The sequence below is a fragment of the Pseudomaricurvus albidus genome (assembly GCF_018863235.1).
In the GTDB taxonomy this organism is placed as follows: domain Bacteria; phylum Pseudomonadota; class Gammaproteobacteria; order Pseudomonadales; family Cellvibrionaceae; genus Pseudomaricurvus; species Pseudomaricurvus albidus.
This window is the reverse complement of record NZ_JAHKRS010000011.1, coordinates 57320-114990: the sequence shown is the minus strand read 5'-3', so window position 1 is coordinate 114990 and position 57671 is coordinate 57320. Positions and strand designations below refer to the sequence as shown.

At 47.4% G+C, this 57671-nt stretch carries 52 protein-coding genes (1 of these 52 cut by a window edge); 20 read left to right on the top strand and 32 right to left on the bottom strand.

The window, feature by feature from the left end; all coding sequences use genetic code 11:
* The 5 genes in view from KOI40_RS16155 to KOI40_RS16135 are tightly spaced (at most 26 nt apart) and all read left to right on the top strand, a layout consistent with a single transcriptional unit that may run on beyond the window.
* Positions 1-10 carry the final stretch of a thioredoxin family protein gene (locus KOI40_RS16155; RefSeq protein WP_216098579.1) on the top strand. Its footprint begins 320 nt before the window's first position, so 10 of the gene's 330 nt are visible here — the last part of the coding sequence; the start codon falls outside the window, past its left edge; the stop codon is at positions 8-10.
* Between the two features lie 11 nt (positions 11-21).
* On the top strand, positions 22-312 hold the full coding sequence (locus KOI40_RS16150; protein WP_216098578.1) for a BufA1 family periplasmic bufferin-type metallophore: 291 nt from the start codon (positions 22-24) through the stop codon (positions 310-312).
* 26 nt (positions 313-338) lie between these two features.
* Entirely contained in the window at positions 339-1253 is a 915-nt protein-coding gene (gene bufB, locus KOI40_RS16145) for an MNIO family bufferin maturase (RefSeq protein ID WP_216098577.1), read from the top strand.
* 14 nt (positions 1254-1267) lie between these two features.
* On the top strand, positions 1268-2011 hold the full coding sequence (locus KOI40_RS16140) for an HvfC/BufC N-terminal domain-containing protein (RefSeq protein WP_216098576.1): 744 nt from the start codon (positions 1268-1270) through the stop codon (positions 2009-2011).
* 17 nt (positions 2012-2028) lie between these two features.
* Positions 2029-2505, top strand: a complete 477-nt coding sequence (locus KOI40_RS16135; protein ID WP_216098575.1) for a DoxX family protein — start codon at positions 2029-2031, stop codon at positions 2503-2505.
* 56 nt (positions 2506-2561) lie between these two features.
* Here the strand turns inward: KOI40_RS16135 and KOI40_RS16130 are convergent, their stop codons facing one another.
* The 3 genes from KOI40_RS16130 to KOI40_RS16120 form a co-directional block, all read right to left on the bottom strand.
* Entirely contained in the window at positions 2562-4523 is a 1962-nt protein-coding gene (locus KOI40_RS16130) for a DUF3604 domain-containing protein (RefSeq protein WP_216098574.1), read from the bottom strand.
* A 201-nt stretch (positions 4524-4724) separates the two neighbouring features.
* Positions 4725-6359: a SulP family inorganic anion transporter gene (locus tag KOI40_RS16125; protein ID WP_216098573.1), complete on the bottom strand. Its 1635-nt coding sequence runs from the start codon at positions 6357-6359 to the stop codon at positions 4725-4727.
* A 217-nt stretch (positions 6360-6576) separates the two neighbouring features.
* Positions 6577-7236 carry a carbonic anhydrase gene (locus tag KOI40_RS16120; RefSeq protein WP_216098572.1) on the bottom strand — a complete coding sequence of 220 codons (660 nt, stop codon included), beginning with the start codon at positions 7234-7236 and terminating at the stop codon, positions 6577-6579.
* Between the two features lie 131 nt (positions 7237-7367).
* Between KOI40_RS16120 and KOI40_RS16115 the strand changes: the two genes are divergently transcribed.
* Positions 7368-8324, top strand: coding sequence for a hydrogen peroxide-inducible genes activator (locus KOI40_RS16115; RefSeq protein WP_216098571.1), 957 nt, complete (start codon positions 7368-7370; stop codon positions 8322-8324).
* 884 nt (positions 8325-9208) lie between these two features.
* On the opposite strand, the gene KOI40_RS16110 is transcribed toward KOI40_RS16115, so the two are convergent.
* From KOI40_RS16110 to KOI40_RS16095, 4 genes are all read right to left on the bottom strand, one after another.
* A complete protein-coding gene (locus KOI40_RS16110; protein ID WP_216098570.1) occupies positions 9209-10165 on the bottom strand; it encodes a replication initiator protein A in 957 nt (318 codons plus the stop codon).
* A 20-nt stretch (positions 10166-10185) separates the two neighbouring features.
* Complete coding sequence (locus KOI40_RS16105; protein ID WP_216098569.1) at positions 10186-10584, bottom strand: hypothetical protein; 399 nt, start codon at positions 10582-10584, stop codon at positions 10186-10188.
* Between the two features lie 2 nt (positions 10585-10586).
* On the bottom strand, positions 10587-11609 hold the full coding sequence (locus KOI40_RS16100; RefSeq protein WP_216098568.1) for a ParB/RepB/Spo0J family partition protein: 1023 nt from the start codon (positions 11607-11609) through the stop codon (positions 10587-10589).
* Between the two features lie 115 nt (positions 11610-11724).
* Positions 11725-12633 (bottom strand): ParA family protein, encoded by a 909-nt coding sequence (locus tag KOI40_RS16095; RefSeq protein WP_216098567.1) that lies wholly within the window; start codon positions 12631-12633, stop codon positions 11725-11727.
* Between the two features lie 360 nt (positions 12634-12993).
* Here KOI40_RS16095 and KOI40_RS16090 point away from each other — a divergent pair, with 360 nt between their 5' ends.
* Together KOI40_RS16090 and KOI40_RS16085 are read left to right on the top strand one after the other, a co-directional pair.
* A complete protein-coding gene (locus KOI40_RS16090; protein WP_216098566.1) occupies positions 12994-13971 on the top strand; it encodes a ParB/RepB/Spo0J family partition protein in 978 nt (325 codons plus the stop codon).
* A 106-nt stretch (positions 13972-14077) separates the two neighbouring features.
* Positions 14078-14782 (top strand): SDR family NAD(P)-dependent oxidoreductase, encoded by a 705-nt coding sequence (locus KOI40_RS16085; RefSeq protein WP_216098565.1) that lies wholly within the window; start codon positions 14078-14080, stop codon positions 14780-14782.
* A gap of 91 nt (positions 14783-14873) precedes the next feature.
* Here the strand turns inward: KOI40_RS16085 and KOI40_RS16080 are convergent, their stop codons facing one another.
* Positions 14874-15650 (bottom strand): queuosine precursor transporter, encoded by a 777-nt coding sequence (locus KOI40_RS16080; protein ID WP_216098564.1) that lies wholly within the window; start codon positions 15648-15650, stop codon positions 14874-14876.
* 3 nt (positions 15651-15653) lie between these two features.
* Positions 15654-16157, bottom strand: a complete 504-nt coding sequence (locus tag KOI40_RS16075) for a 6-pyruvoyl trahydropterin synthase family protein (protein WP_216098563.1) — start codon at positions 16155-16157, stop codon at positions 15654-15656.
* An 806-nt stretch (positions 16158-16963) separates the two neighbouring features.
* Here KOI40_RS16075 and acuI point away from each other — a divergent pair.
* A complete protein-coding gene (acuI, locus tag KOI40_RS16070) occupies positions 16964-17947 on the top strand; it encodes an acrylyl-CoA reductase (NADPH) (RefSeq protein ID WP_216098562.1) in 984 nt (327 codons plus the stop codon).
* A 158-nt stretch (positions 17948-18105) separates the two neighbouring features.
* On the opposite strand, the gene KOI40_RS16065 is transcribed toward acuI, so the two are convergent.
* Positions 18106-19188, bottom strand: coding sequence for a YncE family protein (locus tag KOI40_RS16065; RefSeq protein WP_216098561.1), 1083 nt, complete (start codon positions 19186-19188; stop codon positions 18106-18108).
* 807 nt (positions 19189-19995) lie between these two features.
* On the opposite strand from KOI40_RS16065, the gene KOI40_RS16060 reads away from it, so the two are divergent.
* Positions 19996-21042, top strand: coding sequence for a hypothetical protein (locus tag KOI40_RS16060; RefSeq protein WP_216098560.1), 1047 nt, complete (start codon positions 19996-19998; stop codon positions 21040-21042).
* Positions 21032-22117 (top strand): hypothetical protein, encoded by a 1086-nt coding sequence (locus KOI40_RS16055; RefSeq protein WP_216098559.1) that lies wholly within the window; start codon positions 21032-21034, stop codon positions 22115-22117. The genes KOI40_RS16060 and KOI40_RS16055 overlap by 11 nt, the downstream gene beginning before the upstream one ends.
* Positions 22118-22458: 341 nt before the next feature.
* Here the strand turns inward: KOI40_RS16055 and KOI40_RS16050 are convergent, their stop codons facing one another.
* Positions 22459-23337 (bottom strand): hypothetical protein, encoded by an 879-nt coding sequence (locus KOI40_RS16050; RefSeq protein ID WP_216098558.1) that lies wholly within the window; start codon positions 23335-23337, stop codon positions 22459-22461.
* A gap of 350 nt (positions 23338-23687) precedes the next feature.
* Here KOI40_RS16050 and KOI40_RS16045 point away from each other — a divergent pair, with 350 nt between their 5' ends.
* Positions 23688-24119, top strand: coding sequence for a TA system antitoxin ParD family protein (locus tag KOI40_RS16045; protein WP_216098557.1), 432 nt, complete (start codon positions 23688-23690; stop codon positions 24117-24119).
* Complete coding sequence (locus KOI40_RS16040) at positions 24116-24676, top strand: ATPase (RefSeq protein ID WP_233710332.1); 561 nt, start codon at positions 24116-24118, stop codon at positions 24674-24676. Before KOI40_RS16045 ends, KOI40_RS16040 begins: the two co-directional genes overlap by 4 nt.
* Positions 24677-24886: 210 nt before the next feature.
* On the opposite strand, the gene KOI40_RS16035 is transcribed toward KOI40_RS16040, so the two are convergent.
* The 5 genes from KOI40_RS16035 to KOI40_RS16015 form a co-directional block, all read right to left on the bottom strand.
* Positions 24887-26164: an Nramp family divalent metal transporter gene (locus KOI40_RS16035; RefSeq protein WP_216098556.1), complete on the bottom strand. Its 1278-nt coding sequence runs from the start codon at positions 26162-26164 to the stop codon at positions 24887-24889.
* Between the two features lie 70 nt (positions 26165-26234).
* Positions 26235-27584, bottom strand: a complete 1350-nt coding sequence (locus KOI40_RS16030; RefSeq protein WP_216098555.1) for a DUF1302 family protein — start codon at positions 27582-27584, stop codon at positions 26235-26237.
* Positions 27585-27637: 53 nt separating this feature from the next.
* Entirely contained in the window at positions 27638-30916 is a 3279-nt protein-coding gene (locus tag KOI40_RS16025) for an outer membrane lipoprotein-sorting protein (protein ID WP_216098554.1), read from the bottom strand.
* Positions 30917-30984: 68 nt separating this feature from the next.
* The gene (locus KOI40_RS16020) at positions 30985-31749 is read right to left on the bottom strand and encodes a glutathione S-transferase family protein (protein ID WP_216098553.1); all 765 of its coding nucleotides are present in this window, start codon (positions 31747-31749) and stop codon (positions 30985-30987) included.
* A gap of 118 nt (positions 31750-31867) precedes the next feature.
* Complete coding sequence (locus KOI40_RS16015; protein ID WP_216098552.1) at positions 31868-32314, bottom strand: MarR family winged helix-turn-helix transcriptional regulator; 447 nt, start codon at positions 32312-32314, stop codon at positions 31868-31870.
* 205 nt (positions 32315-32519) lie between these two features.
* Here KOI40_RS16015 and KOI40_RS16010 point away from each other — a divergent pair, with 205 nt between their 5' ends.
* The 3 genes from KOI40_RS16010 (at position 32520) to KOI40_RS16000 (ending at position 35057) form a co-directional block, all read left to right on the top strand.
* Complete coding sequence (locus KOI40_RS16010; RefSeq protein WP_216098551.1) at positions 32520-33260, top strand: sialate O-acetylesterase; 741 nt, start codon at positions 32520-32522, stop codon at positions 33258-33260.
* Between the two features lie 296 nt (positions 33261-33556).
* Positions 33557-34786 carry a nucleoside recognition domain-containing protein gene (locus KOI40_RS16005; protein WP_216098550.1) on the top strand — a complete coding sequence of 410 codons (1230 nt, stop codon included), beginning with the start codon at positions 33557-33559 and terminating at the stop codon, positions 34784-34786.
* Positions 34787-34868: 82 nt separating this feature from the next.
* Positions 34869-35057, top strand: coding sequence for a PLDc N-terminal domain-containing protein (locus KOI40_RS16000; protein WP_216098549.1), 189 nt, complete (start codon positions 34869-34871; stop codon positions 35055-35057).
* 102 nt (positions 35058-35159) lie between these two features.
* On the opposite strand, the gene KOI40_RS15995 is transcribed toward KOI40_RS16000, so the two are convergent.
* Positions 35160-36479, bottom strand: coding sequence for a pectin acetylesterase-family hydrolase (locus KOI40_RS15995; RefSeq protein WP_216098548.1), 1320 nt, complete (start codon positions 36477-36479; stop codon positions 35160-35162).
* A gap of 393 nt (positions 36480-36872) precedes the next feature.
* Positions 36873-37739: a response regulator transcription factor gene (locus tag KOI40_RS18930; protein ID WP_216098547.1), complete on the bottom strand. Its 867-nt coding sequence runs from the start codon at positions 37737-37739 to the stop codon at positions 36873-36875.
* Between the two features lie 190 nt (positions 37740-37929).
* Between KOI40_RS18930 and KOI40_RS15985 the strand changes: the two genes are divergently transcribed.
* Positions 37930-39105 (top strand): pyridoxal phosphate-dependent aminotransferase, encoded by a 1176-nt coding sequence (locus KOI40_RS15985; protein ID WP_216098546.1) that lies wholly within the window; start codon positions 37930-37932, stop codon positions 39103-39105.
* Between the two features lie 63 nt (positions 39106-39168).
* On the opposite strand, the gene KOI40_RS15980 is transcribed toward KOI40_RS15985, so the two are convergent.
* The 7 genes from KOI40_RS15980 to KOI40_RS15950 form a co-directional block, all read right to left on the bottom strand.
* Positions 39169-40308: an aromatic ring-hydroxylating oxygenase subunit alpha gene (locus KOI40_RS15980; RefSeq protein ID WP_216098545.1), complete on the bottom strand. Its 1140-nt coding sequence runs from the start codon at positions 40306-40308 to the stop codon at positions 39169-39171.
* Between the two features lie 46 nt (positions 40309-40354).
* Complete coding sequence (locus KOI40_RS15975) at positions 40355-41725, bottom strand: YjiH family protein (protein WP_216098544.1); 1371 nt, start codon at positions 41723-41725, stop codon at positions 40355-40357.
* 8 nt (positions 41726-41733) lie between these two features.
* Positions 41734-42699: an NAD(P)-dependent oxidoreductase gene (locus KOI40_RS15970; protein ID WP_216098543.1), complete on the bottom strand. Its 966-nt coding sequence runs from the start codon at positions 42697-42699 to the stop codon at positions 41734-41736.
* Between the two features lie 81 nt (positions 42700-42780).
* The gene (locus KOI40_RS15965; RefSeq protein WP_216098542.1) at positions 42781-44391 is read right to left on the bottom strand and encodes a 5-guanidino-2-oxopentanoate decarboxylase; all 1611 of its coding nucleotides are present in this window, start codon (positions 44389-44391) and stop codon (positions 42781-42783) included.
* 3 nt (positions 44392-44394) lie between these two features.
* Entirely contained in the window at positions 44395-45276 is an 882-nt protein-coding gene (locus KOI40_RS15960; protein WP_216098541.1) for a sugar phosphate isomerase/epimerase family protein, read from the bottom strand.
* A 28-nt stretch (positions 45277-45304) separates the two neighbouring features.
* On the bottom strand, positions 45305-46969 hold the full coding sequence (locus KOI40_RS15955; protein WP_216098540.1) for a tetratricopeptide repeat-containing sulfotransferase family protein: 1665 nt from the start codon (positions 46967-46969) through the stop codon (positions 45305-45307).
* Between the two features lie 101 nt (positions 46970-47070).
* Positions 47071-49437 carry a TonB-dependent receptor gene (locus KOI40_RS15950; RefSeq protein WP_216098539.1) on the bottom strand — a complete coding sequence of 789 codons (2367 nt, stop codon included), beginning with the start codon at positions 49435-49437 and terminating at the stop codon, positions 47071-47073.
* A 116-nt stretch (positions 49438-49553) separates the two neighbouring features.
* Here KOI40_RS15950 and KOI40_RS15945 point away from each other — a divergent pair, with 116 nt between their 5' ends.
* Entirely contained in the window at positions 49554-49799 is a 246-nt protein-coding gene (locus tag KOI40_RS15945) for a hypothetical protein (RefSeq protein WP_216098538.1), read from the top strand.
* Between the two features lie 2 nt (positions 49800-49801).
* Positions 49802-50686 carry a LysR substrate-binding domain-containing protein gene (locus KOI40_RS15940; protein ID WP_216098537.1) on the top strand — a complete coding sequence of 295 codons (885 nt, stop codon included), beginning with the start codon at positions 49802-49804 and terminating at the stop codon, positions 50684-50686.
* Between the two features lie 252 nt (positions 50687-50938).
* Here the strand turns inward: KOI40_RS15940 and KOI40_RS15935 are convergent, their stop codons facing one another.
* The 6 genes from KOI40_RS15935 to KOI40_RS15910 form a co-directional block, all read right to left on the bottom strand.
* A complete protein-coding gene (locus tag KOI40_RS15935; RefSeq protein ID WP_233710331.1) occupies positions 50939-51409 on the bottom strand; it encodes a DoxX family protein in 471 nt (156 codons plus the stop codon).
* A gap of 3 nt (positions 51410-51412) precedes the next feature.
* Positions 51413-52228 (bottom strand): HvfC/BufC N-terminal domain-containing protein, encoded by an 816-nt coding sequence (locus tag KOI40_RS15930; RefSeq protein ID WP_216098536.1) that lies wholly within the window; start codon positions 52226-52228, stop codon positions 51413-51415.
* Entirely contained in the window at positions 52215-53078 is an 864-nt protein-coding gene (gene bufB / locus KOI40_RS15925) for an MNIO family bufferin maturase (protein ID WP_216098535.1), read from the bottom strand. The genes KOI40_RS15930 and bufB (KOI40_RS15925) overlap by 14 nt, the downstream gene beginning before the upstream one ends.
* Before the next feature lie 135 nt (positions 53079-53213).
* On the bottom strand, positions 53214-53468 hold the full coding sequence (bufA2, locus tag KOI40_RS15920; protein WP_216098534.1) for a BufA2 family periplasmic bufferin-type metallophore: 255 nt from the start codon (positions 53466-53468) through the stop codon (positions 53214-53216).
* Between the two features lie 78 nt (positions 53469-53546).
* The gene (locus KOI40_RS15915) at positions 53547-53813 is read right to left on the bottom strand and encodes a zf-HC2 domain-containing protein (RefSeq protein ID WP_216098533.1); all 267 of its coding nucleotides are present in this window, start codon (positions 53811-53813) and stop codon (positions 53547-53549) included.
* Entirely contained in the window at positions 53807-54427 is a 621-nt protein-coding gene (locus tag KOI40_RS15910; protein ID WP_216098532.1) for an RNA polymerase sigma factor, read from the bottom strand. Before KOI40_RS15910 ends, KOI40_RS15915 begins: the two co-directional genes overlap by 7 nt.
* A 444-nt stretch (positions 54428-54871) precedes the next feature.
* Here KOI40_RS15910 and KOI40_RS15905 point away from each other — a divergent pair, with 444 nt between their 5' ends.
* The gene (locus tag KOI40_RS15905; protein WP_216098531.1) at positions 54872-57169 is read left to right on the top strand and encodes a TonB-dependent receptor; all 2298 of its coding nucleotides are present in this window, start codon (positions 54872-54874) and stop codon (positions 57167-57169) included.
* A 68-nt stretch (positions 57170-57237) separates the two neighbouring features.
* Here the strand turns inward: KOI40_RS15905 and KOI40_RS15900 are convergent, their stop codons facing one another.
* Positions 57238-57579, bottom strand: a complete 342-nt coding sequence (locus KOI40_RS15900; protein ID WP_216098530.1) for a zinc ribbon domain-containing protein YjdM — start codon at positions 57577-57579, stop codon at positions 57238-57240.
* Positions 57580-57671 lie beyond the last annotated feature (92 nt).

Here is a 57671-nt window from a genome sequence, read left to right as displayed (position 1 = left end):
CACTCTGTAGAGGATGTAAACATGAATCATAAACAACACCTTGCTTCGGCAGCCATTGCTCTTGTACTGGCTTCCTCGGTTATCGCACCGGTTCAGGCTGGAGGAAAAGAAAAGTGTTACGGAATTTCTGCTGCGGGACAAAACGACTGTGGCAATTTGGCGGGCACTCATTCCTGCGCCGGACAATCCACGGTCGATAATGACCCAGGCGAATGGAAGCTGGTCGCCAAAGGCACCTGTGTAGACATTGGCGGCATGCTAAAAGCCGAAGCCAAAAAACGCTATGCCGATCAGCAATCAAAAAAAAGCTAACACTCAGATTTTAACGGAGAACCGCTATGTCTCGCACAGCATCGACTGATTTCTGCAGCCGCCCTGAATCGACACCTGAAGCCATTACCAAGCCTGTCGGTGTGGGTTTGAGGCACCAGCATTATCGGGATGCGTTGTGCGAGACCTCTGCCGTTGACTTTGTCGAACTGCACAGTGAGAACTTCTTTGCCCAGGGAGGCATCACACGGTCAATGCTTGAGGCTATAGCAGAGTTGTATCCCATCAGTCTTCATGGCACAGCCATGGGATTGGGCTCTGCCATTGGCATTGACCAAGGTTACCTGGAAAAACTGAAACATCTGGTGCATGACGTCAAACCATTCCTGATTTCGGATCACGCCAGCTTTGCCTGGAGTCGTCTTAACAACCGGATGATTCACGCCGGTGACCTTCTTCCACTGCCGTTTACTGACGATGCCCTCAAGTATCTGATCAACAATGTAAAACACGTTCAAGACGAAATCGGACAACGGATTCTGGTCGAAAACCTTGCGTCCTACGTTCAATTTGATCAGAACTCGATGACAGAAACCGAGTTTCTCAGTGAGTTGGTTTCACAAACTGATTGTGGCCTGCTGCTGGATTTAAACAACCTTTTGGTTAACGCCCATAACTTTCCTTCTCAAGACGGGGACGTGACACCACTCGCAGCCGCACAACAATGGTTGCAGGAAATCCCGGAGACTTCTGTTGGCGAAATTCATCTGGCGGGATACCGCTTACCGGCTAACGGAAACTTTATTGTAGATGACCACAGTCAACCGATTAACGAGGAATGCTGGTCGCTGTATCGCTACGCATTAGAGCGATTTGGTCCACAAACCACCCTGATTGAATGGGACAACAATCTTCCTGATTGGCAAGTACTCACCGCTGAGGCCCAAAAAGCCCGTCAGTTAATTCATCAACATAGTCATTGAAACGGGATTTTATCATGTTAAATGCATCAGAGACCTTGATACAACAGCAGAGCTTCTTGTCGAGAATCTATCAACAAGACAGTCTGTCGTCGTCACAAACGGGTCTGAACATTTACAGAAACAATTTTCGATTAACCGCCGCCCGATCGCTGTCACTGACCTATCCGGTAATTGCCCGGATGATTGGGTCTGAAAATATGCTTCTGCTGGCAGAACGTCTACTGAAAAAAGAACAGCCTTCTACAGGTGATTGGGCAGACTGGGGCGAAGGTCTGCCCGAGATTTTGGCAGACAGTGAACTTCATGCTGAGCATATCTATTTGACAGACGTTGCCAATATGGAGTGGATGCGCCATCAGGCGGACAAAGCCAAATCGACTCGCTTTAACCAAAAGACACTCGAGAAACTGTCCCGCAAGACCCTGTCAGATACGAAGTTCGTTCTTTCAGATGGTCTGAATGTTTTTCACAGCGAATGGCCTGTAGACAGATTATGGGAAGCTCATCGTCCAGAGATTGCAGACCCAAAATCCTATTTATCTCAAGAACGATTCAGGATGCAGAGTTGTTATCTGGTGATTTATCAACAGAACCGGCGTCCGCAACACCAGCTCATCGATCAAGAGGAATACCACTGGCTATCGAATGTAACACAAGGTCTTAGCATTGATGCACTGATCGATACACACCCCAACTTTGATTTTGTCCACTGGCTTCCCAGAGCCATCGAACACAACTGGTTATTGGAAATTCACTAATCACACCGGAGACGACTATGAAAAACTTGCTACGTAAATGTTACCAGCCATACCATGTGTCCAGTTTCTATTTGAGTAAACTGCATCATCTGGTTGCACTGTTATCGCGGTTATATCTTGCCAAGGTTTTTTTCAGCGCAGGATGGGTCAAACTGAGAGACTGGGATACCACACTGTTTCTCTTCGAAGAGGAGTATCAGGTTCCTTTACTGCCCTATGAAGCTGCGGCCTATCTGGGGACGTTTGGAGAAATCCTGTTTCCACTACTGCTTGCCATCGGCTTAACGACTCGCTTTTCGGCATTGGCTTTGAGCGTCGTCAATGTTGTAGCGGTTATCAGCCTGGCAGAAATAGCTCCTGCCGCACTGTATCTGCATATAATCTGGGGCTTGCTGCTCGCTCACCTGGCCATATACGGCAGTGGCGCGTTATCTTTGGACAATATTCTTAAACGATTCCGCCTTAAGAATAGCTTTCAGTACCCGGCCAACTAAACGCTATTTACTCGTGTGCGCCCCTCAAACAGCAAGCGGTTTAAGGGGCACATCAATTAAGGGGTATACCAGACCGGAGAGCTCCAGGCTCGCTCTTTAACCGTCTTTGGCAAGTCGGCAGGGTGTTCCACATTTGCACGCTTGGCGTCATACATACTCCAGCGACACACAGGGTTTTCCAGCACCCGAACGTAATAAAACGCAGACTCAGACGCATCGAATTGCGGGTCTGTCCAGGTCGTGGCGAGTTCGGTAGCACCCCTGTCAGCACTGATCGAACAATCATCCAGATTCACGGTTGCGCCATTGTCAGGACAACGATTAGTTTCCGGATCAGGCGTCAGTCCATCGGAGCAGGCCACATCGTAAACCGCTTCCTTTAACTCATCGTCTGCGGTTTTCCAGCCTTTAATAACCTGTACTTTTTGCAGTGGCGCACTGTCGGGATCTTGCATGGCCCAAATCATCAGAGAAGGCGATTTATCCTGGGGCGCTGCTGACAGGGCTCCGCCTTGAGGCACACCCTGTTGATAACCTTGTGCGACCCAGTTGGATTGCTCATGAGTATTGGCGGCGAAATCAAACCCGGCAAACATGCGGACTTTTGTCCGAGTGCCACTGGTGGCAAAGGTTTCGCGTCTGTGAAGTGCATCCCAGATATCTTCACGGGTATTACTCTCAGCCCAGACGCCAGTAATGGCTCCAGGATTATAGAGTCGGGTGGGGTCATCGTCACCGCTCATGCCCATGGCTTCAGCCGTCGGGTTTGGCTTTAGGCCAAGCCGAATTTCCGGCTCGCCATCGTTAGACGCGTAGTGCCCCTCGAAGTCGCTCTCAGTGGTATCGCTGGGTGTTCCGTTATGGTTATCCGTAGCGCCCGCAAAGCCCTGCTTGAAGGGGTTCGTCCCCCACTTTTCCTGCTCAACCAGACCAAATTTCAAACCATTACGGACAAATGCATATTCGTTACTGCAGCCCGCATTTTCACCTTCATTACAGGCTTCAAACACCGTTTCAAAATTGCACTCTTCATCGGTGGACATTATCCCGGTCTGACATTCGGAGTTGCCTTTGATTTGCATAACTTCGACCAGACGATCCAATCGTTCCCGGCGGTCTACGACATCCTGAGTGAATTCGGTGCCATCGGAATTTTTGCCCCAGTAAAGTCGTCCCCAGTAAAAGTTGGGATTGTGCGGAATGGTCAACACATCACACTCTCCTGTACAGTGATTTTCAAGCCACCGATGCAAGTCTTCACCGGTTCCTTCAAAAGCAGAAAATACCGTATCTGGCACAGTGGCATTTTTGAAAATCACATTGCGATGCATCATGCCGCCTACACCCTCCGGAGCATTGGCGGAAAATTCGTAAGCGACAAATGAGGTAAACTTGCCAGGTTCATAGTTTTGATTGGCGGCATCCTGAACCCGCTGCCAGGGAGCCGGCATGGCATCCAGACAGGCCTGCCCATCTTCACCGCAAATGTCTTTGCGCCGCACCGCCGGTGTTTCTGCCATGCCGGCAAAAATCTCCTTGAATGGCTGCATGTCATTCTTGCGAATTCCCTGACAAGTGGGTGAGTTATAGCCTTCCAGCTCAGGGCTGGTACAAATTTCATATTCACCCAGTGCTTCGGAATGGTCCGTAACCGCAGCAAAATCCAGGGGTTTAATGATCCGCTTTTTCACGCCGATTGGCAGCATCACTTCTTCGCCCTTGGCAAAACGGTAGGCCGTAAAAGGATCGTTCATGGTGGTGCCAAAAATATAGGCGTCCAGTGAATAGGCGGTATGCAGATGGAGTTCACCAAAATAGGCATTCTTGTTCGGGTCTCGCTCTATGACTTGGGCTGTTGTGGCTTCAGCTGTCACTTCAGGGGCAACCGGACTCTCCGTTACGCCAGTTTCAACGCTCACCGGCTCAGATTCTGCGGACTCATTGTTGGAATCACAGGCCGCCAGCAAACTGAATACGGCTCCGACGGCTGAAATCACCAGAGTTTTTTTCAACGTCATTGTGTTTATCCTCTGCTAAGGTATTTTCAGGCAAGCCGATCCCCTGAAGTACAGCAGTAATCCCCAATCCGTGCAACAAGCCAATGATGATGCCTCAGCCCAAAGACGTCGGCTGCATTTTGAGACTTGTTACGCCCCATAAAACGCAAAAGGGCCATACAGACAACAGGATCTGTATGGCCCCATGACAATTACCGAAGACTAGGTGGGACTCTGGCGAAAACTCAGCTCGCCCTGCGGCGTTCTCGACAAGTTCTTGGCCGCAGCGTGCAGAGCTTCAGCCCGATTTGCGAACACTGCATTGGCAGGCAGACTGCCACTGAGTTCCTTGAGAGAATCGTAAACCGAGTCACTCATACCCGCCAGATAAAGCTGTTTTCCACCCGCACGGGCATCGGTGGCAATGGTTTCCACGGCCAGCATGGCTGACACATCGAGACTCGGAACTGCATTAAAATCCAGAATCAGAATTTCGGAACTCTTCTCCGTGCGAATGCGCACGTGGTGTCCGAGATCCGCTGCGGCCCCGAAACTCAATGGGCCACTGAATTCAAACAGGGCAATCTGATCACGATATTGATCCAGAATCGCACGCTCCTCTTCGGAATCCAGATGCTCGGGCAGGTGCTGCAGGGAGGCCAATTGCAACTGCGCCACCTGACGAACATAGGCCAGCGCAGCCAGTACCACCCCGGCGCCAACGGCGGTGATCAGATCCACAAAGACCGTCAACATCAACACCAAAGCCATGAGCAATAAATCCCAGCGTGGACCACGGTGAGCACGCTTGAGGTAGCTCCAGTCAATAATATCCAGACCGACTTTCACCAGAATACCCGCCAACACAGCGTGGGGAATGTAGCTCGCCAGAGACCCCAGCCCCAGCACCACCGCCAGCAGTACCAACGCGTGAATCATGCCTGACAGGCGACTGCGCCCACCGGAACGAATGTTCACAACGGTACGCATCGTCGCACCGGCACCTGCAATACCACCAATTAAACCGGCGAAGGTATTACCGACCCCCTGTCCGATCAGCTCACGGTTACTGTTGTGGCGATCACGGGTCATGTTGTCGGCAACCAGAGAGGTCAACAGACTGTCCAATGACCCCAGCACGGCCAGGATGATCGCGGCCTCAATCACCAGATACATCTTGTCGCCACCAAATACCGGCAGATTCAATTCCGGCAGACCGGTGGGAATCTCACCGAGGATTGGCACATCCAAAGCAAAATAGGCCAACAGGGTACCGACGATCAACGCTGCCAGTGGTGCCGGCAAATACTTGGCAAGCTTGCCGGGCCAGCTGTAAACCATCGCCAGGGTTCCCAATCCCAATACCAGGTTGGCCCAGTGAATATCGGTTACCGCAGTGGGCAAAAACTGCAACGCATTGATTGTACCGCTGGGCGAATCATGTCCCAGCAGTGGGCTCAATTGCAGAATAATGATGATCGCACCGATGCCGGTCATAAAGCCGGAAATCACCGGGTAAGGCACCAGCCGAATGTATTGCCCAACCCCCATCAGACCGAAGACCACTTGCAGCACACCGGCCAACATAACAGCGGTAAAAATCAAACTGGCGTCACCAGACAAACTGGCGAACAACCCAGCGAGAACCACCACCATCGGACCGGTAGGCCCGGAAATCTGCGGCGCAGTTCCCCCAAAAAGAGCGGCAAAAAAGCCCACGGCAATGGCGCCATAAATACCGGCAATCGGCCCCAGACCCGAGGCGACACCCAGCGCCAAGGCTAATGGCAGGGCCACTACACCGGCGGTAATACCACCGGTGATATCCCCTCTGAGGGTCGAGAAATCCAGTTTCATGTGTCGTACCTCTTACACTTGTTTGCGTTCATTGAAAAAATCATGGCCTGAAACCCTGCCTCAGCAGTTTTCACAGGCACAAGGGCTCCCCTCACACTCGCACAGGCGACCGTGACCAAAAACAGTTGGCTAATTTGAGAGTTTAGAGCAGTGATTACTGAAGCGGATCAGTAATCACTGTCTGAGGGGGACCGATATACGGTTATCCGAATGTGAATCAGGACTCTTTGGCTTGTGCCTGACGCAACAGACGCTGGCGATAGGCTTCATCCATAGGTTCAAATTCGCCGGATTTGTCATTGTGATAGAGCACTTCACCGGATGCGATGTTGTAAACCCAGCCGTGAATGGTGAGATTGCCACTCGCCAGCCCAACGGCAACCGCCGGGTGAGTGCGCAAATGCTGGATTTGTTGCAGTACGTTCTCGCAGGTCACTTCTTCCAGGTGGTCTTTACACAGATCACCATGACGGTGACGAACCACTTCGGTCGCTGAACGGCAGTGGCCGAGCCACTCTTTAACGTGCGGCAGGTTGTCGAGCTGTTCAGGGGCAATCGCCCCCTTCATGGCGCCGCAGTCCGTGTGGCCACAAACCACAATATCAGTGATTCCCAGTGCCGCCACCGCAAATTCGATGGACGCGGTCATGCCACCGGTTTCGTTGCTGTGCGGAGGCACAATGTTGCCCGCGTTACGGCAGATAAACAGCTCACCAGGCTCGGTCTGGGTCACCAGGTTAGGGTCAATACGAGAATCCGCACAGGTGATAAACAACACCTCGGGGTTCTGACCGTTTGCCAGCTTGGCAAAGGTTTCACGCTTCTCTGGATACACTTCGTTCTGAAACCGGGCCACGCCTGAAATAACATGATCCATAACCATACCTCCTAAAACTGTAACAAAACTGCAAACTTCGATTAACGGATTATTTATTGATAGCTTAATAAGTTAAAATACAACTTCGAGATAACCTGTAGTTATCAGATAATACCCCAGGAACGCATACCATGCTCAAAACCGGTAACCTTTCGATCACCAGGATTCCCACTCTCAGACAACTGCAATATTTTGTCGCAGTGGCTGAAGCCAACCATTTTCGCAAGGCTGCGGAAGAGCTGGGGGTCAGCCAACCCGCCTTGACCACACAGATAGCCGCGCTGGAGGAATCGCTCCAAATCCCGCTGTTTGAACGATCCCGCAGCGGTACCCGACTGTCTCCTGAAGGACGGGAATTGCTGGTGCATGCCCGCGATGTCCTGCTGGGTATGCAAGGCTTTCTCGAGAGGACTGCGGTTCTTGCCGGTGGCCATCAGATCACCTACAAACTCGGGGTCCCCCCAACTCTGGGCCCCTACTTGCTGCCCAATGTACTGCCGGATTTACACCGCCAGTTTCAACAACTGAAACTCTATGTGCGGGAAGCCCCTCCCCGCACTCTGCAACGCGGTCTGCACGAGGGTGAATACGACCTCGCCATATTGCCTTTGCCTCAGTCATCCATGGAATTGGCTGTCGAGCCGTTGTTCAATGAGCCGCTCAAATTCGTGGTACCTGCCGATCACCCTCTGGCAGACCAGCAGCGGGTTGCACCGGAAGACCTGCATGGGGAACGCGTCCTCACGCTGGAAGAGCATCATCACTTTCACCACGAAGTGCTGGAGATTTGCCTGCGTTTCGGTGCTGATATCCAACGGGATTACGAAGGCACCAGCCTCGACACCTTGCGTCAGATGGTGGTGATGGGACTCGGCGTTGCGTTTTTACCCGGTCTCTATGTGCATTCGGAACTGCACAACCCGGAAGCATTAAGTGTTGCCGAGATCCGTGAGGAACCGATCACTCGTGGACACGCTTTGGTTTGGCGCGCTACCGCACCAAGCCGGCAACACTACCGGGAATTGGCCGAGCATTTGAAACAAATTATACGCAAACGACTGGGGTCTGTGGTAGCAGTCATCGATTGAACTGTAGCCAAAAACAGAATATTACAAACGGATATCTCTCATAGGCCTATGGAGAACCCAATTCATCAGGCCGGATTGTTCCATACCAGTCATCCAGTTTAACCTGAGATACCCATCAGCTATTTGTAGGTAAAAAGTTAATCTATACGTTAATGATGTTTAGTTATAGAAAGTTAAGATAAGTTAGTAAGTTAAGGATTTTGAAGCCCTTTGATACCGTGCCTTAGCGCCATTTTTTGTGGTCAGTATCCCGATTCTGTGTGATTAAAAGCACGATATACCGTGTTCAATCACCCGAACATCTGTGGTCCAATTCCCGTATTGGGTGTGGTTAAAACCCCGCTAATATCGTGTTCAAAACCTCGTGCCTTTCCACAGAGATATGCACTGTTTTTGGTCTCTTTATCCACAGAGCGAACCGGAAAGCTTTCCTCGTGAGTGTGGTTAAAACCTCGAACTCCGACTTTTCCAAAAGCATACGGGGTGTGTTTAAAAGCATACGGTAGCCTTTCTCTGTTCAGCTCAATATCTGGTTGTTATTTGATCTCTCAATGGGATACCTCTCTACCCTTTTGTGGTTAAACCCCCGAAGCAAAGTTAATGGTGTGGTCAAATCCCCGAGGCTTTTCTGTAAATGCGCTTTAAAAAAGCGTCTTTTGGCACCGTTTTAAGCAACTTTTTGACGTTTGGATGAATGAGAGTGTCTTTACACACGGTTTTAGGCGATTTAATGGGCAGGAATTGGGATTTGATCACAAATACACAGGCTTTATTGTGGTTTTGAGCTGTGGGATTTTGAACATCCGGGATAAAACATCAGCTTTGTTGTTATCCCGGTGAGATCGAATTGGCGGGTTTCAGACCTGAAGCCTGAGCGCTTAGGACTAGGAGGGGGAAACTTCCCGAACCGAAGCTCTTAGGCTGCCGTCAAAATCCTTCATGACAATCAGTTTTTCAATCGAACCACTGACTTTAGCGGTTTCATGTTGCAGAAAGTAGTCAGGAACACTCTGCTTCTTAATCACGTCCTTAATTTTACGGCGAAATTCACGCAGGGGAGATTTCACTCCAAACTTGCGCCAGAGCTTCTCCAAGCCGATATCCCACATGGGTTGATTGCCACAGTGCTTGCGACAGATCTCGTACAGGCGACGATCGTAGGGTGAGCGAAGGCCGAAGTATTCCCGGTTGTAGGTCAGGATCTGATTGTTGGCGACGGCGTTGTACAGCTGCTCGGAAATCACCACTTCAAAATATTCCAGGCGGCCATTTTTATCCGTGACTGCAGCGCCATAGTCGATCAGACCAAAGACTTCCCCTTTAGACTTGCGGCTACCGGGTGATTCGTTGATGTTGGTTCTGAAAACTGTTCCGCGAAGGCGTGCGAGGGTATCACCGATGGCTTTATAGGATTTGCCATCAGTGCCACGCTTGGTGGTCATCAGATAGTCGAAAGCCGTGATCTTAACCCGCCGACTGGTGGGGCGACCTCTGTTCGCCGCTTCAGCAATTTGTCCGAAGGAGTAGATCAGCAAGTCCTTGTCATGGATGGTGGCCCTGCCATCGGCCGAGGGAATGACTTCCAGCCAGTTGCCGGTTTGTTCGTTCTCATAGCGGAATTTTTCCCGATCCGGTTTGGAGCTGATGGCAAAGATGGGGTATTCCATGGAGCTGATGTCACTTTTGGGGGCCACATCAATAATGTCAGCAACAAACAGGTCGAGCTGATCGGTTGCTGGCAAGACGGTCGTTTGGGACACGACGGGTTGTGTTTCCTGCTCTTCCAGAGACAGGAGTTCTTGAGTCGCGGCTTGCGCAGATGTTGTTGTTTGCGTGGTCATACGAGTTCTCTCCAGACGGCTCAGGACCCTGTCTCCTGAGGAGACAGCTGCATCCCCTGCTGAGACATAATGCGTTGGATGATGGCTGTGCGGATCAGTGCACTGCGGTCTTTACGTGTGTCTTCTTCTTCCTCAATGCGGTTCAGACTGTCATTGATGCTGCGGACAATATCTTCACTCAGGGCAATGGGAATGGATTTGGTGGAGCCGGGAACAATGAACTCTTCGGCCACCAGACCGGGGAAGTCTCCGCGTTCGATCAGATTCTCAATGGCCTCTCCAATCCAGAGAGAGCGCTGTTTCTTGTTGTAGCCCTCCGTCAGCATGACCTGATCCATTTTATTGAGCATTCCGGTAGGGATTCTCAAGGTGGTCCGAATGGGACCCTTGTTCTTTTGTGGGGGGGTAAATTTCGCCATGATCAGAGTTCTGCCTTGTTACCAAGGGCTTCCAGTGCGGCCGCCAGTTGAGATTGTTTATTCAGATCAAAATCGTCCAGAATTTCCTGCGCATCCAGATGAACTGCCGCCGCCTGAATGACTTTGGCCAGCCCGCGGGTATTGGCGTGACGCGCCAATTTGATTGAGGGCTTGGTCTCCTGAACGGCTTTCTTGTCACCCTGCAAAATCGGTAGCAGCTGGTCCAGTGGCAGTTGTGCCAATTGTGCGGCGCGTTTCAGGTCGGTGATCTTTTCTTTTTCAATCGCTTCCACCAATATCTTGTTGGGGTATCGCAGTACAGACAGATAGCGTTGAGCTTCGGCACGGCTGCGGCCGATGATCTTGCTCAGTTTGGTGACGGAGGTTTTCTGTATGCCCTCTCCGGCTTCGAGTAATTTGCGCACCCGATCGAGCTTTTCCCACAGGCTCATGTTTTCGCGGTGGACGTTTTCTTCCCACTGCAAGGTGTCAATTTCGGTACGGGCAATGTTGCTCTGCTGAATTCGAGCGGCAATGTGTTTGGCCCCTAACATGATGTGCGCGAGGAACCGACGTTCACCGGCAATCAGGTGGAACTGGCTTTCGTCCTGCCAAACCGTAATGGGGTTGATCATGCGCTCCGGGCTTTTCAGTCCTGCGGCGAATTGCACAATCGACAAGGCGTCGCCCAGGGCTTTCCCGCTAAGACCACTCTCTTGTGCCAGGAGGTCGGTGTAATCTTCCAGCCAGTCGCTGGGGTCTTCCGAAGATAACGCTTCCAGATTCATTGGGAACTTGATGGACAGTTCTTTGACCTGTTGCTGGGATACTGCCAGCTTTCTGGGGTTGTCCGGGTCGGTATTGATGTAATCCAGGGGAATGGTTTTGGTCAGAACCCCTTTTACCTTCTGGGCAGTTTCTACCTGAGCTTTTGCTGCACCTGCCCACTTTTCGGCATTGTCGGTACTGCCTTCGCTGATGATACTGCCGGTTCCGGCGCGTTTACCGCCAAATTTCTTGGCCATGATGCTTTCCTTTCTCTGGGTGTCTCCTTGGGAGACACTGGCTTGTCATGGGGCTGTTTGCTGATTTTCAGGTGTCTCCTGAGGAGACACTGCTTAAAGGAGACACCTGCATACCCTACCCGGCATAGACTTTTGACAGGGTGTGGCGCCCTACTTCGATGCTTTTCTGTTTGGCTGCATGACTGGCGCTGATCTGGAAAATACTCCGTGGGGTGATGCCTTTCAGGTCGCGCTCGGGGAATGCTGTGGATTGAGGCAGGAAGATCTCTTCCGGAAACATAATGTTCCCCAACTCTTCTTGTAACATGGACAAGGTGCCACGGTGGATATTGGTGTTGGCGCGTACCTTGTTGGGACAAAGGCCGGTAAGTACCAGCTGATCGTCATCGTCACGGGAGAAGTTTTCAGACTGAATGACCTGCAACATGGCGTTGATACCCTGCAGGCTCTTTTCTTCCGGCTCAAACGGGATAATGGCGTGTGTGGCAGCCCGGACTGCAGCCCGGAAAATCGGGTTCCGGCTGGGGCCAGTATCCAGAATGATCAGATCGTAGGTATCGACGACTTCCTGCATATGCAGAAAGTCCCCTAGCCTGTTGATGATTTCTGTAGCGATTTTGCCGCTGGCGTTATCGAATTCACTGTTGATGCGTTCAAGCAAGGCTGGATGCCCCACCATGATATCAACGTCAGCATCAAACCCATTGTCCTTGTTGATAAAGGTGTTGTGTGGCAGAACCGCTTTGCCGAAGAAAATGTCGGCAATGCTGGAACGTTCTTCCAGATCGGTGTCGCCATCGTAATCCGGATGCGGTGGCGGTAACTGACCACCGGTGGCTTGCGGAGCCGTTTCCATTCCCACCCAGTAATCGGAGGAGTTACACTGCATGTCCAGGTCAACTACCAGAACATCCTTTTTCTCGTAAATGGCTGCGTATTCTGCGATAACACTGGCAACGGTGGTTTTACCCACGCCGCCCTTCTGGTTCAACACCGCCAAAATTTTTCCCGAATATTCGAACATACGGATTCTCTCTGCAGGAGATTAAACAGAAATCAATGGGTAAAAGGTATACGGCTGTTAATATACAGGTATTATTAGCGGGTGCAAGGTTGTCGGCCCTCTGTAGCCGTGACTCTGGCCATCGATCACAGTCATGGTTCGTCGGGGCATTAAAGTCCCCTGGAATTTAGCGTTTATGACTTGTCAGCTGACTGGCAGCCCGATCAATACCTTCACAGTTCCGCGAGGGAATTTCGGTGAGCGTGAATGACCTGTTGAACATCATATCGATTGTTTAACTAGATGTTCCTTTTTGTTCCTTGGATGTGCCGGGTGAGGTAGTATAAGCGGGTATTGCGGTAGGGAAAGCGTTTAAAGAATATGCCTAAAGTCAATAAAATCAATAAGTTACCATCATTCAAGGTGGTCGGTGTCGCTCTTGCTGAATGTGAGTGCGCGCCTTTTTATCCAGAGCTGGAATTTTCTCAGGCAACCGCGTCGTTGATTGAAGAGCAGCTGCTGCATTCGGATGAGGGGATCGCTCCGTTTTGGGGGATTGCCCGCGATGGATTGGCCCAGATTTTCCTCGGTGCGTATCAGTTGTCCTATCTGCAACGCCGTAACCCTAATTTGACCATACCGGTGCGGGTGGCCGAACGGGAACATTTTACCACGGAAGAGATTGCCCGCCTGATGCTGCATCCGGGGCATGCCTATCCTGAGACTGATGTGGGCTTTCGGGCGAGAGCCATTGAAGGACTGAGACAAACCTTTGGGCTCAGCGATCAACAGCTGGCGAACTACACTGACAGTAGTCGTTCAGCCATTGCCAATGCCCGTCGCCTGTTAAGGCTGGAACCGGAAGTGCTGGAAGCAGCTCAGCTGGGGAAAATTACCTACACCATCGCTCGTGAGTTGCTGTCATTGCCGGCCAGGAAGCAGATAGAGCTGGCGAAGGAGTTTGGGGTGAAGCCTCTGTCGAACCAGCAAATGATGGCGAGAATTCACGGCCGCGGTACCTTGCATGAAGGCACACAACAGGAAGAGGAGCCAAAAGCAGACGCTGCGGGGGTGGTGAGCACCGCCAAAGCGGCGGTGGCACCGAAAAGTAACGATACCCGGCGATACGAGCAGATGGTTTCCGAAGCCATGGGCTATCCAGTAGAAATTGTGGAAGGGCAGGGCGGTCATGGGCAGCTGGTATTTTCGCCTTTCAACGAGGCGGGTGCTGCACATATTGCCCAGCAGATTCCGGAAGAGTTATTCCGCCGCAGGGCGAAGGTGGTTCTGGATTACGATTCTTTCGATGAGCTGGACGCAATTCTGGCTAAACTGTTTCCGCCGGAAGATGATTTCTAAACTCTCAATGGTTGATCCGATTGAAGCCGGGCGGTATAACCTCGCTCAACATTAAAAGCAGGCCATCGTGAGCGCTGCAGACACAGCATGACAGAAGGGGAGTCGCATGAAGAAAATCGCAGTCATCACTGGCGGACGTACCGGAATTGGCCGAGCCACTATCGAGCGTTTTCAGAAAGAGGGGTTTCAGGTCATTAATCTGTCGCGCAAGCCGGTGGCGATGGAAGATTGCATCAGTCTGATTGTGGACTTTTCCCAACCGGATTGGGAGCTGGCCGTAAAGCAACCGCTGGAAGAGCATCTGCAAGGATGCGAACAGCTGGCACTGGTGCACAATGCTGGCGTGCATGTGAACGATCACGCTCTGGAGATTGATCCGCAGGGGTTGCGGCGTTCGCTAGAGGTGAATGTGGTGGCTCCAGCGATTCTCAACCGACTGTTGTCTCCGTATCTGCTGCCAGGTTCTTCCATCATTTATATAGGTTCTACGCTGAGTGAAAAAGCAGTGCCGGGTTGCACCTCTTATGTGACCGCAAAACACGCCGTGGTGGGAATGATGCGTTCCACTTGCCAGGATCTGGTCGGCCGTGAAATCCACACGGCCTGTGTCTGTCCAGGTTTCACCGACACCGACATGTTACGTGAACATGTGGGCGGTTCGGCCGACGTGCTGAAAAGCATTGCCACCGTGTGTACTTACAACCGCTTGATCGAACCCAAAGAAATTGCCGATACCATCTATTTCTGCGCGACCAATCCGGTCATCAACGGGGCGGTGTTGCATGCGAATCTGGGGCAGGTGGAAAACTAACCGGCCAGCCACTGTCTGAAAAGCGGCTTGAAAACTAAAAAGCCCGGTTGATACCGGGCTTCTTGCGTATTGATTGTCTGTAGCGCCAGCATTAAAGCTGTAGATAGCGTTTCAGTTTAAACGTCAGATAGTAAAACGGCCCCGTGTCGGCCAGTGCGCAACACATCTTGAACAGATAATTACTGCCCATTAATACAAGCATTTGCTGCGTGCTGATGCCTCCCGCCAGCCAGACTGCGCCGAAGGTGACGCTGATCACCATAAATGAATCCACCCCCTGACTGATCAGGGTGCTGAAGTTGTTGCGCAGCCAGAGGTGCTTGCCGTTGGTCAGTCGTTTCCAGAAATGGAACAGTTGCACATCGCAATACTGTGCCGCGATATACGCCATCATTGACGCAAACATCGCACCGCTGGTCAGCGAGTAGATAAAGTCAAACAGCTCGACCGAGCCGGAGACGGTATCACCGTTGGGCATGCTCACAGGCTCGGCCAGATTCAAAACCTGCCAGGGGGGCATGGCATCTGGACTCACCGGCGGCACGGCCTGGGCGAGGTACAGACAGGCGAGGATAAAAATATTCAGGCCGAGTCCAACGGTTACCAGAAAATTGGCTCGTCGTTTTCCATAGAGCTCGCAGACCAGATCGGTACACAGAAAGGTGATAGGGTAGGGCAGTACGCCAATGGCCAGCGACATGGGGCCGAGCTGCACAAAACGGGTAATGCCTATAACGTTTAAAAGCGTCATGGAACTGAGGAATACGCCCGCCAAAATCAGAAAGACACGCTCGCGCCGTTCGTACAATTGGGCATCGGTGCAAAAGGTATCGGTGTGCGCCGCAGAGGAACTTGTCGTGGTCTCCATAATTTATGAACTCACCAGATCGTTGCGCCATAGAGCTGTGCCCCACTGGCCAGGGCCCGAGGCAACCCGCAGGGTAATTTCCTTGATGTCTTTGTTGTTGTGGTAACGGGAATCTTCCAGCAGCTTTTGCAACAGGTAGTGCGACAGCTCTTCAATGGTAATATTGGTTACGGGCAAGAGCAGGGTGTCGGCTTTCAAAAACGTCATTTCTTCATTGTTGAATCTGACTTTGTAATTGTCGCCATCGTCACTGATTTGCTGATAGGGAGAGTCCTTGGCGAGCAACAGGTATTCATCCAGTTTTACACACAGCTCACGCAGAGAATCTTTTAACTGACTGTAGTTAAAGCACATACCGTCCGGTTGCACGACGGCGGTGACGGCGGCCGAGACGAAAAAGTTGTGACCGTGGAGGCGCTCGCGCTCGGTGGCGGAGAAGATGGTGAAATGAGCCGCAGAAAAGTGCAGAGCCTCTTTGGTGATATCGATGGTGGTCAGCTTTTCCACGTTGGTTCCTCGCCTTTTTATGTCCGATACATCTGTGACGTCAAATTTGCTGTTGTGGTATTACGCATCCTTTTACCCTGTGGATCTTAATTAACATCACAAGGTGCGGCACAGCAGGGTGGGGGCTCTGGATTTACAATCCTGAAAGACTGCCCCAAAGTCAAAGTCTATCATTATATGGGCCCAGTTCCTCCAGTAAGCCAGTAAGGTTTTGTCTGTCGAAAGGGGACAAGGGACGCGCCAGTGAAAACTTACGCTATTTGATAATCAACCTTGTGGAGCAATAAAGTTCTTCGTGACGGGATTTTGGTCACTTTTTGAGCCCTTGCGAAAGATGGAGATATTCTCGGGTAACGCCAGATTCTGGGTCAGGACGTCATCGAAATAGCACTACCGATGTGACCAAAGCATGGATTGCGAATCGCTAAACTCGTGAAACGTCTCTTCTATTCGGCTCCTGCTAGGGTCTGGCTCGGTTTTCAATTTGGGCTTCATTGCACATCATTGTTGGCCAGAGCCCGACGGAATTGCCAATTGGTTAGCCAGCGATTCGTTGGTCTGTTTGCGCGGCATAATGAAGGCTTGCGGCCAATTGTGAGGTACCGGTGAGTTGCCTGATTCAGTCAAGGGCCAGTCACCACACTGCTCAGCGTAGCTGGCATCTGCTGGAAGTCTGTGCTTAAATCGACTGTTAAACAGCTCAGTTGTTTTGTGTCATTGGACGCCTGTCAGCGTTAACTGCTGGAAGGGTTAACGTAAATCCGGTTAACTCAGATTCGATCTATAAAATACTGTAGAAGGTGTGTATGTTCTCTGCAATTTCCATCAACAAAGACGAAGCGGGGCAGTCCGTAGACGTTACCCAGATCGACGAATCGCAACTGCCTGAAGGCAATGTAACCATTGATGTTGAATACTCAACACTGAACTACAAAGATGGCCTGGCAATTACCGGCAGTTCACCGGTCGTACGTAAATTTCCAATGGTGCCTGGTATCGATCTGGCTGGGGTTGTATCTGACAGCAGCCATCCAAACTGGAAACCCGGTGACCGAGTTGTGCTGAACGGTTGGGGTGTGGGTGAAGTTCATTGGGGCGGTCTGTCTCAAAAAGCCCGTCTGAACGGTGATTGGCTGGTTGAACTACCAGAAGCTTTTACCAGCCGTCAGGCTATGGCGATTGGAACTGCCGGTTACACCGCTGCCCTGTGTGTAGACACGTTGATCGCACACGGCGTAACAGCCGATCAGGGTGAAGTTCTGGTGACCGGTGCAACCGGTGGTGTCGGCAGCTTTGCCGTTGCCTTGCTGGCGAAAGCCGGTTTCACGGTTGTGGCTGCAACGGGTAAAGAGGCTGAAGCTGATTACCTGAAAGGTCTGGGGGCTACCGATATTATCCTGCGTTCTGAGCTGTCTGAAAAAGGCAAGCCACTGCAAAAAGAACGCTGGGCTGGTGTTGTTGATTCGGTAGGCAGCTACACACTTGTGAATGCCTGTGCTCAAACCCGTTACGGCGGTGTGGTGGCAGCGTGTGGTCTGGCTCAAGGCCCTGACTTCCCGGCAACCGTCATGCCATTCATTCTGCGCGGTGTTTCTCTGCTGGGTGTGGACAGTGTTATGGCTCCAATCGAATTACGGCAAGCGGCGTGGAAGCGTTTGGCCAAATATCTGGATCCTGGTCAATTGGATACCATCGCTGACGAAATCAGCCTCGCTGAAGCCATCCCTGCAGCTTCTGATCTGCTGGAAGGCAAAATCCGTGGACGACTGATCGTCAACGTGAACAAATAAAATTCAGTTCTTTCTGATTGAGATTTTTGAAAAAAATTCAATCCGGGGCAGAGGGTTGCTCCCGGATTTGAATCTTCCTTTTCTATTTTTATATGCCCTATGTACGGCATGTCTGAGTAAAGAAAACCGAAAGAGTTTTTTGATTGAATAATTTTGAACTAGTTTGCTATGTATTCACTGGAACAGTCGGTAGTACCAGTATTACAAACGACAAAGGTTTGCGACACTTTTTTGAAGTAAGAATAGGTCGCGCTGTTCTCTCCTGAAATGCTCTCGATTAATTGGCCATTAAAATAGATATCAACACCAGGTGCATCTGTTGACCAGCTTAAGATCGTTACAACATCTCGACCCTGTTTACTGTGTGTGCCAGTAAGAACAGGTGGTTCCGGGGAGGTACTGGTGGAGGCAAAAGAAACAAAGGTGTTTGAGCCGGTAACGGGTATTTCCGTAAAAGTTGACAGTGTCTCATCCGTCAAATATACCTGACCAAAACGACTGCCCACTGCGATTTTTCCGTTCGAGTCTATATCGATATCATGAAGGTTACCGCCAATCGGCAACGTATTCAGCAGAACTCCGCTTGCGTCATAATGCCCAATATAACCATTCCAGCTAACCATGAAAATCATACCTTCAGCGTTAGCAGTTACACCCCGAGACGAAGAGGTGTGGCCTAGATCAACACTGCGGATAATTTCCAACGTAGCAGGATCAATAACATCAACGTCACCATACGTATTTCGTAATGCATATAACAAATTATCTCTACCCAGTGTGATATCAATATAATCACTGGCATTAATAAAGCGTTCACTGATCCCATCATCCAAATCTATGGCAATCAGCCCTTTGGCTTCTCCACCGGATGCTGTATATCCATCAGTAACAAAAACGACTGGCCCGATACTGGTAATACCGCCATAAGACACGTTATTTGGGGTACTCCAACCATCAACATTGAGGCTCTCCCAGTGTGTCCCATTAAATACTGACAGTTCAGGATAAAAGGTGCCATTGAAAACGGCCAGTTTCCCATCTTCCAGGACAGTTATATCCCGAGCTACTTCATTTGAAGCATTTAATGGAATTGGGATTTGATTTATTCTCTCACCATTTTGATTATATTCGTACAGTGTATTGTTGCTTGAAATAAGAATACTGTCTTCCTGAAACAAACTTGTGGAAAAAACTGGTAACGATATAGATAGTAATACAATCAGCAATAAAGATTTATTCATGTTAACTCCTGTTTTTGTAGTTATTCCTGTACACCGACTCTTATATCACCCCCCCAAAGCACTGGAGCACGATGCAGAGTCTGGTTTTTTCGTTAAGACTCGTTAGCCGCTTATCCAATTTTTTTGGAGAAATAATTCTCTGTCTGCAACTAAAGTTTGAGTCAGGCTTATTTGAAATTACAGATAAAATAGAATTGCCCTGGACGCGAGCGGAAGGAGTATTGAGAAACTGCTGGCCTTCCATGGCCTCACGTTCTTTATTCGACTAGAAGTTTACGGCATTTTCATCTGACATCAATCATAACGGCCTGTGATCGAGGTATTAGAGAGATGTAGACCTTGCAGGATACCATGAGTTGAAGCTCTTAAAGAAACAACAGCTAAAAATTTTGTAAGAAAGGGGACAGAAAAACCTATGTTTCATGAAATCGATCAGAGTGAATAAGAGTACTGATAAAGAAGGTAAGAGACCGACCTTTTAAGTTAAAAAAAATTATATTTTCTGGGCCTTGGTCATCTATATAAAACACACAAGCACCTAATACATAATAGGATACCCTATATATCTGTTAGGGAATCTCCAGTGTCAGTAAACTGCGTTTTAGCAGGATATAAACGGTATCCTGATGTGGTTATGGAAACGTCATTGTAGCAACCCATGGTATTCTTGTTGCAAATCGGATGGCTATCTTCTTTAGTATGACCTATGGGCCCATTTGGCGATAAAGAGAGGCTATAGATTAATCTCGGAAATCATATGGAAGAGCGGTATTTTATTGTGTTATTAAAACCAACTAAGGAGCGGTGGTGTTTTCTAAATCTTTTCAGTATCTAGCAGCCAGCTGTATAGTAGGCTCTATTTTGGGCATCAGTCAGTACTGGACCGAGATATCAGGGGCAGACTCAAGTCATCAAACTCTTGTAGTTCAAGATCCGCAAAGTAACATCGAGCCTGCTTTGAAGGCAGAGGCAATTAATGAGGAAATTTCAAAGAAATTACCGGATCTAAACAGAATTGCCAGGCTGGATATTCCGACGCCTCAAGACGATGCTCAAACTTGGGAATTATTTTTAGCGTCTTTGGGCTCAATCGATCTGAAAGGTAAGCGCGGTGCTTGGGATTATCTAAGCCCAATCGTCAGTATTCATGCTTATGCTGCGCATTATCAACCACAAATCTATTATCAAAAAATGTCCGATGGCACATTGGATTCATCCCTGACTACCCATCTCTTTAAACATGGTTATTTAAATAACTGGTACGCTGAGGTAGAGAATCCGGAGGCGTGGTTGATGAATCAAACCTCAGCGGTTATCAGTTTGGCTTCTTCAACCGGTGATAAGGTTGCCCGCAGAGAGGTTGGAAAAGCTTTGATCAAGCTGACCAGCCAAAATTCCAAAGTTAATCTAAACCTTGTGGCTTATGCTTACCCAGGCCTGACCAATCAGGAAAGGGATGAAATTAAAGATGCATTGTTGAATGGAAGCCTGACCTATGACCCACGGTCAGTTGCCTCTTTAACTCGTTTGGACTGGTTCAGCCGTGAAGAACTGGTGAGCTTGATTAAGAAAACGGCTTATCCATCTCGATCGATGTCGTCGTATATGGAAACGGCACTGTCATTGGGTGATAAAAGCTATCTTCCTCCTCTCTTGGATGACCTGAAAACCAACAGTAAGCAACCTACGAATTTTTATTGCAGTGCGTGTTATTTGGCGATGCATTCAGAGGGCTTGTTAGGTGAATCGCTTGAAAATGCTTATATTTCAAGATCTCTGATCATATCAGAGGATTATCCTTTCATTATGAGCCGCAAGGATGAAAAGATTTTGGAGGTTGGTCATGGAAACTAATGTCATCAAAGACAAGCCCAAGAAAGTAAATATTTTACTGGTAATATTGATCTTTGTTTGTGGGTTTCTGATTTCTCAGGATTGGATCAGTCATCCTGACAATTTAAAACTTGCTCAAACCTGGTACCAGTCAAGCCATGAAACCATTTGCCGGGGCAATATACGAATCCCCGGTTTACACTGCCAAGACAATGATACCTTAATGTATTTAGGCGATAAGGATGTTAATCGTTTGGTGGCATCTGCCCCCAGTTTTGCCCAGGCCATCCAGCAGATCAATATCCCTTTGCACAATGATAGAGATATCGTTCGATACTTAATGTTGGTCCAGAGTGTTGCTGAAGGCTGGAAAGATCAACGCGGTGCTTACAATCAAATTAAGGATGGATTGATCGCTGCGTATGCCAGAGCCTGGGATGCTAACCCTCAGCTGGTTGCCGCCAGTCGGTGTACATATTGTGGGTCATTTCACGATCAAGCCATTATAAATCTATTGGGCCTTAGTGCATCCGGTTGGAATCACAAGGTGGATCCTCTGGTTTTAAATCCACGTTATTTTTCCGCCATAGCCGAACGGGATAATGACGTGGATAACCTACCCGAGCTACTGGCTATACATGCAAATCTGTCATCCGCAGGGGATTCGAAAACTGCCCGGACGGTGGGAGCTGGTCTGGCAAAACACAATAATTGGCAAGCTTTGGAGCGATGGGTCACTAACGGACTGAATGGTGGGAGGGCTTTAGAAGGCCTGGATCTTCAGAAGATTCCCCGTGAAGTTGTGATTGCCGCATGGGAGCATGGTGTCACGTTGGGTTATGACAATGTCACACTGATGGAGCATTTGATCTCGACCGGTTATCGACCAGCATTGCGATGGTTAATTTGGTTGCAGGGTACGGATATCGATTACATTAAAACTCACAGTTATGAGTATTCAAAAAACCACTACGCCAGGATGGTAAGTCAGTATACGAATCTGGTTGCGTCTGAGAACAGCAGTTTGGGAGAGGTATACAGTCAAAATTGGCAGCGTGTTCAATGGAACAGTGATCAGAAAAAGTGGTTGTTGTGAGAGCCATTCGAACTCTACTTGATGCATGGGTATAATCTGTTCCCTTTAACCCGATAATATCGAGTGCTGTATACGTTGTCTGGAAAACCGTAGCGTATTTAAAAATGCAAAGCTTGAAGATAACTTCGCATGTTGTCTGCGCTTCAAGAGACAACCGAGTCAGCAGAACTTGCTATTATTATTAAAACGAAATTGCGGCTATGGGAATGTGTGGTGTGGGAAAACAAAGCCCATGAGATGCAAATCTGTTATGTAGGATCCATTTCTAGCGCCGCTGGTTTTACGTACTGGTTTTTGTCTTTGCTACACTGACATTTTGTGTTTATTGAAATAGCCCTGACTTACTCATTCTCCTTATACCAAAACCAATTCGGCAAAAGGCGACTGACCTGTTTGTCACTAATCAGCGATGGTCTGCCTACGCCTTTTCTTAATTCTTTGCCCTCTATTTCGGCGGGCAAAGAAATTATCGGCGGCTTGTCAGAGCCGGTATCAGGATAGAAAATCGGATTCTTGGCGTAACACACTCCTCGTTTGGATGCTCCATCTTCATCCAGAAATCGGTATTGGCATTTTAGATGGGTGATGGGTTTACTGGGCCTGTGCGCTACGGGTGTATCCAGGGGCAATGAAGCCAGGGTGTTGCGTGTAGATTCTATTTCGCCCATTCGATGTTGGGGGAGTTTATCCGCGAGTTTTTCTAAGGCTTGCAGAGCATCCCCGAGAGTCTTTCTGCGGCTGTTGGATGTTGTGTTGTAGTGCCAACTCAGACGGGTAGGGGAGCCATCCAGCCAGATGATTCCCCGCTCTGCCATTTGAAGATTCAGAAGTGGTTCTTGAGCTTTCTTTAAGACTGCACGGTTTAGTTGAGCAGCGGCATAGCTGTTTGCCTGGGTTCGGGCAAGAGCTTCATGCCATAGTTGCAGGGCTTTCTTGGCTTCGTTGACGGATTCTATTAATGGAAGAGAATCCGGATTGATGGCCAGAGTCATAAAACGTTCTTTAGGCTGCAGGCCAATGTCTTCTATTCCGCGATAGCGCATTTCTCCCAGATGACCACTTATGGCTTCACGTGCGAGGTTACCCGAAAGAGGGGCCTCATCTCCCTGTTGGTAGAAAACATAGCCTTTGGACTTTTCTACTTGTTGACGTAATCGGTCTACAAGAGGAAATAAGTGTTCGAGGTGTTTTTCACATTCAATAACGTATTGGGTAATCATTCAAAAAACCAAGTTAACGGGTCTAGGCACAGACTGACATATGTTGGCTACTTTTTCAAAGTTAAGAGGTTCATCAGTTGGTTTATTATTTAAAATATCTAGACCCGTTAATTAATGGATGTTTTCTTGAGTTAATGCGGGGAGTTTAATTGTAGTTGTCCTCATTGGCCCGTCAGGTGCAGTGGACACTGTCGGCTCTCATCGTAGCTGAAGGTAAAGTAACTAACCATTTTCAGAATAAACAAGTTAAATGAATCCCCAATAAATGGGTTAATTATGTTTGCGAAAGGATTGTAGCAATATGCTACAATCGGTTTGTATATACATCACCAAACGAGCGAGACATTAATATGGCAAAAGCAGCTTCCCCCATCAGGCTTGAAAGTTCGCTAATGGACGCCGCCAAGGTTGCCGGTAAAGCTCTCCACCGTAGCGCGTCGGAACAGGTGGAATATTGGGCTGATATTGGCCGAAAAGTCTCAAAAGTTATTGATCCAGAGACTTTATTGGAAATTAACGCGGGATTGGTCAAAATATCGCTGGAAAGGGTTGTACCAATCAGTGTTGACCCTGATGCGGTATTCGCAGCACTTGATGGCGCTCGTGAATCCGGCTCATTACAGGCAGCTATCGCATCTAACGCCATCCAATACCAGGCCTCATCTACCCATCCAGGGCTGCTGGAGCAAGTTCATCCTGATGGAACGATATTGGTTGGCCAATTTCAGAATGGATGCTTTGAGCCTGTAGAGCAGTCTGGAAAAGTTTCTGCTGATTCATGAAGCAATTATGGATGCTCGTGGGCGGTAATGGCGCAGGGAAAAGCACGTTTTACCAGCAGGCACTCAAACCGTTGGGTATGCCATTTATTAATGCCGACCTGATCGCCAAAGAATTGTATCCCGACAATCCGGAAGCCAACAGCTATCAAGCGGCCCGGCTGGCTGAGCAATTGCGCTATGAACAACTGAATGAAGGCAACAGCTTTTGTTTTGAAACCGTGTTTTCTCATCCGTCAAAAATTGATTTTGTCGCACACGCCAAAGCCTTGGGTTATGAAATTATTTTAGTGCTTATTCATGTGCAGAATCCGGGCTTGAATCAAGCCAGGGTGGCGCAAAGGGTTGAAGCAGGTGGCCACCATGTCCCGGATGATAAGGTTTTGTCCCGAATTCCCAGAATGCTCGAAAATGTGAAGGTGACGATACCACTCTGCGATCAGGTGAGGGTCTTGGATAATTCAAGACTCGATCGGCCATTTCTGCCGGTCCTTACAATTAAACGCGGAATCAAGACATTACATCAGACGCCTTTACCCGATTGGGCTGTAGATCTTTGATCTCTCCAGAGTGCAACCTTCACTATTTCAAAGACCGAAATCTAGAACAGGTCATCAAGTTCAAACGTGTGCCCTGAGACCTTCGTACTCGGGTCGATTGTATATCTGGACCAATCGGTGGTTTCGAGCACTTCGCCGGCTGTACGGTTCAAAGCGTGCTTGGCCGCAGTCTTTAGAAAACGACAATCCCAAGGCTAACAGGCCATGGGATCACCATAAGACTTTAAACAATTGCTGAGTACCCAATGCGGCAAAGATCAGGCAGGTGATGGCCAGTAAACCATTACTGATCCAACCGTTACGCCAATCAGCAGGCATCTGGCGGCTGTTCAGCAGCAACAATAAAGTCATTGCCAGAAATGGCATGAACAAAGCACCTAATACCCCGTAGCCTACGATCAGCATAAAAGGCCTGTCGATAAACAGTAGTGCCATCGAGGGAAAAGTCAGCCACAACATGTACCAACGAGCATGAACATGATCAGACACAAGCTCTCCTGAATCATTGTCAGAAGCCAGTAAATGGGCAACAAAGTCGGCAAACATCAAACTCACACCATGCCAGACTCCTAGTAGTGAAGAAAAAGATGATGCCCAGAAACCGACCAGAAAAATGACAGACCACCAGTAACCATAGCGTTCTTCCAGGACGGTTGATAAATCCAATAAACCACGGGATCCGCTGGATAGTGCAATATTCGCAGAGTGCAGTAACTCAGCGCCGACAATCAACATGGAAATCACAAAGATACCGGTCATAAGATAGGCAAAGGTGTTATCAAGGCGCATCACCCGCATCCATCCGGGTTGTCGCCAGCCTTTTTCCCGAATCCAGTAACCGTAAGCTGCAAGAGTAATACTGCCACCCACCCCTCCCGCAAGACCCAACACATAAAACACAGAACCTTCCGGCAATCTGGGTATCAATCCACTGGCAATACCTGAAATGTTCGGCAGGGTCATCACGGCAGAACCAACCACGGCCACAAACATGATGCCGACCAATACTGCAATGATGCGTTCGAAAAAAGCGTAAGATCCCAACCAGACAAGGGTTAAACCCAGCAAACCGGAAACTATCGCAAAGACTTTGAGATCAATCTGAGGAAACAGGGCGGCAAGTGGCAGCGCGGTAGAGCTCATGGCTGTGGCACCATACACAAAGCCCCAGAGTACAATGTAGATACCAAAATACACCGTAGCCCAACGTCCCAGTGAGCGCCAACCGTGGAATATCGTCTGACCACTCGCCAGGGTCCAGCGTCCTACACCTTCTACTAATATAATTTTTAGCAGGCAGCCCAACACAGCAGCCCATATAAGTTGATAACCGTACAGGCTGCCCGCCACCAGTGTCGCAACCAGGTCACCAGCTCCGACACCTGTAGCCGCGGCCACTAGCCCGGGACCTATAAATCGCCAGTGTTGTGAGGAGGATTCAGTGGAGCCCGGCTGACTCGGCAATTCCGTTGTCTGATCAGAAGTCATCGTCTTATTCTTAGAAGGTAAATGATGACTTCATCCTACCAGAAAGCTGACGGAATTTTTCACTACGGGGCTAAAATCCCCACTCTACGCCCAGAACCAGCCTGTCGTTTGCATCAAATTGTCCATACAAGCCGTCGGATGTTCCTGAAAACAGATCAGCCCCGACCCACAGCTCCACATTGCTTTGCCATAGATAAGTGACTTTGGGGCGCCATAGCTGATCCTTATGATTCAGTGAGTAGAGTCCCTGTAACTTGAGAGTCCAGGTGTCGTTTCGCATTTTGTGTTCCAATAAGAGTGTGACCGTTTGTTCGCTGCGATCATTCATCATAGTGGAATCGTAATTCAATAACAGACTCTGGAACCACTGCACACTCACCAAGGTATCGCTAAGACCTTGCCAGTCCAATCCGATAACCGACGTTAATTCCTCCGAATCTTCAATTCCCCGATTGTCAGCGGTATATCGAGCAATCTGATAGCTGTGGCTATACCAGCCAATTTCGGTACGCAGGGTGAAATCACCAAAAGCGTTACTCGCTGTCCCTCCCAACAAATGGCTGCGCTTGTATTCGGGTGAAATGGTTAATCGGTTATCGTAAATGTTACCAGACAAACTAGTGATGTCCTGATAGGGAGTGTAGAAGTCCCGGTAATGGTAAAAATAATTTAACGTGATATCCCAGCCTTTCCAAAACTGACTGTATCGCAACCCTGCATCACTGTCCTTCAACCAATGATCAGGCTTATTAGGATTATTGCGATCAATACGAGCAACTGGCTGTTGAATATTCTCAGAAGAGGGAACTCGCAATGGGCTGGTCACTTCATACAAAGTCTCTGAACGAGCCAGGTCGTGATAGGTGGTATCAGGTATCCACAAAAACTGGAGACTGCTGTTGGATGACGTTAACCATTCTACATTCACCATCCACAGTGGAATCCGCGAATCATCAAAGTCATCAAGAATGAATTCACGATAACTCTGTGGTGTGACAACATCCAATACCTTCAAACCATCAGCTTGTCCCCAGACAACTTGCTGCTTTCCCAGCCGCCAGTAAAGGTCAAACCATTCGGCATCAAGATAGAATTCACGCAATTCGAACTCTGTATGACTCGTGCTGATCCACGGTTTCGTGGCGTCACTGAATGTCTCAGATCGGTCATCCGATGATAAACGGCCTTCTGCGTCCATACGCAGTCGGCCGATCACTGTCAAAGCCGTGTTTTCCAGAACACCCTCTCTGAAATCCTTCTCCCATTCAAGCTGAAGTTGACTCTCCATTTTCTGAGACAGTTGTGCATCACCGGCCCATTCCTGTTGCCACTGACCCGTGAAGTTATCGGTCAGGGTCTGAATCCAGCGATCATCTTCTACACCATTCGAAAAAACCGAAGATGACGTTAACAGTGCCACAGATAATAAAGACCCTGTTATCAACTCATTTCTACAGGTTAAGGAATACATCGTTACAAACCTCTAGCCAGACTTCTTTGACGAAAGCGTTGATCATCAACCGGGGTTTTGTAATCAACATCACTGAAAGTGAAAACGCTGCGGTGTCCCGTCTTCTGGTTTTCCATAATCATCTTGTGCCGAGTCAGAATGCCATCTACAGGCCGAATATCTTCGACTCTAAGAGACTTCAAGTCATTGCCCTGAACATCCCAAAAGCGCGCCTTTGTTACCATCCAGGTAGTACTGTCGATCCAGAGTTCGGTGCGACCGTAACCTAACTCTTCTGCGATTTCATCGTTGTGGGGTACACCCTCTACATGGAAGACAGTGCGATCATCAGAGGTTTCTTTTGAAATTATTGTGTAAGCAAAATCTGCTGGCTCGAGACGCCCCTCTTTCTTGATGTCTTCATAACTGAAATCTGTGCCAAGAAAATTGTCTCCCCGGTCTGAAGCCGAAATTCTGCGAACTTTTCGCAAGGCAGGAAGATACAACCACTGATCGTCGTCACGTTCTTCAGTCTGTGGGTAGTCGTAAGTCAAAAACGCGGTGTCTTTGACATTTGTGGGGCTTACATAGAACAGCACTGAATACTTATCTTCTCCATAGTATTTGCGGAATCCTCTGGTCTCCCTAACCCGCTGTTTTCCGTGTCGGTCGGTCAGTGTCATGGTCAATGTACGGGTTACAAATTCACCATCATCACGGCTGTTCACTTTTTCTACCAGCCATTCACTGGTTGGTAACTCTTCACTGGATTGGATTTCACCAGCGACAGCTTTTTCTCCCCAGAGTGACAAGGTTAAAACAACAGCCAGGCCAGCCAGCAGGAAGGCTAATAGACGGCCATTGTTTAACAGTCGGGAAGATCCACTTTGCAATGTCGGAATGCTTTCTTCTATTTTCACGCCAGACATTATAAATGTTGGTTTAAACACTTTTATCAATACCGGCAACAGAGTAACACTGGCAATGAAACTGGTAGTTACTGCCAGCGCAACAATGGTTCCAAAGTTGTTCAATGGCACGACCTTGCTGGAGATTAACACACCAAAGCCAAAGGCAATCGCCAAAAAGTTAAACAACAGAGCACGTCCCGTAGTTGGAAATATCGACAGAAGTAATTCATCCATTTCATGATGAGTGATGTTGGGTTTTTTGAGCGATTTCGTGTGCAGTCGTTCTTTTATACGATCCAGCGTATGAATGGCAAAGTCCACACCCAAACCAATTGCAACACTGGCAAACATGGATGTACCAATCCCCAGAGCAATGCCTGTGGCCGCCATAAACGAATAGATCAAAAGAATAGCCGTTACGACAGGCAGCAGGGCATATAGTCCGGCAAGTGCTGAACGGAAAAGCAGTGCTGCAACCAGCCACACGAGGACCAAAGCAACCATAAGACTGTAAAAATGTGTGTCGCCGATGCCCTTGATCCAGTGGTAATTCACGGTCACACGTCCACTGAGTGTTGCAGTCAAACCCTCTTCGTTAAAGTTCTTGTCGATATAATCCTGTAATTGCGTCACCACCGGCTTTGTATTACGGAAGGCGGCACTATCCAATAACAAACGAACATTGGCTAATCGGTAGTCGTAATCTACCTCTTCTTCAAAGTCAGTTGGATCGCTGGATGTCGAGTACAGCAGAAAATATTGGGCAACAGCTTCTCTTCTTTCGGGCAGGGTATACGCATCAATCTTGCCGTCGTTCAGTACCCGATTCATTTGTTTCAGGTAATCGACGATGGATGTGGCATTGTTAACGTGGGGGAGGGTTAATGCGAATTCCTGAAGATCCTCTATTTTTCGCAAAACATGTGGGTCGAAAAGACCTTCTTCGCTTTGAGTTTCAATAACGATATCCAGATTATTGGTGCCATCCAGATGTTTATTGATTGTGCGGTCGGCCTGATAAATGGCTTCGCTGTGATGAAAGGTCTCAATGCGGTCTTCATCAACCTTTAACTGACTGGCCGCGAACCCACCTGCAATGATCACCGCTGCACCTATTCCCAATGTAAAACCTGGATGACGTATACTGATGCCGCCCAGGGCTTGCATTATCCGTGAAAAAACATCTCGGTTACTCTTCTGATTGCGCGCAAATCTCTCACTGACTTTGGGTCTTGTCCAAACCAGAGCGGCGGGTAAGAAAACCATCGAGAACAACCAAGCAATGGAAACACCCAGAGCCGTAAATACACCCATAAATTTAAACGGAGGCATGTGAGATGCAAAGTACAATCCCATAAAACCCGCCATAGTCGTCAGAGTAGTTAATGTGATCGGACGCCACATATCGACCATCGCCTCAACCACCAGTTGACGACGATCTTCTTCGGTTTTTTCCAATTGCAACTCATAGTAGCGACTGAAAATATGAATCGCATCTGCGACCGAGATACCAATCAGGATCACAGGTAGGGCGTTGGTAATGACGTAAAAGGGAACCTTGCTCGCAGCCATGATGCCTAAGGTCATCAGTACAGATGCGGCAATAATGACATTGGCCAGAAGCGCAGGAGCCAGGCGGAAAAAGGCAAAACCTATGATCAAAGTGATAATGATCCCTGCAACAGGATTCAAACGGCTGGCATCACTATCGATATAGCTACCGAGATAACCCGCAACCGCTCCCTCGCCGGCCAAATGTAACTCTACTCCATCAACCTGCGGTGCGCGTTCAATCAATTCCTGCAACGCCAGATATGTCGACTCAGCCAGATTTTCATCAAGCATTTCTGCCACAATCAAAGTCGCACGACTATCACGAGACACCAGCTTTCCCTGATATAAAGGAAAATCTTCAATGGCCTGGCGCAAACTCGTACTTGCCGCTTCTGTTTCAGGACGGGGATCAAAGAAAGGGGTCACATCCATTCCGCTGGCGCTACCTTCAATATTGTTTTCGGTGGCGAGGCTCATGACTCGTTCTGGATCAATATTGTTGACCTTGCCCGTTTCATCGGACAACCACTCGACCAAAGACAATGTCTCGGGGCTATAAATACCAAAAGTCGAGATAGCAGGATCATCAGACGACTCCGGCGTAACAACAGCAATCACAAAAGGGTCGGATAAACCAAACTGTTGCTTAACTTTCTCGCGATAAAGCAATGCAGGATTACTGGGATCCATAAATGCATCACCACGCGTGTCCTTTACCAATTGAGGAAGAAATGTAGCTGTTGCGATCATTACCAAAACACTTATTAAAACCAGTGTTTTGGGGAAACGTCGAACAAACTGAAAATAGGCCTCAGCCCTTGCGTTTGCAGATGTCATGATAAACTCCTTGGATTTACCCTTAATATGTATATGCATGTATTATGCGAATGAGATATTCATAGCAATCAAATGGATAACTCCATTGCGCCATTGCGTTGGAAATTTTGAATATTCTTTTGAACGTCTTGCCACCAGGGTTGTTGTGAAAGCAGGCTGCGCCATGCCTGAAAAGCGGGGTAGGGGGTGACATCCAGATCAATGGAATCCAGATGCATGACACTGGCCCCAATACTGAGGTCTGCGAGACTGAAATCGTCACCGTTAATACAACGATTCCGTTGTAGCTGTCGGTTTAAAACCGTGGCCAGTTCCTTAAATTTTCGACGGTTTCTGTCTTTTCTTCTGTCATCTCCGGGAAAACCCCAAAATGGAAAATAGAACTCATTGAGCAGCATGTTTCCTACTACAGAATCCCAACAACCGGTTTCCCAGAGTAACCAGCGCAAGAGACTGGCTTGTTGATCAGCACCGTAAGGCCAAAGCTCAGAGCTGAAGTAGTTGGCCAGATATTGTCCAATGGCATTGGACTCCCACAGGGTGAGATCATTATGAATGAGAACAGGGACTTTACCGTTAGGATTAAGTCTCTGAAAATGATCAGATTTGTGCTCCAGTTGTTCAAGTTCAACGGTCTTGACCTGAATATTTCGTAAATACTGCCGAATGCGTTCTGACTCATGCGACATATAGCTCATCACCAGCTGTAACTTTATCGGATTATGGGTCAGGGGATGAATAAACAGCGTCATAAAGTCTGTAATCGGAGGGAATCCTCTTTTTTGACTGTCACTGCTGTTTTTCTCGACGTGATTTTTTAATGTGTCTGACATGTAAACCTCCATCAATCAACTCAATATGTATATACATGTATTTTTAGTGGTTAATCACAACGTCATAATAATTCGTAGTTTAATCGGGTTTCATATAAAGACTATTTGTAAAGATACGCTATTGTACGTTGTCTTTTAACTCGACAATCGCGTCACCTACGGACAACAGTTTATCGACCAGTTCGTCACCCAAAGTGGCTTTCAGCTGTTGCTGGGTGTGACGCCAATCCTTTGAAGCACTTTTAAATAGAGCTTTACCTTCATCGGTTAATTGCAGGACCTTTTCTCTCTTGTCCCTGCCTGGTTGGGATTGGATATATCCATCTCTGATTAAGGGTTTGAGGTTGCGAGACAGGGTTGTCTGGTCGAGAACCAGTACCTCTTGCAAGCTTCTGTTGGTCGCTTCACCCATATAGTAAATCGCACGTAACATCGCAAACTGGGTGATTTTAATGCCCTGGCCATTCATGTCCTGGTCATAAATTTGGGTCAAGACCCTGTTGGCCTGACGTAACTTGAGCGCCAAACACGGTTCAATATGAGCATCAGAGGTAACTTTTTTCATAAAAACAATTAAACATGCATATACATTTAAATGCAAGAAAATTGTTTATTTTCAGTTAGTGGATGATGAGTTGCAGTCTATTCATTCAGGCTGATTTGTGACTTGTTACCAAAATCTGACGTCTGAATATACACCAACTTCAAATTAATCCATTTAGAGACAGGTTTAATATCCGCCTCAGATAATCTGAACTAGGCTTTGATGTATGAAAAAGATCCCAATACAAAAACTATCGATTAAGATCGCAATATTGATCCTGTCAATGTCACTGGGCCTCCAGGCTGAAGGGTCGGGCATGCACCTGTTTATCCTTTCCGGCCAGTCCAATATGTCGAAACTGGACGCAAAAGCTTCTTTCCTGCCAATCGTAGAGTCTGAATTTGGCGCTGATAAGGTTATTATCGTTAAAAGCGCCCGAGTTGGGCAGCCTATCAGGCGTTGGTATAAAGCCTGGACACTTGAGAGGGGAGTATCTCCTGAAGACACCGGTGATTTATATGATCGATTAATGGAAAAAGTCTATAAATCCATCAAGGGTAAGAAAATTAAGACAGTTTCGTTTATATGGATGCAAGGTGAACGGGATGCTCGAAAAAGGCACGGTGCAGTTTATGCGGAGAGTTTAAAAGGGCTTATTGAGCAACTCGCTCATGATTTGAATCGTAATGACATCACATTTGTCATTGGACGTCTCAGCGATTTTGATATGGAAAATAAAATATACCCTGACTGGACCACAGTACGTCGAGCTCAGGAGGAGGTGGCAGAGTCAAGCCCATTAGGAACCTGGATTGATACTGATTCTTACAATGATATGATCAGCTCCGATGGGAAGAAAACAAAAAACGGACTTCATTATTCCCCTGAAGGGTATATCAAGTTGGGTGAAGCCTTTGCTAGAGCAGCGATAGAACTTATACATGAGAACAAATCAGAAACTAACTAAGTACCAACAAACTCGTCAAGTTGAACTGTATCACTAGAAATTTAAGTCCGCTTTTAACATTTCAGACCTCAAGAACAGAGTACCGCCGAGCTGAAGTCAAAAGGATATTTGTGTAGAACGGGTCAACCAGTCTTTCACTGACTATGAGATGCAATTAAAGCTTACTGACAACTGTGACTTAAGTGCATTACCTGTCGGTATAGACTGGGTTTACATCTGAGGAGTTGTATCTTATGTCCTGGTGCAGCCTTAGGTAATCTCCTCTAGAATAGGGTAAACCTCCGACGGTACCCGCTATGCTCAACTGGATTTGGCTGTTTTTCTTTTTTTCTGCTTTTCTCAGTGCCATCAGCCAATTGCTCTTTCAGGGCAATACTGACATTTTCAATCTCCTCGTCGCCTCTCTGTTTGATATGGCGAAACTGTCTTTCGACATTGCATTGGGTCTGGTAGGCATCCTGACCCTTTGGATGGGTATTCTCAAAATTGGGGAACATGCCGGTCTGGTAGAAAAACTGTCACGATTACTGTCGCCACTCTTCGCACATTTGATGCCGGAGGTGCCCAGAAATCACCCCGCTCTGGGTCACATTTCGATGAACTTTGCAGCCAACATTATGGGGCTGGACAATGCTGCAACGCCTATTGGTATCAAGGCGATGCAAAGTCTACAGACGATTAATCCTGAGCGTGAGACAGCGTCTAATGCGCAAATTTTATTTTTAGTGCTTAACACGTCATCGCTTACGCTATTTCCAATAGCTATACTGATGTACCGTGCTCAGCAGGGCGCTCCTGATCCTGCAGTGGTCTTTCTGCCTATTCTGCTAGCAACCAGCGCATCCAGTATCGCAGGATTGTTGGCCGTTGCCTTTGTACAAAAGCTGAATATTTTTAACCGGGTCGTGCTTGGATATCTAGGTGTTATGGTAGCCGTGTTATTGTCTTTGGTGGCTTACCTTGCAAGTCTCAATCCAGATGAATTATCAAAAGTCTCATCCTTGATGGCAAACAGCCTGCTGTTCTCGGTTGTCATTCTATTCATGGCAATGGGCATACGTCGAAAAATCAATGTCTACGAAAGCTTTATCGAGGGTGCAAAAGAGGGTTTTCAGCTGGCAATCACGATATTGCCGTTCTTGCTGGCCATGCTCGTGGCCATAGGTGTCTTTCGGGCCAGTGGCATGCTGGATTATTGTCTGTCAGCATTGCGCTGGAGCTTTGACTGGCTGGGCATGGATACTCGCTTTGTGGATGCTCTTCCCACTGCGTTTATGAAACCGCTTAGTGGTTCCGGAGCCAGAGCCATGATGCTGGAAACCATGAACAATTACGGAGTTGATTCGTTTCCGGCACTTATAGCGGCAACTGTTCAGGGAAGTACAGAAACGACTTTTTATGTTTTAGCCGTGTATTTTGGTGCCGTTGGCATTAAACGAATCCGGCACGCGGCAACCTGCGGTTTGTTCGCTGACTTTGTCGGTATTGTGACGGCCATATTGGTGGGTTATTGGTTTTTTGGATGATGAATTGCCTGTTTTTCTAGCAAAGTTAAAAAATAATACTAGGCTTTAAACACCTGTTGGAATTTAATAAGGGGATATTTATATGGACTTTCAAATTTCAGGTATATTGGGCCTGCTGATTCTGATTGCGGATGTTTGGGCTATCATCAATATTGCGCAATCGTCAGCCAGTATGGTTGAAAAACTGATCTGGATATTGGTGGTGCTCTTATTGCCGGTACTTGGCTTGCTGATCTGGTTCTTTGCCGGGCCAAGAGGGCGAGGGGCTTAGCTTTTAATTCAGCTAAAACAAGCGTTCAAATGAACACTCTCCACAGAAAAATCCGCAGTCAGCGGATTTTTCTTTTCCGAAGTTTAAGTCTTCACGTCACTGTCAAGAAGGACAAAAAGTTGGTCCACCGCCCAAACAATCGACACCACAACTGGCATTCAACCAATCGCTTCCCCGCCAAATCTTGTCTTTGTGTTTAAACAAGTCTTTTGACCACTCATAGAACGGCAGTTGATACTGTTTCAAACTGTTAGCCGTATTCTCTGTCGCAAAAACATCACTGCACCAACCATTTTGAATTTCAGGTTCGTACTCAAGAATAACGTGCTGAAACCCAGCAGCGGTGTAAAAACGATATTGGCGAGTTAAAAGGGCGGTCAACTGGGTGTTAAGATTCATGCGATAGCTCCATTCAGCAAGAGACTCCTGAACTTTCTCTGGATTGCTCCAGAGATTTGGCTCATCAATGTGCTTCATGATGTTCAAAAACTGTCCTTGCACGATATCAAAGTTATTTTGATATTGACCAAACAAAACATCCGGATAGCGTTTTGTACTGTTCAAGTAAAAACGGGATCCCAAACCTATCACATCTCCCTCCAGAGCCTTAAGAATATGCTCCGGCAAGGTAGCCTCAATCCCCCAGGCCTCGCCCGCATCATTGACAAAACGATTATTCACTACAGCATTTGAACTGTCGATCACCACAGATATTTTGCTTCGTCGAGGATCTATGACTTTTGCGACTTCTGGTAATAAAGAGCCAATAGCTGCATAACCACCGGCACTTGCTCCAGAAACCAGCACCTTTTGGGGAAGAGGGGTTTTACGATACAAACGTTTCATCCATTCACCCACTGCACGAATATTGGCATACCCCCGGTGATGAACGGTATAAGTCGATGCGGGGTTGAAAGGATTTACATAGTGAGCATCTCGATTTCCCCAGCCAATGTCACCGGTACAATATGGTATATAAATTTTACTGGCGTCAGCATAAGGGTTGTTGGTACCAGCAGTTGTATCAAAAATGCCTCTAGCGTAATTCAGCATCTGGGCAGAAGATACCATGACAGGTGAATAGGTCGCTTCCCCTCCCGGGTTCAAGGCAGAACCACAGGTGTTATTTTCCCAGCAAGCGCCACCACCGGTGTGGAAAATAACAAGCTCATCAGTTTTCCCGGGCTGATAAAAAAACTTGAAACCTTCACCAATATTAAGGTCTGTCAAGGCACAGTTGGGAACAAGAGGATTTCCTGACTCATCAGTCTGGGTGTTTCCTGAAACATCGACAACTTCCCCTGCTTCATTGACCAGCCCCGCTTCCAACAGATTAACTTCTTGCCAGGGTTTTGCGGCTATAGCGTCATATGATGACAATGCAACAAGGCACAGCACCATGCAGCGTAGTTGAGTTAGCATATGGAACTCCTTTTCCTGTTCTCAAAAAACTAAGATGAAATACGATGATAAACGTGGTCTCAATAAATCAGTAATGCAGATCCACAAGGGTAATCTGAAAAAAAGAAATCAACCGATAAAACACTGGACAGCGGTATTTCAGATTTTCAAAAAACTATACTTGATAATTTCTAGACTTACGAGAGTTCATCTTGGATCTTAGTCCAATCCATGACGTTGTGAGGTGTTTTAATGGAACTTAATATCAAAACCTGACTCACTACAGATGATTTATCTGCCAAATATAGACACTGTCTATTTTGAAATGACATCGCCTTGAGACAAAATCGAAAAATCCGCAGGGCTTCAACACCAAATAGGAAACAGTAAGATTATCTGAGATTATTTTGCAGGTCACTCAGCATAAACCAGATGATTTAGCACCAGGGAAAAAAGCTCTGCCTGAGAAGTGACACCAAGCTTGCTGTAAATCCTTTTCCGATGACTGCGTTCCGTGTCAGGGGTTATTTTTAATTCTCTTGCGGAAAGCTTTGAACTCTTGCCCTTAAGTATTTGAGCAACCACCTCTTGTTCTCTTTCGGTCAGCAAAGATGCACCAAAAGCTTTCAAGCGCTCTTGCAACAAGCCGTGTCCAGGAAACCCCGGGGTTTTCTTCTCAATACTTGCATCATATTGTCGAGAACTTGATGACCTTAATTTCCCTTCATGTTGATGGATAGCAGTACGGAACATAGGTTCAATCAAATGAAGATAATGAACCTCCACAGGGCTGAACGGGATTGACAATTGCTGCCGTCCGAAACAGACCGCTACAGCCTTGGTTTCACTCAAATGTACAACAAAATTTGCTTCATCAGATAACCCGCAGTCCTGGTAGTAAGCTCTGGAAAAATCGCTGCCTTCCAGTTCATCGAGGCTGATGTCATCAATTCGAAAAAAGCCGTCAGGAAGCTCTTGCCAATTCTGGAAAAGCGGGCTTAATAAATAGGCTCCACTCATATAAATATCGTAAAAAGAGCTTCTTTCTCTGGGATGCAAAGCATCGTGAAGAACCACTGGCTGCTTTCCCGTTTCGAATTCCAACACAACCAGACTGTCCGTCGGTACCAACTGATTGATCACTTCGAGGAATCCGGTATAAAAAGTATCCGAATACAAACTTTGCATCAGTGATTGAGCTGCAGAAACCAGTGCATTTAAAAGCAGGGAATCAGGTGGCACCACAGAATGTGATTGCGTCTCAGATATAGGGTTACTCACAATAAGTCAGCTCTGTAAATGCCAGGAGGGGGGGGGGAATGTTAACCGCCAATACGATTGTGTACTCATTTTCCCCCATTTGGGGGGGCACAAACAACCCAATTTGGCCATTCTACAACGCACTGTGACTGCTTAATATTATATAAGGACATATATTCTATATTCAGACATAAACGCGAGAGTCACCAATATGAAGTATTCAAAGTTCACCGAGAAAATTGGCGGAGAAGGCGCAGAAGCATGGAATATCCATAATCGTGCTGTTATAAAAGCTGAACAGGGTGAAGATGTGATCCTCTTGTCCATGGGCGATCCGGATTTTGATACCCCCAGACCCGTCATAGAATCTGCTGTAAACGCCCTCAGAGAAGGCCATACCCACTATACCGAGTTCACCGGTGAAACAGCTCTGAGAAAGGTGATAGCTGCGCAGCACTCTCAAGAGACCGGATGCCAGATCGACGAAGAAAATGTGGTCATCCTCTCAGGGGCTCAGTGTGCTCTTTACTGTGCCATGCATTGTATTGTCGATGCAGGAGATGAAGTAATCGTACCAGAACCGGCGTACGTCACCTATGAAGCCGTAATCAGCGCCACAGGAGCAAAAAAAGTAGGCGTATCAATGCCTGCCGAGGAAGGATTCAGCTTATCTGCCAAAGCCATTCGCGACGCAGTGACAGACAAAACTCGAGCTATTTTACTGAATACACCTCACAATCCCACCGGCAGTGTTATCAGCTATGAATGTCTGAAAGAAATTGCCGAAATTGCAATAGAGTACGATCTGTGGGTGGTTTCTGATGAAGTCTACGCTTCATTGATGTTTGATAAACGCCATTGCAGCATTGCCGGTTTTGACGGGATGCAGGAAAGAACCATTGTAATAAACAGTGTCTCAAAATCACATGCCATGACGGGTTGGCGGGTTGGCTGGACTATCGGCCCTAAGGAATTAAGTGATCATCTTGCCAATATGAGCACCTGTATGCTTTATGGCTGTCCCACTTTTTCACAACTTGCTGTGGTTACCGCACTAACCGAAGAGCTTGATGAGCTTGAGACCATGAGGCTTGAGTATAAGGCGAGAAGAGATACCGTTTTTGAAGAGTTAAGCCAGGTTGAAGGGTTGGTATGTCACCTTCCTGAAGCCGGCATGTTTATGATGGTAGACATAAGAAAAACTGGCCTCTCTGCCGAACAGTTTGCTACAAAGTTACTTGACGAATACGGTGTTTCGGTTCTGGCCGGAGATGCATTTGGCCCGAGCGCTTCTGGACATATTCGATTAGGCTTGATTGCACACCAGGATGTCATGCGTGATGCCTGTGGACGCATTAAGCAGTGTTTCGAAAGCCTGCTTCAATAATTCAGAAAGAGTGAGAGCCATATAGGCTCTCACTCTTTCAATATCGGAACATCCGTTGTTTAGCTATCCCTCCGATTGTTGCATTTTTTGCAACCACATCCGATGAAACCGAATCCCTACCTGATCCCACGCTTGCACTAAATGGCCTTTGCTTGCTTCTGGTGATGTCCTTGTAAACTGTATCTTATCCAAAAGCTCAATATCTTGTTGATTCACTTCATTCAGTGCTGAAATCAGAGATTCTCTCTGGAGTGCAAATTCATCTTTCATTGCCTCCGGATTTGCTGCGTAAATTGTGAGAGTTTCCGTTGCATACTTCTCTGATTCAGGTCGGACAATAATTACCTGAACCCACACAGGATCAACAAACAATAACGTGTTCGGGAAGAGACAAAACCATTGCTGAGTACCTGCGTTCTTTTCGGTCAGGTGCTTGAAGTGAGGCAGAGGCTTGTCGGTTTTTGCGGGCTTGTCGCTAGCGCCGTTAGCCAGACGCAATCCAGTGATATTGTCTGAGAGAAACAGATCCTCTTGATCCAAAACTGACTCGACAGTGACAGCCTGAGAATGGACAAAAGGAACGTGATAACCATCAAGAAAGTTGTCAACTGCCAGTTTCCAGTTCGCGGAAGACTGATATTCTGTAGTGGACATCAATTTCAAACCACTGCTGTCGTACCCTTCGAGAAGCTGGTCAAGAGGTCTGATAAAGTCTTCAAACGGTTCTGCCTCCTCGGATAAATTGACAAAAATCGTATCCCACCACACTGCAGAGCGTACTTTGAGAAGCCCCTTGTCTTGTTTATCTTCAGCCGACAGGACCTGATCTTCTTTGCCATAATACTTAGGGGCACCTCGGAGACTGCCATCAATGCTGTAAGCCCAGCGGTGATAGGGACACACAAGGACTCGCTTACGACAGGGGCCATCAACCAGAGGTGCAGCCTTGTGGCGGCAGACATTATGAAAAACACCGATTTCATTATCGGCGCCGCGAATAATAATCAGACTGGCATCGCCAATTTTGACAGGCAAGATATCCCCAACCTCGGGGAGCTGTTGAGCACTGGCCAGGCTAACCCAGCCTTGACGAAAAACTGCGTCACACTCTTTTTCGAATATTTCTGGTGATTTGAACACATCAGGAGGCAGGCCATGCTCTTGTGTTTTCTCTTCGTCAATTTGTTTTACATCGATATACATACTGTTTCCTCAAATATGCTTAACCATCAATCTAATTGCATCGTTACTAAAATAACCAATGACCAATAATCACCAGAATAGGAAGAGCGATCACAGTTCTGATACAGAAAACTGCAATCAAATTCATTACGGAAATCGGAATTTTCGAGCGCATAATTAATAGAGCGGTCTCGGCAAAGAAAATAAGCTGAGTTACCGAAAGACCCGCCAACACAAAACGTGTTAACAAGGATTCACGCTCACCAGCAATAATGGCGGGTACAAACTGATCAAGTAAGCCAATAATTAAGCCTGGTGCAGCAGACGTGGCTTCAGGGACTTGCATCCAGGTAAGTAGATAAACAAAAGGGTAGGTGAGTGTCTGAAATATCGGCGTATGGTAGTAGAGCACCAATGCCAGAAACTCGATAGTCATCGCAGCAGGCATCATCATTATGAAGATATCTAGCATTGATCCCGCGCCTTTTTTTAAGGCAAGTAATGGATTGGATGATTTACTCGCAACATCGTAGGATTTCTTGCAAGCCCAGGAAAATGAAGAATGTTCCCCTTGCGCTTCTTCAAACAACTGCTTGCCTACTGGCGGGTAGTATTCATCGGGAATACGGTTCAAAGGGGGTAGCTTGGGTATGATAATCGCGCATAAAACACAGATAAAAGCCATTGAGCCATAGAGCTGAAAAAAGTACTCCGAAAGCCCAGCCACCTGAGACGTTAAAAGAACGAAAGGCAGTGAGACAACCGAAAAACTGGTTGCCAGAGCAGCAGACTCTCTGGCGGTATAATAGCCCCGCTCATATTGATAGCTGGTCATTAGAACAGCAATGCTGGATGATCCTACCCATGACGCCAAAGTATCCACCGTTGACCTGCCAGGCAGGTTGAACAGTTTACGAAAATATGGACGCATCAACGTACCAATAAAATCAAGCAAACCGTAATCGGTCAAGAAGGGCAGAAATAAACAGCCGAGGCCGATAATCAGATATATGGCACCGGCAACATCGATATAAGCGGTAATCCCAGTGTCTTTTCCTATGATCCATTCAGGCCCCAGGTTGAACAGCAGCATAGTGGAGACAATACCCCCCAGACTGGATAGAACAACCCAGGCCCAGTGAGATGCAATCAGGTAATTGGAAAATGGCAGCTTTTTTGCCGCTTTAGAAGGTAACAGATAATACACTAACGAAATCAAGGAACTGATAATAAACATGGGCAGCGTAAAAAAAGCCATATTATCGCCAATGCTTTTATTAATCAGATTCGTCAAAATTCCCATCAGGATGGTCCATGTACCATCGTAATGAATGGGCATTAAGAAGAAAACTATGCCCAGCAACGAGCACAGAAACAATTTCAGTAAAATGACTACTTGAGGTTTGGATTTTTCTGCTGTCATTGTGGTAGTCGTCATGTTTAATATCACTCCTTAACCGGTGTCAGTGCGTGACCTGTCGTCAATGTTGCGATGACATTGTTCGCCACCAACTGAGTCATATCCGTATATGCCCGATCCTCAAAGTTCGCAAAATGAGAGGTCAAGGCAATATTTTCAGCTGTTATTTTATTAACAGCGTTACCATAGACATCCAGACCGGCTCCATGCAGAGTTCCGGCATTGAGACGATCAACAAGGGCTTCTTCATCAACGAGTTCACTTCGGGCAGTGTTGATAAAGGTCGCATGATCTTGCATAAGGTTGATCATCTCAGCGCTTAGCAATCCGTGACTCTCTTTGCTCAGGGGCATATTCACAACAATAAAGTCACTGGTTTTCATTAAGTCACTCAGGCTGACCTGACGGGCACCCAGTGAAGACTCTAATTCAGGCTTTGACAATAAATCGTAGTATTGAATTTGATTATCGAATCCCAAATGCATCGTTTTAGCCACTCGTGATCCAATACGGCCCATACCAACAACGCCTGTTACCTTCTCTCGAACAGAAGTGGCTGTGGGTCGTAGAAAAGAGGGGTCTGGGTCATGGTCCATTGATTTTCTTTCCAGGTGTAATGCCGGAATACGACGAGCAATGGCAAGTAACATGGCAACAGTAGCCTCTGCAGTGGCTTCAAAAGCTTCTTCAGTTGGGGTATTGGTTACTGTAATACCGCGTTTGGTCGCTGCCGCAACATCAATATTTGAGTACCCAATTCCCATATTTGAGATGACTTTTAATTTTGCAGATGCCAACTCAAGCAGTGATTCGTCAATACGATCCTCGGTGTGGGTCAATAGAGCGTCGACCTCGGAAATCTTCTGTTTGAGAATGTGCTCAGGGCATACAGAAGGCTCCGAACGGACTTCGACTTCAATGCCTTCAGCCAGTAACATCTCTGTCAGAAGAGGTGTGTTATAAGTGGGTCGGGTAAGAAATGCTTTCAACATAGAATTTGGTCTTTTCATTGGTCGGCAATACTGACGCCCGTATTACTAAGGGTGGCTGAATATCATTTCTGGGCTAATGATTTACCAGGGGTATCCTGAAACCAGACCTGCCTCAGACACATTGATCAAAAAAGGGCCCTCACATTCAGCGGCTTCTTTCAGGCAATCTTCAAACTCAGGAAGGCTGTTTGCATTTCTGCCTGGCATACCACAGGCCTGAGCCAAAGCCGCATAATCGGGGGTATGAATATTGACTCCAATTTGAGGGATGTGTTTGTCATCCATAAATCGACGAATTTCACCGTGCCCCTGATTATTCCAAACCAAAAATATGACTGGAATGTTTGCTTCCACCGCGCTGCTGAGTTCATTAACACTAAACTGACCACCGCCATCACCGGTAAGGCAAATCACAGGCGTATCAGGCAAACCTAATTTGGCCCCTTGAGACGCAGGAAAGGCATAGCCGAGTGTTCCAAATCCAGTCGCCGAGTGAAAGTATTTACCAGGGACTTCACAGTCGTAATGAACCTGAGCGAAATATGCCGGCTGAGTGGAGTCGCCAACAATGGTTGCCGTTGGCAGTACCTTGTCTATGACGGAGAAAAAAGCGTGGTATTCTGGGTTTCTAAGATCGACCTGTCCCTGCCTTAAGGTAGCGGCTCGTTGTTCGCCTTTATTGGTTTCAAGATCATCGTGAGCCTCAAGTACGTTTAAAAGACTGGTGCAAGTCTGATCAGCATCACCCAATAGCGGAATATCTGCTTTAACGTTTCGGCATAACTGAGCCGCATCAATATCAATACGAATTACTGTTCCCGCGATGTTCAGGTCGCCAAGAAAAAAGAAATCATAATCGGTTTCAGAAAATTCAGTGCCAATTGCCAAAATGACGTCTGCATTTTGTTCAAGTTCTTCGCGGAGGTGTTTAAGCGAAGGAGAACCACCGACAGACAAAGGGTGTGAAGCAGGTATTACCCCCTTGCCATTATTGGTATTGATCACTGGCATACCCAGTTTCTCAGCCAGAGTCTTTACGGAGTCAGAGGCTTTTTTAGCGCCGCCACCAAGTACCATAAGCGGGCGTTTGGCTTGCTTCAGTACCTGAGCCGCGCGTTCAACGGATTGAGGGGCGGCTACTGATGCCTCTACAATTGGCCATGCACTGCTGTCTATCGCACTCGCATCCTGAATCATCACATCCAGAGGAATCTCAATATGTACAGGCCCTGGCCGCTGGCTGTTGAAAATACTAAATGCACGGGCCATGACTTTAGGCAGATTTTTAACATCCATCAGTGTATGGCTGTATCGAGTAACCTGGGATGTCAATGCTAATTGATTCGGCAGTTCGTGCAGTCTGCCTTCTCCCATGGCAAGATCCGATCTGCCATTGACCGCGGAGATTACCAGCATTGGAATGGAATCCTGCATGGCCTGTCCCATCGCCGTTACAATATTGGTCATACCCGGTCCGGTAATGATAAAGCACACTCCGGGTTTGCCGGTCGCTCTTGCATAGCCGTCCGCCATAAAACCGGCTCCCTGTTCATGACGTGGCGTTATGTGGCGAAGTCCACTTTCCTCAATACCACGGTACATCTCGACACTATGAACACCGGGAATGCCAAAAATGGTATCTACACCATAACTTTTCAGAATTTGAGGGATTAATGCTCCACAGTTCATCATGTATCAGGACTCCTGTAGCTCTGCAGCAATATTTACTTCCGATGCCCGTTTCCAAAGTCTTTCTGCAACACCCTTAAGGATCAGGGCTTCCTGCCAGCGATCGCTGAGTTCATGGCCGTCAGCACCTGTAATGGCATAAGGCGGCGGCCCCAATTCGCACACAAATACACACTCGGCATTAGCATCGGATTGGTGACGTGATTGCCAGCTCCTGAAACCTTCCAGCCACCAGCTCTGGAACAACTCAAACCAGGGCTGATTTTGAGGAAATCCCAATGGCACCTGAGCTTGCTCACGGGTTCCAACGCGACCATGAAAAGCCTGAGTTCGTTGCAAAAAACGGGAAACCAGCGCACTCGCTTCTTCAGAAATAGGCAGATACCACTCTTGATTCACGAGTGCATGAGAAAGATCAGCAACCATGGATAGCTCCTGTACTTCCTCCATCAGTTGCAGCGTAAAGTGAAAATCATTTGTCATGCAATTACGGTGAACCTCGACGTATGTTGCAATCTCCGCGGCTTTTCCGATGTTAAGCCACTCCTGTGTTTGCGCAGCGACCTTTTGAACATCCCATGGCTGGATCTGCCCAATCAAACCAATAAACTCCGGTGGGCATTCCAGCTCACTGGCCCAATTGATAATTGCCTGATAACTCTCGGAACTGTCTACGAATGCATTAAAAGCCGATTTCAACCCATATTCTTTCAGGAATGGCTGTGCTGCTTGCACAAAGGCCTGATTATGATGGGGCACATCAAAACTGACACCAGAAAATCCGGCTTCTGCAATTTTTTTCAGTTTTTGCTCAAGAGTCCATTGAAATCCATCCGGGCGGTCGAATTCCATACCCCACATGGACTGGAATATTTTCAATTGTTTCATAATAATCCTAGTGTATTGACGATCTACGTCAGATGTTTATGCCTGCTTTTACAAACATCTCTTTGAGAGGTGAAATTTGATTTTCGAAATTCTTCCAGTGATCTATGGAATTTCGGTACATAGGCTGTCTGACCTGACTGGCGCTGGCAGTAAGACTGGCAGCGGTATTTTTATGGAAATCAAAACAGGCTGATTCCACAGGCAGTTCACAAAAATCCAACATATTGGATATTTCAGTTTTTGGATCTTCAACTAATTCTTCATATTTGACTTGATGAATCTTGCCGGGGAAACATTCAACCCAGGCATCCATCATCTTTTGATGAGCAATCATGTATTGCCCAAGTTCATTCAAGTCGTAGGAATATCCGTAGCCATGGTTGAAAAGCATCTTGAAATTACTCCAGGCTGCATCCATGGAGTTCCGGTTCAGATGGATAATTCTGGCATCGGGAAATGCTGAAAGAATAAAGCCCATGAACAGAGCGTTATAAGGTAATTTATCCAAAAAACGGGATGTATTTGCATTCTGCCCCAGACGATCCAGACTCAACTTCAGGTATCTGTCACGAATCAATTTGAGCTGTTCAGGCTTGATACTTCGACAGTTTTTAATAGAGATTCCAAAGGGATCAGAAAAACAATCAAGTCCAGATGCTTCCAGCATCGCCAGAGGAAAGCTGTTAAGCTCACCACCACTGACCACATCTGAATGACTACTGATAATGCGTTCTACCAAAGTTGTTCCTGTTCGTGGTAAACCAGTCACAAAAACAGGAGTAGGTGAAGAAGATCCGCTCTCGTACTTCAAGCCAGGAAAACCTTCAAACATCGACGGCAACTCACGCATCAGCTCAATGTCTTTTTCCAGATCATAATGGCTGTTTTGACGTTTTAGCGTCGCAGCCTGGATATAGGCATCGAAAGCCTGGTCGTAATTTTTGCTGTCTTCGTAGTATTTCCCTTTTGCATAACCCAGCTGAACTTGCGCTCTCCAGTCTTCCGGGTTTCTTTGAATGCAGTTTTCAATGAGCTCAAGCATTGGCTCAGTAGGGGAATAAGAACGAAGCTGCATCACATTATGGCAAGCTTCAAAATCCGAAGGCTGCTGTTTAAGCAGGTGCCGATAATCATCTTCCGCACCGGTATTGTCTCCAGTGAAACGCCGAACGGCCGCTCTGTTATATAAACTGGCGATATGTTGTGGATCAACATCGATCGCATGGTTGTAACACTCCAGCGCCTCGTCCAGGAGATTTGCTTCGAACAATAAGGTTCCTAACTGACTGAGTTGATCCGCATCTTCTGTTGCCTGTTGTTGTGCATAACCCAAAGCTTTACGGGCTTGCCCCCACTCCTGACTCACCAGATAGCAACGGGAGAGCTGCATAAAACACTCAGGATCAGACCTGTCACTGTCTATGGCACGTAATGCAGCATTAACAGCCATGGGCAACTTTTTGAGCGCCAGACTTACCTTAGATAAAAGAATCCATCCTTCACTTAACTCAGGATAATGTTTCGCCAAATGTACACAGGCGGTTGCTGCTTCATCCAGACGCCCAGAATTGAGAAAGTTTCGAGCGTTTTCGAGTAATTCAGACAGCGCTTTGTCCGTTTTGGGGGGAGAGTATGAATTCATAACAGGCTCGCCAGGCTGCAATGTTTGATAAGAGTCGATTGAGCTTAACATAGATATAGACTCTGCCTTTTGCCCATACTGGCTGGATAAGGAATGATACACAGAATACAGAGGGAGATTAAATCTCCCTCAAGGGGTACAGACTTTTGAAATTAAAAGCTGTAACTGGCACTGACACCGATCGTACGTGGACGCACTCGATACTCCTGGTCACCCAGATTGGTGGCATACTGCAGACCCGGCTTACTGCCCAAATACTTTCCATTACCATCACTGGTGGTGATGTCATCTTCATTGGTCAGATTGTCTGCGTATAAGGACACACTCCAGTTAGAGAAATTCAAAGCTACATAGGCGTCCATAAGAGTTGAGCTGTCAATTTCATCATAGCTGTCTGGTGCCAGTGACGAAGGCTCTTCAAAGCCCGTAACAAAATCCCCCTTGTAAGACATGCCCAGATGGGCCGTGAGATCTGCGCCGAAGTCGAGAGGTTTGGTATAGGATACTGATGCCGTAGCGGTATGGGTTGGAATTCCTGGCAGCTCATCACCTTTCTGGCCGCCCAAAGTGGCTGATTCAACACCACCACTGACATTCGGAATATAAAAATCTTTGGTCAGCTCGGCTGCTGTATAGGTATACCCCAGGTTAAGCTCCACTGATTCGGAAAGACGCACATTCAATTCCAGCTCGACCCCCTTACTTTCGGCTTCATCACCGTTGTACATTACCGGGAAACCACCATTCGGGGTCTGTACGATCAGAATTGGATCACTCCAGTCTACATAAAAGAAAGCAACCGAATATCTGGCAGCATCGCCCAGATAACCTTTCACACCGATTTCATAGTTGAGAGATTTATCTGGATCGAAGAACAGGTAGTCCGGGTGCTCGGCAAACACACCACCTTCAACAGTCGGTGTAGCCAGATTGTCGACCGGAACCCCGTTGGCACCACCGTGGCGGAAACCTTCGGCAACCGTAAAGTAGACTTTTCCACTATCGCTGAAATCATAGGAGGTATTGAACTTGTAAAGGGTATCACTGAAGGTTTCTTTTCCAGAAGCTTCACTCAGGCCCTCCGGACCCTCACCACAGAATGTGCCACATGGTGGCAGGGTAATAGATTGCGCAGCAGAGAACTTCTGATCGAAATAGCGAGCACCAACAGTCACTTGCCAAAGATCCGTCATATGATAAGTCAACTCACCAAATACTGCCCGATCTTCAAATTCTGTATCGAGAAAATTACTGTATCCCAGATCAGGAGCTTGTGGATTTACGATGCCGTAGAGATCATCTACACCAGCGATGTAATCGTAACTTTGAGCATCGTGCTCCACGTCGTTATAGTAGGCACCAATCAACCAATCCAGCTTGCCGTCACTGTTTGAAGTGAGCCGAAATTCCTGGGTTGTTGATTCACTTTCATAATGCTTTTTACCCGTCACAACTTCGCGAGGCACACCGGCGTAATAAGCCCAAAACCCGGAATAGCCGTAGTTATAACTCTGGTCGTGTATGCTGTCCGCTTCATTTTTGGTAACGGAAGTGGCCGATGTGAGCTCAGCGAAACCGAAATCGTGCTTGATGATCAAAGATCCCAGGGATACCTCCCGCTCAAATTCTTCGAGAACTTTTGTCCCGGACTCATAGCCATCCAGGCCGGTCGCGGTTGCAGAAGAACCACCAATTTCATCTTTTTGGTAGTTGTACATAAATGATATTTCCGTGGCATCGGTAGGGGTGTATAACAATGTTCCCCGCGCCATCTTCACGGACTCATCATTGATGTCTTTTTTGGAGAGTCTGTTACCCGTTGGCTGGCCATTACTGTCCAGTTCTTCGATGTAGTTTGAGTCGATATAACCGGCGTTTTCAAGGTTGGCGACAGTACCGCGAAACGCCAGGTTTTCTGACAATGGAATGTTGATTGTGCCTTCGATATCGGTATTGTAATCATCAGATTCGTCGGTCACGGATGCTTTTGCTTTTACAGAACCGGACAGCTCATCGGTATTAGGCGCTGCAGGAATGTATTTCATCGTGCCCGCCAGTGAGCCAGAACCGTAAAGCGTGGCTTGCGGGCCTCGCAGTACCTCTACACGGTCCATGTCACGTAATTCCAGGTTTGCAAAAATTGGGGTCTCGTTCATGTAGACCGATACCACCGGATCTGTCAGGCTTGGAAAATCTTCATTGCCTGCGCCCGAAACGTTCAGACCTCTCATTACGATGCCATTATTGATACCGTTCTTACTGCGACCGCTGTCGGACAGGGTCAGACCGGGTATACTGCGGGCGATTTTAGAGAAATCATTGATGCCTTCCGCTGAAAGCTTGGATCCATCAAAGGCAGAAATGTTATAAGGAACGTCTTGAACATTAGTCGCTCGACGTGTGGCCGTTACTGTGATTTCTTCCAGCTGAAACTGCGATTTGGATTCAGCTACAGCCAGAGTAGGAATCGCGAGTATTGCCGAACATATTGCTGTATGTAGTTGTGTGCGTTTGAACATGTGAGCTCTACCTTTCTGTGTCGTTGCCTAAAAGCCTGCCTTGTTTTCGATAAATCCTATCCCCAACGGCCGGACATAAATACTTCACAAAAAGCACTGCGGTATTCCATAATGGAATGGCGGCCAGCATGGTGCATGAAAATACGTCTCGCGCACCACAGCAGCGCATAAAAATTGAAAAAGACCTTTATTTCGAAGGAGATATGCTCATATTGGGCAAAAATAGATCTTTATATGCATTTATCTTTTTTGAAAATAGACATGATGATTGGCAGAAAGACACCACAGGCTTGAGAATATGCGTCGGAACCTACCAAAAATTACTACCTTGCAGTGCTTTGATGCCGTTGCTCAACATTTGAGTATGACCTATGCCGCAAATGCGATGCATATGACCCAAAGTGCCGTCAGCAAGCAGATCAAAAGCCTGGAGCAGCAGTTAGGGCGGAACCTTTTTTATCGGCATGATGGCCAACTGAGTCTGACACCGGTTGGGGAGCAATATGCCCACGAAGTGAAGGCTTTGCTAACCCGACTGGGCGACATTACTGATCGGGTCTCTATTGCCGAATTTGTTCAGGGCAGTTTTGACCTGAAGGTGGTTACTGAACCCACGATGGCAATGCATTGGCTGGTTCCGCGCCTGTCGGAATTCAACACCAGCTTTCCGGACATTAAAGTGCACTTACACACCGACTTTTTGTCCGTTGAGCGCAATGTAAGGAAGTGCGATGTTGCCATTCTGTTTGGACATGGTAACTGGCGCGGCTGTGTTGCTGATTTTCTAAGACATGACAACCTGGTTGCCGTAGCCTCCAAGGAGCTCATGGGGCGTAAACCGATCGCGACTACCCTCGAAGGAATTTTGGGGCTTCCATTCCTGCATCACAATCACCCAATTTCCTCTACGGAATCCTGGTTAAAAGCGGCAGGTAAAACGGAAAAAGAAATTTCCCAGATTCAAGGCGGACAATTTGAACACTTCTCCTTGCTGCTAGAAGCGGTAAAACATGGCTTAGGTGTTTCGGTACTGCCAAGATATTTGGTCGAAAAAGATATTCAAGCCGGGACCCTGAAATTAGTCTGTGAGTTGGAGCACCAAATAGATGGAGCCTACTATCTGGTTTATAACGAAGATCGCCGTAACGAATATGCGATCAGTAATTTTCGTAAATGGCTGTTAACGCACAACGAGCCTAAAGTCCGGTTTAACCAAAGACCTATAGACCTGTCTACTATATCTACATGAACCCTTAAAGAATAAAACTTTTCGCCTAGTCTGCATGATAGAAAGTTAGGAATTGTCTAAATCTGACCGTTCATACCAGAGGTCGGTAGTCACGGTGAGGTGAAGATACGGCTGGCTATGACCCATAACAGCCGATATCAGGGAACGTTGATTAAACTCCCGCAGGAGTAAAGTGCCGTTTAGGCACATTTGATAAATCCGAAGTTCAAAATTGGGTCTGAACAGATACACCTAAAGAACCCGTGCAATACTTTAGTTTCCATTCGACATTAATTTACGCTCAACAAAATTATCTATCGTAAAGTATTTGACATGTGCAGTCGCCAACATCGCCAAAATAATTCCCCACTGCAAGTGATCTTGGAGTGCCGCAGGAGAGCTCTGTAACGTCGTGTAATAGGAGATAACCGCAACGATATTCAGAATAAACAAACCTGTCGTCGCAAATCGGGTTAGAAAACCAATCACCAACAGTACCGGAAGTAGCAGCTCACCGGCGGTGGCCATATAAGCAGCCAGCTCCGGCGGCAGTTGCGGAACCTTGTACTCTTCCTCAAACAACCACAATGTGGTTTCCCAGTCAGTGATTTTTGACCAGCCTGACATAAAGAAGACCTTGGCAATATAGAGTCGGGCCGTCAAATCCGTCAATGGAATCAGAGATGAAAGTATTTTGTCTACCGGCGACCACAGCGAGACAACTTTGTTTGTTAACGTCATCATTTTTCACCCACCTTCTTGTAACGAGTCCGATTTCAGCAGCAATCCCTGCTCTGTCCAGGTTTTAAGCCAAACAGCCGCCTGAGTGATAGCCTGTTGCGAATCTTTGTATTGATCCAGGAGATATGCACAGAGATCTCCAAAGCTATTCCCAGTGGTGATGAATTCTAAAGCCTGTATTTCCAGCGGTTCAGCACTTTGCCAGGCGTTCATTAAATTTTGTTTGCGGTAGATAAGCCATGCAGCGGGAGCTTCCATCGGCTGCGGTGGAGGTAAACCACTATCAAGCGCCTGCCAGACCTGAACCGCATTCCACTTCAGACTTAATATCGTTACGGAGGGATGTAACTTGAAACACAAATTGGCCCACTGTTCCGGAAGAACTTTCTCTAGCTGTTCTACCGTAATCCTCTCGGCGTCTTTAGCATCGATTGCATGTCGCATTGCCCACTCAAACTGGGCCAGTTCGGCAATGGCAGGGCAGGATTTATACGGCTCATGATTTTTCAAATAATCGGGGAAGTGTGCACCATACCATCGGATTGATGCTGTTTGCGGAGGAAAATACAATATTAATTTTTTTGCGGCTTGATAAAACTCTTCATCGCCCAGTAACTCATGCACACAAGTAAAGTTACTGCGCAAGGCTTCGCTCAGCCTCTGTTGATAAGCATTTTGATAGATTTCAAGACGTTGGGATCTGATGGCATCCTGTTGAATGAAATCCAGGTGATTGGGGATGTCTTCAGGTGGTTGATCCTGAGATACAGCGGGTCCCAACACCAAATTCTGGAATTCGGCTTGCCATTCACGAAGCTTCATAACACCTGTCTCCAAGATTGTTACTATGAAGCAAAAGAGCCTGAGAAGAGATATTTCGGGCGATGTCCAGCTCGCTGATCAGCTCATTCAATGGTGGTATATTGTCATCACGTTCAATCATGGTGGGAATATCTCCCGCACGCTCAATCGTGTATCGATACAATTCCCATACGTCATCACATACCGGTTGATCATGAGTATCTATGCAATGATCCATATAATCGGAGTGCCCGGCCAAATGGATTTGACGGACTCTGTGCATGGGAATGGTATCGATATAGGTTCGAGGATCAAAATTCGAATTGCGTGCAGAGACGTAAATATTATTCACGTCTAGGAGCAATTCACAGTCTGCTTGTTCGACAATGGCAGTTACAAACTCCCATTCCTGCATGGGGGTAGCCGCCTGTAGATAGGTCGATACATTTTCGATTACTAAACGTCGCTGCAGAATGTCTTGAATGTTCTGGATACGATCCGCTACGTGAATAATGGCTTCTTCAGTATAGGGGAGAGGCAATAAATCGTGCATACGAGCACCTTTGACGCCCGTCCAGCAGAGGTGGTCGGATACCAGCAGAGGTTGGACTCTGTCTGCCAGAGCTTTGACCTCATGAATATATTCCAGATCCAATGGGTCACTGGAACCAATATTCATGGCGACCCCATGCATCACCATAGGGTATTGTTCACGGATTCTGTCAAGATAGTAGATAGGCTTGCCGCCGGGAACCAGATAGTTATCGGTTAAGATTTCTAACCAATCCACTCGCTGGGGTTCTCGCAAAAAATCCAGATAATGCTCCGGACGTAAACCAAGGCCAAAGCCTGAGAGGGCTTTTGTTTTCATGGTATGGTCCCAATACTTTGGTATTAAGAAAAGGCAGCCGGCTGGGCAAACAGCACAAACCCAGCCATGCCCTTAAAGAACGTCGCAGATACGCTAATAACTCCAGAGCGGATTTGCGAGCATTCCAAAAGTCAATTAAAGGACCTTGCCACCTTTGCTGGTGCACTCTTCGGCAGAAGCAACCTTGATCCAACCGTGACCTTTACAGACATTCTGTCCAGCACAGGCATTTTCAGCGGTTTGGCATTTAGATTGCCCTTTACAGGCATTGACCCCCATGCACTTGACCGATGTATCTGCTTTGTCCTGGGCGATGGCCGTGGGTACTACTGCGGTTGAAAAAAGTGCTGCGGCAGCCGTTGCCAGTGAAATCTTGGTGATAGAATTCATTATAAATCTCCTGATGCTGTTGATGTGTAGTGTGAACTTGCCGTCCACAGTGTAGTAGACGAACGATCTTTTATTTTGTTACAGCTCAGAAGAAGATTTTTTTTGCGTAGCGTATTCTTTGTGTAAACGAGAGGCGAGGGCATCCAGATCCGGAGTTGAGCCTTTAATAACATCCCGTCCCCGTTGCTTAACCACCCTGCACACCAGACGCAATTGAGTCACAAAACGACGACATCTCACACAGATAAGCAGATGCATGAATACAGCCAGACGCTGACGCCAATTCAACTGGCCATCGATATAATCACTGGCGTATTTGTGGGCAAGATCATGGCAACTCAACATGTTCCCGTCTCCTCGAAATGTGCAATCATGGAGTGTATTTTCACTCTGGCGCGATGGATAAGTACTCTGACATTAGATGCACTGACCGACAAAATGTTACAGATTTCTTCAAATTCCATTTCTTCATAATCACGTAACTGCAAGGCTTCTCTCTGAACCTCAGGCAGCTTATTCATATGAAACTCCAGGCATCGGATAAAATCTTCAGATCCCAGCAAGGCCTCAGGCGAATCATCATGCCAGCTTGAGGGTGGACGAGCCCAGTGGCCATTACTGGAAAATCGTCCCTCCTCAAACAAAGGTTCATTATCGGTCGACAGCGGAACAACAGCTTCCCGTTTGCTTTTGCGTAAACGACTTTTCGCTTCATTGGCGGCAATGGTATACAGCCAGCTTTTCAGCGTAGAGCGACCTTCGAACTTGTTGAGGTTACGAATTGCGGCCAACCAGGCGTCCTGCACGACTTCTTCAGCCTGAGCATCGCCAATAATACGGCTGACAAAGCGCAGCATGGGAACATGATAGGTTTTAACCAGAAGATCAAAAGCCGACTTTTCTCCGGCTTTCAGGCGAATAAGCAGGTCTGTTTGTTCAGCCTTATCGGATACCGTCATTGGTTTACCTGATTAAAGCGGGTGTTATCGATAGGTTTTGCAGATTAACGATGATCAGAAACCTTTGCAACAAATACGCGCCCTCTTTGGCACATATATTCACAAATCCTTACTTATAGCAGCCCATGTCATTTGACAGCTGTGTGACAGGCCTCTAGGCTGGTACTTTAAGTCGCTATCAACATTTTGTTTTCAACAACAAGTCAGGTACAGCAACCGGTCATATCAAAAATCATCCGGATAAAGCCTGCATATCTTTTCGGTCGTTGGCGTCAGCCACTGCGTTGGCCGGTTTCAGAGAGAACCACAAAAATCCCAATGTATTCAGAAGAGTGTTTCATCCTCTGAATACCCTCAAAACCGCGACAAGGAGAAATGTTCATGATGAACGCTTGTACATCCTCGCCTACGGCAATTCCCGCCTCTCTATCAAAGCAATCTGTTATGTCCCGACAAGGTAAAGCCTTGTTTAAGTTATCCAGACTGGGGGCGAGTATATTGGCGATTACCATGGGATCTACAAGCGTTTTTGCGGCTCAATCGGTGATGGATGAAGTTATCGTTACCGCTCAGAAGCGTGATCAGGATCTGCAGGATGTGTCTGTGGCAGTCAGTGCGTTTTCCGGAGACGCTATCGAAAAAATGGGCTTCGAAGAAGGTATGGATATTATTGCCCAAGTCCCCAATATGAATTTTTTCGCAATCTTCGGCGAAGCTTCGAGTCCGTCGATCAGCTTGCGTGGTATCAGTCTCGTGAACTATTCCGATTCGTGGGAAGCGCCTATCGCCATGTATGTGGATGATGTTTATCGCGGCAATCCTGCTGGGTCTGCGATTCAATTGTTCGATTTGACACGGGTGGAAGTACTGAGGGGACCGCAGGGTACACTCTACGGTCGCAACGCGACCGGTGGTCTGGTGCACTATATCTCCAACGAGCCCACCGATGAATTTGATGCTTCCGCCAGCTTCCAGTATGGCAGTTATTCACAGAAAATTTTTGAAGGCATGATAAGTGGTCCAATCACCGATGGAGTAAGAGGGCGGGTAGCCATCAAATACAACAATGCTGACGGCTGGCAAAAAAACAATGCAGACTCTGTCAACGACTACGGCTTCCCTGTGGATACAGGTCAGGATTTAAACGAAACCAACAGTTTTGGCTATCGGGCAAAACTGGCATTTGATATTGGCTCAGAAGGTGAATTGCTCCTGGATGTGCACGGCAGTCAGGCAGATCAGGCCAGTGTCGGATTTGCTCATATGGGGTATCAGGAAACCCCCGGCGGAGATACCTGTTCTGTCTCGCTAATTCACAAAGGAGCCTGTACCAGTGCAACCTTCCAAACAACCGGGATTGAACAGGCCGGTGGCGACTACAATCCAGAAGATGTTTCATCCAGTGTCAGTGGCGGTCTGGATACGGAAATCGACACCTTTGGTGTTTCAGCCCGATTCACCTGGGCCTTTGCCAACGGTTTGGATCTTACCTCTGTCACCGCTTACGAATCCCTCGATAAATATCTGCAAGATGATGGGGATGGCGTCGGCAGTGGTCCGGGATTTGACGTATTCTTCGATGAACAATACACATCAGATGCTGAGCAATTGTCTCAGGAATTCCGCCTGAGCAAATCGGATGAAACCACCAACTGGGTGGTCGGCTTATATCTGTATGACGATGAACGGGATATGAGCACCCAAAACCCGACCGAAGTGGAATTTGCAGATGCCGCTCTTTACGATTTTGCTCACAGAGAAGAGGTATTGCTTGAGACGCAATCCATGGCTTTGTTTGGTCAGTGGGAGTGGGATTTCGCCGAGACTCTAACTTTGATTTTGGGTGCGCGATATACCGATGAAGAGCGGGACTTCGACTACGTGCGGGATGTTTCTTATTACAACACTCCGACTTCCACGACGTCATTTAGCCGCAAAGATTCCATCTCTGAAGATAATGTCTCAGGAAAAATTGGTTTGGATTGGCGGCCCGGCGATAACACTCTGATTTACACCAGCGTTTCCACTGGTTTTCGTAGCGGCGGCTTTTCAGCCAGCTACAACAGTTTTCCAGAAACTCTTGATCCTGTTGATTCAGAAACTATCACCAATTATGAGGTCGGCTTAAAAACGTCTTTTGCCGATGGTGCTGTTCGTCTGAATACAGCTGCCTACTGGTATGAGTTAAAAGATTTTCAGGCTCAATTATTTAATAGTCTGGAAGATGGTAGCCAAATTCTAAATGCTGGAGATGTTACTGGATATGGTCTTGAAACCGAAGTAGCTGCAAGTATTACTGAGAATTTCGAAGTCTTAGCCGGTGTTGGTTTTCTTTCAACCGAAATGGAATCAAACAAATCTGGTGAAGTTGCTACGGATATTTATGAATATGATGGTAATGAGCTACCCTCAGCACCAGAAATCAGCTACAACCTGGTCGCACGCTATTACATTCCCATCGGAGATGCTGGTGAACTGGCATTACAGGCAGACTACTCCTGGCAAGATGATCACTTCTTGCAGGTGGAAAATGACCCATACTCTCACCACGAAAGCTACGGTATTGCTAACGCAAAAGTAAGCTGGGCCTCCGTAGATGGACGCTATACCGTTGAGGTATTCGTCAACAATCTTGCAGATGAAGAATACTTCACCTATCAAAATACGTTAGATGATGATTGGGGTTACGGTGTTTGGGGTAAACCACGTACTTACGGTGCGCGATTCGCCTGGAAGATGTAAAAGAGGTGTTGATTTGATGCAACCCCACAGCGGCAGCTATGCCACTGTGGGGTTCAGTATTGAAGGATTTATACTTTTTTCACAAACTCGGATTTGAGTTTCATCGCGCCGATACCGTCGATCTTACAGTCAATATCGTGATCGCCATCCACCAGGCGAATGTTCTTCACTTTGGTTCCCACCTTCACGACAGACGAAGAGCCTTTGATTTTTAGATCTTTAATCACTGTAACCGTGTCACCGTCGCTCAACACGTTGCCATTGGAGTCTTTAATGACTTTCTCATCTTCAGCCGACTCCTGACCTGCGTTGGCAGACCACTCGTTGCCACATTCCGGGCAAACCAAAAGATCACGATCTTCATAAGTATAAGGAGAGTCGCATTTGGGACAATTAGGCAGATCGCTCATCGGCAGTACCTCTGGGTCAGGTGGCATTACGGTGCACGCTATCAGCTAGCGTTTCGAAGGCGACGCATTATGCCGCTAATTCCCCAATTTTT

Coding starts and splice junctions, on each gene's coding strand:
- KOI40_RS16105 (WP_216098569.1), bottom strand. CDS start 10,584: ATGGCGAAATTTACCCCCCCACAAAAGAACAAGGGTCCCATTCGGACC.
- KOI40_RS15970 (WP_216098543.1), bottom strand. CDS start 42,699: ATGTTGAAAGCATTTCTTACCCGACCCACTTATAACACACCTCTTCTG.
- KOI40_RS16135 (WP_216098575.1), top strand. CDS start 2,029: ATGAAAAACTTGCTACGTAAATGTTACCAGCCATACCATGTGTCCAGT.
- KOI40_RS16055 (WP_216098559.1), top strand. CDS start 21,032: ATGGAAACTAATGTCATCAAAGACAAGCCCAAGAAAGTAAATATTTTA.
- KOI40_RS15955 (WP_216098540.1), bottom strand. CDS start 46,969: ATGTTAAGCTCAATCGACTCTTATCAAACATTGCAGCCTGGCGAGCCT.
- KOI40_RS15985 (WP_216098546.1), top strand. CDS start 37,930: ATGAAGTATTCAAAGTTCACCGAGAAAATTGGCGGAGAAGGCGCAGAA.
- acuI (WP_216098562.1), top strand. CDS start 16,964: ATGTTCTCTGCAATTTCCATCAACAAAGACGAAGCGGGGCAGTCCGTA.
- KOI40_RS15930 (WP_216098536.1), bottom strand. CDS start 52,228: ATGAAGCTTCGTGAATGGCAAGCCGAATTCCAGAATTTGGTGTTGGGA.
- KOI40_RS15975 (WP_216098544.1), bottom strand. CDS start 41,725: ATGACGACTACCACAATGACAGCAGAAAAATCCAAACCTCAAGTAGTC.
- KOI40_RS16095 (WP_216098567.1), bottom strand. CDS start 12,633: ATGTTCGAATATTCGGGAAAAATTTTGGCGGTGTTGAACCAGAAGGGC.
- KOI40_RS16110 (WP_216098570.1), bottom strand. CDS start 10,165: ATGACCACGCAAACAACAACATCTGCGCAAGCCGCGACTCAAGAACTC.
- KOI40_RS15900 (WP_216098530.1), bottom strand. CDS start 57,579: ATGAGCGATCTGCCTAATTGTCCCAAATGCGACTCTCCTTATACTTAT.
- KOI40_RS16010 (WP_216098551.1), top strand. CDS start 32,520: ATGAAAAAGATCCCAATACAAAAACTATCGATTAAGATCGCAATATTG.
- KOI40_RS15965 (WP_216098542.1), bottom strand. CDS start 44,391: ATGATGAACTGTGGAGCATTAATCCCTCAAATTCTGAAAAGTTATGGT.
- KOI40_RS16100 (WP_216098568.1), bottom strand. CDS start 11,609: ATGGCCAAGAAATTTGGCGGTAAACGCGCCGGAACCGGCAGTATCATC.
- KOI40_RS16040 (WP_233710332.1), top strand. CDS start 24,116: ATGAAGCAATTATGGATGCTCGTGGGCGGTAATGGCGCAGGGAAAAGC.
- KOI40_RS16050 (WP_216098558.1), bottom strand. CDS start 23,337: ATGATTACCCAATACGTTATTGAATGTGAAAAACACCTCGAACACTTA.
- bufA2 (WP_216098534.1), bottom strand. CDS start 53,468: ATGAATTCTATCACCAAGATTTCACTGGCAACGGCTGCCGCAGCACTT.
- KOI40_RS15995 (WP_216098548.1), bottom strand. CDS start 36,479: ATGCTAACTCAACTACGCTGCATGGTGCTGTGCCTTGTTGCATTGTCA.
- KOI40_RS16015 (WP_216098552.1), bottom strand. CDS start 32,314: ATGAAAAAAGTTACCTCTGATGCTCATATTGAACCGTGTTTGGCGCTC.
- KOI40_RS15915 (WP_216098533.1), bottom strand. CDS start 53,813: ATGTTGAGTTGCCATGATCTTGCCCACAAATACGCCAGTGATTATATC.
- KOI40_RS16080 (WP_216098564.1), bottom strand. CDS start 15,650: ATGGAGACCACGACAAGTTCCTCTGCGGCGCACACCGATACCTTTTGC.
- KOI40_RS16045 (WP_216098557.1), top strand. CDS start 23,688: ATGGCAAAAGCAGCTTCCCCCATCAGGCTTGAAAGTTCGCTAATGGAC.
- KOI40_RS15935 (WP_233710331.1), bottom strand. CDS start 51,409: ATGATGACGTTAACAAACAAAGTTGTCTCGCTGTGGTCGCCGGTAGAC.
- KOI40_RS15905 (WP_216098531.1), top strand. CDS start 54,872: ATGTCCCGACAAGGTAAAGCCTTGTTTAAGTTATCCAGACTGGGGGCG.
- KOI40_RS16085 (WP_216098565.1), top strand. CDS start 14,078: ATGAAGAAAATCGCAGTCATCACTGGCGGACGTACCGGAATTGGCCGA.
- KOI40_RS16020 (WP_216098553.1), bottom strand. CDS start 31,749: ATGTCAGACACATTAAAAAATCACGTCGAGAAAAACAGCAGTGACAGT.
- KOI40_RS16025 (WP_216098554.1), bottom strand. CDS start 30,916: ATGACATCTGCAAACGCAAGGGCTGAGGCCTATTTTCAGTTTGTTCGA.
- KOI40_RS16120 (WP_216098572.1), bottom strand. CDS start 7,236: ATGGATCATGTTATTTCAGGCGTGGCCCGGTTTCAGAACGAAGTGTAT.
- KOI40_RS16090 (WP_216098566.1), top strand. CDS start 12,994: ATGCCTAAAGTCAATAAAATCAATAAGTTACCATCATTCAAGGTGGTC.
- KOI40_RS15960 (WP_216098541.1), bottom strand. CDS start 45,276: ATGAAACAATTGAAAATATTCCAGTCCATGTGGGGTATGGAATTCGAC.
- KOI40_RS15945 (WP_216098538.1), top strand. CDS start 49,554: ATGGCGGCCAGCATGGTGCATGAAAATACGTCTCGCGCACCACAGCAG.
- bufB (WP_216098577.1), top strand. CDS start 339: ATGTCTCGCACAGCATCGACTGATTTCTGCAGCCGCCCTGAATCGACA.
- KOI40_RS15950 (WP_216098539.1), bottom strand. CDS start 49,437: ATGTTCAAACGCACACAACTACATACAGCAATATGTTCGGCAATACTC.
- KOI40_RS16150 (WP_216098578.1), top strand. CDS start 22: ATGAATCATAAACAACACCTTGCTTCGGCAGCCATTGCTCTTGTACTG.
- KOI40_RS15910 (WP_216098532.1), bottom strand. CDS start 54,427: ATGACGGTATCCGATAAGGCTGAACAAACAGACCTGCTTATTCGCCTG.
- KOI40_RS16035 (WP_216098556.1), bottom strand. CDS start 26,164: ATGACTTCTGATCAGACAACGGAATTGCCGAGTCAGCCGGGCTCCACT.
- KOI40_RS16000 (WP_216098549.1), top strand. CDS start 34,869: ATGGACTTTCAAATTTCAGGTATATTGGGCCTGCTGATTCTGATTGCG.
- KOI40_RS15980 (WP_216098545.1), bottom strand. CDS start 40,308: ATGTATATCGATGTAAAACAAATTGACGAAGAGAAAACACAAGAGCAT.
- bufB (WP_216098535.1), bottom strand. CDS start 53,078: ATGAAAACAAAAGCCCTCTCAGGCTTTGGCCTTGGTTTACGTCCGGAG.
- KOI40_RS15940 (WP_216098537.1), top strand. CDS start 49,802: ATGACCTATGCCGCAAATGCGATGCATATGACCCAAAGTGCCGTCAGC.
- KOI40_RS16115 (WP_216098571.1), top strand. CDS start 7,368: ATGCTCAAAACCGGTAACCTTTCGATCACCAGGATTCCCACTCTCAGA.
- KOI40_RS16125 (WP_216098573.1), bottom strand. CDS start 6,359: ATGAAACTGGATTTCTCGACCCTCAGAGGGGATATCACCGGTGGTATT.
- KOI40_RS16065 (WP_216098561.1), bottom strand. CDS start 19,188: ATGAATAAATCTTTATTGCTGATTGTATTACTATCTATATCGTTACCA.
- KOI40_RS16130 (WP_216098574.1), bottom strand. CDS start 4,523: ATGACGTTGAAAAAAACTCTGGTGATTTCAGCCGTCGGAGCCGTATTC.
- KOI40_RS16005 (WP_216098550.1), top strand. CDS start 33,557: ATGCTCAACTGGATTTGGCTGTTTTTCTTTTTTTCTGCTTTTCTCAGT.
- KOI40_RS16140 (WP_216098576.1), top strand. CDS start 1,268: ATGTTAAATGCATCAGAGACCTTGATACAACAGCAGAGCTTCTTGTCG.